Genomic DNA, 57,387 nt, shown 5'->3' on the forward strand with positions numbered 1-57,387 from the left:
CTGCGCGACGGCGACCTGCTGGTGATCACCGCCGACCACGGCTGCGATCCTACCTGGCACGGCACCGACCACACCCGCGAGCGGGTGCCGGTGCTGGCGCTGGGGGCCGGGCTCGCCCCCGGTTCGCTGGGTGCGCGCGACACCTTCGCCGACATCGGCCAGAGCCTGGCGGCGCACCTGGGCCTTCCGCCCATGGCCGACGGCACGAGCTTCATTGGTTTTGACCCTCTCGCTGCATAGGAAACGTGACATGGCGACTCCCCATATCCAGGGCGAACGCGGCATCTTCGCCGACACCGTGCTGATGCCCGGCGACCCGCTGCGCGCCAAGCACATCGCCGAGACCTTTCTCGAGGACGCCCGCGAGGTCACCAGCGTGCGCAACATGCTCGGCTTCACCGGGCGCTACCGCGGCCGCGACATCTCGGTGATGGGCCACGGCATGGGCATCCCCTCGGTCTCCATCTACGCCAAGGAGCTGATCACCGACTATGGCGTGCAGCGCCTCATCCGGGTCGGCTCCTGCGGCGCGGTGCGTGACGACGTGGCGGTGCGCGACGTGGTGATCGGCCTCGGCGCGAGCACCGACTCGGCGGTCAACCGCACCCGCTTCATGGGCCACGACTTCGCCGCCATCGCCGACTTCGAACTGACCCGCCACGCGGTGGATGCCGCCGCGGCCCAGGGCGTGCCGGTGAAGGTGGGCAACCTGTTCTCGGCCGACCTGTTCTACAACCCCCAGGCGGAGCTGTTCACGCTGATGAAGCGCTACGGCATCGTCGGCGTGGAGATGGAGGCGGCGGGACTCTACGGCGTGGCGGCGGAGTTCGGCGGCCGGGCCATGACCATCTGCACCGTCTCCGACCACATCCTCAAGGGCGAGTCGCTGCCCAGCGAGGCCCGCGAGCGCAGCTTCAACGAGATGGTCGAGGTGGCGCTGGACGCGGTACTGCGCGACGACGCGGCGGGGGCGGCATGAGCGACATCGATCCGAGCGTCGTCGGCGCGCTGATCGCGGCGCGCGGCAACGCCTACGCGCCCTATTCGCGGCATCCGGTGGGCGCCATGGTGGAGAGCGAGAGCGGCGCGCGTTACTTCGGCGCCAACGTCGAGGTGGCCCACTACAAGGGAGTGTGCGCGGAAGCCTCGGCCATCGCCGCCATGGTCAGCGCCGGCGAGCGGCGCCTGCGTCACGTCTACGTGATCGGCCCCGGCGAGCACCTGTGCACCCCCTGCGGCGACTGCCGCCAGCGCATCCGCGAGTTCGCCGACGCCGCGACACGCATCCACGTGGTCGACGCCGAGGGCAGGCTGCTCAAGCGCTACACCATGGAGGAACTGCTGCCCGATGCCTTTGGGCCGGAGAATCTGAAACTCACTCCCTGAGTTCGATGCGCTCGAAGTGGGGCGCCAATCGCTTCACCAGCCCGGCCAGCATCGCCCGTGGCGGGGCGTTCTCCACCGGCTGGCAGTAGGCCGGGTCGAGGCACTGGCGGGTGCGGGCCACCTGGATGGCGTAGCGGCGCACGCCGCAGTCGGCCAGGGTCAGTGCCAGGCGCTCCACCTCGGCCAGCGAGAAGTCGCGCCAGTGCACGGTGGTGCGGCATTCGAAGTCGACGCCGCCGTCGAGCAGCGCCATCAGGCTCTGGCTGTTGCGCTGCCAGATGCCGGGGCGCCCGCAGATACGGTCGAAGTCGCCCCCGCGCCCCTTCACGTCGAGCCCCACCCAGTCGAGCCACGGCAGCAGCCGCGAGAGCCGCGCCGGGTAGGTGCCGGCGGTGTGCAAGCCGACCTTGAAGCCCATCGCCTTCACCTCGCGTACCGCCGTCGGCAGGGCGTTGTGCAGCGTCGGCTCGCCGCCGCTGAACACCACAGCCTCGAGCAGCCCCCGGCGGCTCTCCAGGAACTCCCGCACCGCCTGCCACTCGCTCTCGTCGCCGCGCCGCGGCGGCATCATGTGGCCGTTGTGGCAGTAGCCGCAGCGCAGCGGACAGCCCTGCAGGAACACCACGCAGGCCAGGTGATCCGGGTAGTCCAGGGTGGTCATCTGGGTCAGGCCGGCAATGGGCAGGCGGATGCCGTCGAGAAACTCGGGTGAGGACGAGTCGAGGTCGGTGGCGATCATCGGGAAGCTCCTTACCCAGATGTGGGCGCATGCCGGGCGCAGGGCCCGGCCGCTCAGTCGGTCGAATGTCAGGGCGTCAGGGCGGCGGCCCGCTCGGTGAAGTGACGGCGCTCGCGGTGCTCGGAACGCTTGCCGACGTTGAACTGGCTGACCGGGCGGTGGTAGCCCATCACGCGGGTCCAGACCTCGCAGCGCTGGCGTTGTTCGGTGGGCAGGGTGTCGATGTTCGTCATGGTTTGGCTCCTTCCAAAGGGGTGATGACAGCGGTGAAAAAACGCTCAGGCCGGTAGGGCCGCGGCGCGTCTTGCCAGCAGTGCTTCGTCGCACTTGGGGCAGAACTCGTGTTCGCCGGCCAGATAGCCGTGCACCGGGCAGATCGAGAAGGTCGGCGTCACGGTGATGTAGGGCAGGCGGAAGCGCGACAGCGCGGTGTGCACCAGCTTGCGGCAGACGGTGGCGCTGGAGAGCCGCTCGCGCATGTAGAGGTGCAGCACGGTGCCGCCGGTGTAGCGGGTCTGCAGCGGGTCCTGATGGATCAGCGCCTCGAAGGGGTCGTCGGTGTGCCCCACCGGCAGTTGGCTCGAGTTGGTGTAGTAGGGCGCCTCCGGCGTACCGGCCTGCAGAATGCCCGGGAAGCGCTCGGCGTCGGCGCGGGCGAAGCGATAGGTGGTGCCCTCCGCCGGGGTCGCCTCCAGGTTGTAGAGATGGCCGGTCTCGGCCTGGAATTCCTGCATCCTGGCGCGCACGTGGTCGAGCACTTCCAGGGCGAGCTGGCGCCCCTCGGGGGCGGTGATGTCATAGCGGTCGTCGCAGAAGTTGCGCACCATCTCGTTGAGCCCGTTCACGCCCAAGGTGGAGAAGTGGTTGCGCAGGGTGCCCAGGTAGCGCTGGGTATAGGGGTAGAGCCCTTCGTCCATCCACTGCTGGATGCGCTCGCGCTTGAGCTCCAGGCTGTCGCGACCCAGCGCCAGCAGGCGGTCGAGCTCGGTGAACAGGCCCGCCCGATCGCCGGCGAAGCGGTAGCCCAGCCGCGCGCAGTTGAGCGTCACCACGCCCAGCGAGCCGGTCTGCTCGGCGCTGCCGAACAGGCCGTTGCCGCGCTTGAGCAGCTCAGAGAGGTCGAGCTGCAGGCGGCAGCACATGGAGCGCACCATGTGTGGCTCCAGGTCGGAGTTGAGAAAGTTCTGGAAGTAGGGCAGGCCGTACTTGGCGGTCAGTGCGAATAGCCGCTCGGCGTTGTCGCTCTCCCAGTCGAAATCGGGGGTGATGTTGTAGGTGGGGATGGGGAAGGTGAACACCCGTCCCTGGCGGTCGCCGGCCTCCATCACCTCCAGGTAGGCGCGGTTGAGCAGGTCCATCTCCGCCTGCAGCTCGCCGTAGGTGAAGGGCTGCTCCTCGCCGCCGACGATCGGTACCTGATCGCGCAGGTCCGCCGGGCACACCCAGTCGAAGGTGAGGTTGGTGAAGGGCGTCTGGCTGCCCCAGCGCGACGGCACGTTGAGGTTGTAGATGAACTCCTGGATCGCTTGCTTGACGGCCGGATAGTCGAGGCCGTCCTTGCGCACGTAGGGGGCGAGGTAGGTATCGAAGGAGCTGAAGGCCTGGGCGCCGGCCCACTCGTTCTGCAGCGTGCCGAGGAAGTTGACCATCTGCCCCAGGGCGCTGGAAAGGTGGCGCGGCGGGCCGCTCTCGGCGCGCCCGGGCACGCCGTTGAAGCCCTCGATCAGCAGCTGGCGCAGCGACCAGCCGGCGCAGTAGCCGCACAGCATGTCGAGATCGTGGATGTGCAGGTCGCCCTCGCGGTGGGCGGTGCCGACCTCGGCCGGGTAGACCTCGTCGAGCCAATAATTGGCGATCAGCTTGCCCGAGACGTTGAGGATCAGCCCGCCCAGGGAGTAGCCCTGGTTGGCGTTGGCGTGCACGCGCCAGTCGGCGCGTTCGAGGTACTCGTTGACGGTCGAGGCGACGTCGATGCGGCGCGGGCCGGCCTGGCTTGTGGGGGCGTTCACCGTAATCTCCCTATATGTGCTGCCGTTTGGTGTTTTCAACCACAACATATGGTGTTTGAAGGCTAGTGCCTTCGGCAGCGGGAGAACATGACCCAGGTCAGAAAAAGTCCAGTTGAAAACTTGAGGAACGACGAGCCCCGCCGGCTGGCGGGGCTCGAAGACGGCCGCAAAGGCGCTCATGGCGGGCGGTTCAGCCGGCGGGCAGCCGGCTGTTGTCCATGCCCGGGCGACCGTGCCAGTAGCCATCGCACACCTCGGCCTCGACCAGGCTGAGCGGATCGGCGGCGGGCAGCTCGCCGCGGCGGGCGGCGTCGAAGGCGGCGACCACCTCGGCCATGCCCTCGGCGCGGGGGCTCAGGCGCGCCACGCCCACGCCCATCGCGGTCATGTCCTTGATCTCGTGGCGCAGGTCCTGGCAGGCGCCGGAGAGGGTCTGGATGCCGTTCAGGGTGAACACTTCCTTGGATTCCTGGGAGCGCAGTGCCAGGCCCTCGGGGTACTTCTGGCACACGAACATGCAGCGGTCCTTGGGCTTCTGGTGGCGCCGTGCGGTGAAGCAACGCGACGACCAGGCCAGCGGCAGGTGACCGTAGGCGAACACCTCGCAGGGCGCATCGAGCCCCTCGGCGGTGCAGTCGGCTAGCAGCCGGGCGAGATCGTCACGCGACATCTCCACCGGCGCCTGCCAGCGCTGCATGCCGGCCCGCGCCATCACGCCGATGGAAGCCGGGTTGTAGAGGTTCAGCGCCGCCCCGGCAACGAAGGGCAGGCCGGCGGCGGCCAGGCGTTGCAGGGCGCTCTGGTCGTTGGCCTCGACCATGAACTCGCCGTTGTCGCACAGCTTGCGCAGGTCGCGCAGGTCGGCCTCGGACTCGATCAGGGTCTGGCTCGCCAGCACCACCTGCTTGCCGCTCTGGGCCAGCTCGCGGCCGATGCCGAGCCAGTCGTCGAGCTTCATGTCGCGGCGGCGCGAGCAGACGGATTCGCCCAGGGTGACGATCTCCACCGGCCAGTCGGCGGCCTCGCGGTAGAAGTCGGCGTAGCGCTCGCGGGTCCAGTAGAACAGCACCGGGCCCAGGGCGAGCTGCAGGGAATCGGATGACATGAAACCTCCTATTTCCAGCGGCGTTCATAGGCGCCCAGGGTGGTGGTGGCGCCCTCGGAGACCTCGCCGAGGCCGGCCATCCAGGCAGGGTCGGGGTGGAAGCGCTCCGGCGCGCGCTCCAGGCGGTCCAGCGCCTGGCGCCAGATGCCGGCGACCTTCGACACGTAGGCGGGGCTGCGCTGGCGGCCCTCGATCTTCACCGCGCTGATGCCCAGCTCGCGCAGCTCCGGCAGCAGCTCCAGGGTGTTGAGGCTGGTGGGCTCCTCGATGGCGTGGTAGGTCTCGCCGCCGACCTCGAAGCGCCCCTTGCACAGGGTGGGGTAGCCGGCCCGCTCGCCGTCGCCGTAGCGGTCGATCAGTACGCCGTTGAGGCGCGACTCGAGGCCTTGCGGGGTCTCCTCCCAGCGCACGTGGGCCGCCGGCGAGCAGACCCCGCGGGTATTGGGCGACTCGCCGGTGAGGTACGACGACAGGTAGCAGCGCCCCTCGGCCATGATGCACAGGCTGCCGAAGGCGAACACCTCGAGCTCCACCGGGCTCTGCTTGGCCAGGTCGCGCACCTGGGTGATGGAGAGCACCCGCGGCAGCACGGCGCGCTTGATGCCGAACTGGTCGTGGTAGAAGCGCAGCGCCTCGTGGCTGGTGGCGGAGCCCTGCACCGAGAGGTGGCGGGGGAGCTCCGGATAGCGACGGGCGGCATAGTCGAGCAGGCCCATGTCGGCCATGATCAGGGCGTCGACGCCGAGCTCGGCGGCCTGGTCCACGGCGCGGGTCCACTGGGCCCAGCCGTCGGGCTGCGGATAGGTGTTGATGGCGCAGAACACCCGCTTGTCCCGGGCATGGGCGTAGTCGATGCCTTCGCGGGCGCGCTTGTCGGTGAAGTTCAAGCCGGCGAACTGCCGGGCGTTGGTGGCGTTCTGGAAGCCGAAGTAGACGGCATCGGCGCCTTCATCCACCGCCCGTTTCAGGGCCGGCAGGTTGCCGGCCGGGCAGACGAGCTCCATGTCGCTCTCCTCGCAGTCTGGGGAAACCCGACCATGCTAGTCGACTACGACAGAGCGGCTTTTGATGAGGGTCATGCAGAAGCGGGATAGCCCTGGCTCATAGCCCTGATTCATAGCCCTATCCTGTGAGCCCGGTGGGTGAAGAAGATCCCGCTCGGCGACTGGGCGGGCAGCCTGGCCAGCTCTTCGAAGGTGCGGGTGTCGTAGACCACGACCTGGTTGCTGTCCCGGGCCGAGATCCAGATGTGCTCGCCGCGGGGGGTGAACTCCTTGTGCAGGATCGAGGCGCCCGGCTCCAGGGTCCGGATCACCTCGTGGGTCTGGGTGTCGATGACCTGCACCTTGTCGTTGAGCGGGTGGGCGAAGGTGACCCACACCTGACGCTCGTCGGGGCGGCTCATGACGAAGATCGGCTGGCCGTGCACTTCGATGCGGTTGGTGAGCGACCAGTCGCGGGTATCGGCCACCAGCACCTCGTTGCGCCCCACGGCGGGGAAGAAGGCCTGGTCGCCGGCCATGGCCCAGCCCTCCAGGTGGGGCATCTTGTACACCGGCAGGCGCTGCTCGCCCTGGCCGTAGTCGGGCAGGATGCGCTGCACGCCGTTCTCCGGATGCCACAGGTCGAGCAGGGCCATGCCGTCCTCGCCGAACAGGCCGGCGATGTAGTAGCGGCCGTTGGCGGTGATCAGGGCGTCGTAGGGCATGCTGCCCACATCGCGGTACTGGGTCAGCTCGGGCTCGTCCTGCGACATGTCCAGGGTCCAGATCTCGCCGGCCTCGAACAGGCTGAAGACGAACACGTTGCCCGGCACGTCCACCACCCCCACCACCTTGGCCTGGGCCGTGCTGCCGTCCGGTCGCCGATAGGTGGCCGGCACGTCGATGACCAGCTCCATGGTCTCGGTGTCGAACACTTTGACCCCGCCCGGCTCGTAGTTGCCCACCGCCACGAAGCGGCCGTCCTGGGAGATGGCGCCGCCGATGCTGTTACCACCCTGGATGATGCGCCCGTCGATCTCGCCGGTGAGCAGGTCGAGCCGGGTCAGGCCGCCGTCGCGGCCGAAGACGAAGGCGTAACGCGCGTCGCGGGTGAATTTCACCGAGGCGTGGGAGAGATCGCCGAAGCCTTCCACATGACGCAGCACCTGCCTTGCGCTGGTGTCGACCAGCGCCACGCTGCCGGTGGCGCGCTCGATCACCACGCCGAGGTCGCCGGTACCGCGCAGCTCCCCGTTCAGGGCGGGGGGCTCGGCCAGCGCCTGACCGGCGGTCAGCAGAGCCAGGGCGCTGCCGGCCAGCAGCGTTTTCAGCGAGTGTGGAATAGCCATGAGCAGTCTCCGGATCAGTCTTGTTGCAGCGTTTTCAGGCGGTTGTCGGTACGCAGATGCTCCGCCAGCCAGCGTGCCTCGGCGTCGCTGAGCAGGGCCTTCCAGCCCGGCATGGCGCTGCCGGGAATGCCGTACTGGATGATGTGGGCGAGCGCCTCGACGCTGAAGCCTTCCATGCGGTCGCGGGGCATTGCCGGCCCCAGTCCGCCGCGCAGGGTCATGCCGTGGCACGAGCCGCAGTCCTGATAGAGCAGGGTTTCCAGCTCGGTCTGGCGCTGCGGGTCGACGTCATCCGCGTGAGGCTCCGCCATGGCGATGCCTGGGAGCACTAGAGCAAGGAGTAACAGCAGGGCCGGCAGGTGCATGGAAAGCCTCACGATGCAGCCAAAGGAAAGCGTTTGCCGCACCGGCAACGGGGTGCGGCGTTCACGCAGTGTTGCGCTCCGGTCACGCCGTTGTTTTGACGAACGTCAATGCCGCGGCAAGTAGCGGTTTCCAGGATGCTGAAAAGGTACTTTGGAAATGCCTCTTTTGACTTGCGTCAACGGCAGCGTCGATGACCGCTTTCCGATCTGATGTCGCATGTAAGATACCGCTTAAGATCATGCTTCCTTCGGCCTGCCGGGACACTGCCCATGGCTGCACTCGACTCACTCGACTCACTCGACCGTCGCCTCATCGATGCCTATCAGCGCGGCCTGCCGCTCTGCGAACGGCCCTTTGCGGCCATGGCCGAGCGTCTGGGAGCGAGCGAGGCGGAGGTGATCGAGCGTCTTCAGCGGTTGCAACAGGGCCAGGTGCTGAGCCGGGTCGGGCCGGTGTTCGACCATGCCCGGGCCGGCGCCAGCCTGCTGGCGGCAGTGGCGGTGCCCGAGGCCGAGCGCGACCGGGTCGCGGAGGTGATCAACCGCTCGCCGGGGGTCAACCACAACTATGCTCGTGAGCCCCTGGCTCGTGAAACCCAGGCGCGTGAACACGATTTCAACCTGTGGTTCGTGATGACCGCCGCCGACGAGCTGCAGCTCGAAGCGCGGCTGGAAGCCCTGGAAGCGGAGCTGGGCGTGCCGCTGCTGCGCCTGCCGATGGTCGAGGGTTATCACATCGATCTCGGCTTCCCGATTCCCTGGGCCGAGCTGGAGGCGTCATGAGCCGCGCGTCGCTTGATCAGGTCGGCCACTGCCCGGGGGCATCCCCTCAGCGGTTGCGTTCGTTGCTCGAGCGTGGCCTGCCGCTGACCGAACGCCCCTGGCAGGCGCTGGCCGAGCAGTGCGGCATGAGCGAAGGCGAGGTGCTGGCCTGGGTCGGGCGCTGGCAGCGGGAAGGCCTGATCAAGCGCCTGGGCCTGGTGGTCCGGCATCACGCCTTGGGCATGCGCGCCAACGCCATGGTGGTGTGGGACCTGCCCGATGCCGCCGTGGCCGAGGTCGGGCGGCGGCTGGCCGCGGAGCCCGCCGTGACACTCTGCTATCGCCGCCCGCGGCGCCTGCCCGACTGGCCCTACAACCTGTTCTGCATGATCCATGGCAGCCGGCGCGAGCGGGTGCTGAAGGCGCTCGATGGCATCGTCGAACGACACGGCCTGCACGATACCCCTCACCGCGTGCTGTTCAGCCTCAAGGCCTACAAGCAGTGCGGCGGTCGCTATACCCGGGAGAAGCAGTCATGAGCGTCGTACACCGCCACCGGCCCGAACCGGCCGAACTCGACGATGCCGACCGGCGCATCGTCAACCGCCTGCAGGACGGACTGCCGCTGGTCGAGCGCCCCTATGCCGCGGTGGCTGCCGAGCTCGACCTCTCCGAAGGCGAGCTGCTCTACCGTCTCGAGCGGCTGCTGGAGGATGGCGTGCTGAGCCGCTTCGGCCCCATGTACCACGCCGAGCGGCTGGGTGGCGGCCTGACTCTGGCGGCGCTGGAAGTGCCGGAAGCCGATTACGAGCGAGTCACCGCGGCGGTCAACGCCTTTCCCGAGGTGGCCCACAACTACCGTCGCGAGCATCGCCTCAACATGTGGTTCGTGCTGGCCACCGAGACCCCCGAGCGCATCGGCGAGACCATCGCGGCGATCGAGGCCGCCACCGGCCTTGCGGTGTTCAACATGCCCAAGCAGGAGGAATTCCATGTCCGTCTCCACCTGCCCGTCTGAGCCGCTGGCCGAAGATGCCGGCGCGAACGGCCTCGATGCCATCGACCGCGCCATCGTCTTGGCCACTCAGGCCGGCCTGCCGCTGGTACCGGACCCCTGGGGAGCGGTGGGCAAGTCGCTCGGTCTGGCCGGTGAAGAGGTTCGCGCGCGCCTGCATCGCATGCAGCAGAGCGGCGTGATTCGCCGCATCGCCGCGGTTCCCAACCACTATCGGCTGGGCTACGTGGCCAACGGCATGACCGTATGGGACGTGGACGATGCCCACATCGATCGCCTGGGGCGCGAAGTGGCCGCCATTCCCGGCGTGAGCCACTGCTACCGGCGCCCACGCCATCTTCCCGAGTGGCCCTACAACCTGTTCGTGATGCTGCACGGCAAGAGCCAGGCCGAGGTCGAGCGCCAGGCCGAAGCGCTGCGCGAGAGGCTCGGCGAGGCCTGCCGCGACCATCGCATCCTGTACAGCTCCCGCATTCTCAAGAAGACCGGTCTGCGCCTCGCGCGCCGACCCGGTCCGCCGCGCTGAAGCCTGCGCCGCGCCAGAGGAGGTCCGCATGTTCCGCGTCACCCGCTACGTCAAATCGCTGCTCGAACCCACGCCCCAAGGCGTCGGTACCGGCGCCTCACCGCCCAAGCCCCCCGGCCCGGTGGTGATCTGGAACCTGATCCGGCGCTGCAACCTGACCTGCAAGCACTGCTACACCGTCTCGGCGGACATCGACTTCAAGGGCGAGCTCTCCACCGACGAGGTCTTCGGTGTGCTCGACGACTTGAAGCGCTTCCGCGTACCGGCGCTGATCCTCTCCGGCGGCGAGCCGCTGATGCGGCCTGACATCTTCGAGATCTCCCGGCGTGCCAAGCAGCTCGGCATCTATACCGGGCTCTCCACCAACGGCACCCTGATCGACGAGAGCAACATCGCGCAGATCGCCGAGTGCGGCTACGACTACGTGGGCATCAGCATCGACGGCCTCGAGGCCACTCACGACGAGTTCCGCCGCCGTCAGGGGGCGTTTCGCGAGTCGATGCATGCGGTCAAGCTGTGCAAGCAGCACGGCATCAAGGTGGGGCTGCGCTTCACCCTGACCCAGCAGAACTACGAGCAGCTCGACGACATCCTGGCGCTGATCGACGAGCACGACGTCGACAAGTTCTACCTCTCGCACCTCAACTACGGCGGGCGCGGCCATCGTCACCGCAAGCAGGACGCCTGGTACCAGATGACCCGCGACGCCATGACCCGGCTGTTCGACCACTGCCGGGCCGAACTCGAGCGCGGCGTCGAGCGCGAGTACGTCACCGGCAACAACGACGCCGACGGCCCCTTCCTGCTGATGTGGGCGCGCCAGCACTTCCCCGACCGGGTCGAGGCGCTGGAGCGGCGCCTGACCCACTGGGGCGGCAACGCCTCGGGCGAGTACATCGCCAACATCGACAACCTGGGTACCGTGCACCCGGACACCTTCTGGTGGGACCACGCCATCGGCAACGTGCGCCAGCGGCCGTTCTCGGAGATCTGGCGCGACAGCCAGGACGCCTTGATGCAGGGCTTTCGCCAGCGTCCGCGTCCGCTCAAGGGGCGCTGCGCCGAGTGTCGCTACCTTGCCATCTGCAACGGCAATACCCGGGTACGGGCGTGGAAGGTCACCGGCGACCCCTGGGAGGAAGACCCCGGCTGCTACCTCAGCAATGAGGAGATCGGGGTAGAAGAAGACCGCCAGCGGCGCGTGGCCGCCCCCTTCAACACGATTCAGGCCGTCGAGCTGTAGGCCTCGGAACACGAAAAAAAGACCGTTTGACGCTTCGGGGAGAGGCCGATCATGACAACACACCGCCAATCGAGACATCCGGGTTTCGAGCTCGACGAGGCACCGCTGGCGCCTGGCGAGGTCGCCATCGTCGGCGCCGGGCCCGGCGACCCGGGCCTGCTGACCCTGCGTGCGCTGTCGCTGCTGCAGCAGGCCGACTGCCTGGTGTTCGACCGGCTGGTGTCCCAGGAGGTGCTGGCGCTGGCTCCACCCGCGGCGGAGCGCTATTACGTGGGCAAGGCCTCGAGCCACCATTCGCTGCCCCAGGAGGAGACCAACGCCCTGCTGGTCGAGCTGGCCCGTGCGGGCAAGCGGGTGTTGCGGCTCAAGGGCGGCGACCCCTACATCTTCGGCCGCGGCGGCGAGGAGGCCGAGTACCTGATCGAGTGCGGTATCGGCTTTCGCGTGGTGCCGGGCATCACATCGGCCTCGGGCTGCTCCAGCTATGCGGGTTTCCCGCTCACTCACCGCGACCATGCCCAGAGCGTGACCTTCGTCACCGGCCACGCCAAGGCCGACGGCGAGCTGGCGCTGGACTGGGCCGCGCTGGCGGTACCTCATCACACCGCGGTGTTCTACATGGGTCTGGCCAATGCCGCGCTGATCAGCCGCGAACTGCAGCGTCACGGCCTGCCGGCGGAGCACCCGGTGGCCTTGGTGGAACGCGGCACCACCGCCGAGCAGCGCAACGTCTTCGCCACCCTGGGCGATCTGGTGGAGGTGATCGAACGCGAGGCGCTGCGGCCCCCCACGCTGATCGTGGTGGGCGAGGTGGTGCGTCTGGCCGACTCGCTGGCCCCCGGTATGACGCGCCTGACCCGCAGCAATGTCGATATCGAGCCCGCTTTGACCCTGGGGAGGGTGGCGCTGTGAAAACCACCAAACTGCTGCTCGGCGCGCTGTGCGGCCTGGTCGTTCCTGCCATGCCGGTGCTGGCCGACGAGCCCGACGCCAACGTGCTCTACAACCACCACTGCGCCATCTGCCACGGCGTGAGCCGGCTGGGTGGCATCGGCCCGGCGCTGCTGCCCGACAACCTCTCGCGGCTCAAGCGCGCCGAGGCCGTCGAGGTGATCCGCGACGGCCGTGCCGCGACCCAGATGCCCGGCTACGGTGAGCTGCTCGGCGAGGCCGAGATCGCCGCCCTGGCCGAGTGGATCTACGAGCCGCCCGAGGTCGAGCCGAGCTGGAGCGATGCGGACATCCTGGCCAGCCACGTGGTCAGCCACGCCTATGGCACGCTGCCCGACGAACCGGTGTTCGAGGTCGAGGATCTCAAGAACCTGTTCATCGTGGTGGAGATCGGCGATCACCACGTCAGTCTGCTCGACGGCGACAGGTTCGAGCGCATCACCCGCTTCCCCAGTCGTTATGCGCTGCACGGCGGGCCCAAGTACACCCCCGACGGCCGCTACGTGTTCTTCGGCTCCCGCGACGGCTGGGTGACCAAGTACGACATCTACAACCTCGAGGTCACCGCCGAGGTGCGCGCCGGCATCAACATGCGCAACATCGCGGTATCGGCCGACGGCAACTACGTGCTGGCCGGTAACTATCTGCCGCATACCCTGGTGCTGCTGGATGCGCGCAACCTCGAGCTGATCGCTTCCATTCCGGTGGAGGGGCTCAACGGCGAGACCTCGCGGGTCAGCGCCGTCTATACCGCGCCGCCGCGCAACAGCTTCGTCGCCGCCCTGCGCGACATCCCCGAGGTGTGGGAGATCCGCTGGCCCGAGGAGCGGGCCGAAGGGGACGAGGCACTGGTCGGCGACTTCGCCCTGCACCGCATGGAAGCGCCGGACTACCTCGACGACTTCTTCTTCGACATGGAGTACCGCTACCTGGTCGGCGCCGCCCGCGGCGGCAAGGGCGGCCAGGTGTTCGACATGGACGAGGAGGTCAAGGTCGCCGACCTGCCGCTGGAGGGCATGCCGCACCTGGGCGCAGGCATCACCTGGGAACTCGATGGGCGCCGGGTGATGGCGATGCCGCACATCGACAAGGGGCAGGTCTCGGTGTTCGACATGACCGACTGGTCGCTGATCACCCATATCGAGACCGACGGTCCCGGCTTCTTCATGCGCAGCCACGAGAACTCGCCCTACGCCTGGGTGGACGTCTTCTTCGGTCCCAACCACGACCGCATCCACGTGATCGACAAGCAGAGCCTGGAGATTGTCGAGACGCTGATTCCCGAACCGGGCAAGACCGCCGCCCACGTCGAGTTCGACCGCCGCGGCGAGACCCTGCTGCTGAGTGTGTGGGACGACGACGGCTACCTGCTGTGGCTCGACGCCAACACCCTGGAGGAGCTGGGGCGCATGCCGATGAAGCGGCCATCGGGCAAGTATAACGTGTGGAATAAGACCCAGTACGAAGAAGGCACCAGCCATTAGTAATCATTGGCTGCGCGGGCGATTAAAAAGAAGCATTCTTGATACTCGTCATAAAGCAACCCGACGCGAATCGCCATAATGGATTCATCCAAGCATTCAAGTCGGGTATGCCGCCATGAACACTGCTTCCCCTGCTCCCAACCAGCCGCGCCTGCCTCTGGCGCGGCTGGCTTTTCGTCCCTTCTTCCTGCTGGCGTCGCTGTTCAGCGTGCTGGCCATGGTGGTGTGGTTCGCCTTCTGGCACGGCGACATCCTGCTGCGCCCCCATGGCGGGCTGATGTGGTGGCACCAGCACGAGATGATCTTCGGCTTCGGCGCCGCCGTGGTGGTGGGTTTCCTGCTCACCGCGGTGCAGAACTGGACCGGCCGGCCGAGCCTTAGCGGTGCACCGCTGCTGGGCCTGGTGGCGCTGTGGCTGGCGGCGAGGATCACCCTGGCGTTTCCCATGGGGTTGCCGGTGTGGCTGTTGATCGCCCTCGACGTGGCCTTTCTGCCGCTGGCGGCGCTGGTCATGGGGCGTCTGGTGGTGGCGGCCAGGTTGTGGCGCAATCTGATGTTCGTGCCGGTACTGCTGCTATTGGCTACGGCCAATCTGGCCATGCACCTGGGGGTGGCCCAGGGCAAGTTCGCGCTGATTCGCGAAGGCGGCTATCTCGGCGTGCTGTTGATCGCGGTGCTGATGGTACTGCTGGGCGGCCGGGTGATTCCCTTCTTCACCTCGCGCAAGCTGGGGCGGCCGCAGCCGGCGGCGATTCCGGCGCTGGAGAGGCTGACCCTGGGCTCGCTGCTGGCGATCGTGCTGCTGCAACTCGCGGTGCTGCTCGGTGCCGCCGTGCCGCCTGCGCTGCTGGCCAGCGTGATGCTGGTGGCGGCAGCAGCCAGTCTGGTGCGTCTGGTGCGCTGGGAGGGCCACCTGACCCTGCGTGAGCCGCTGCTGTGGGGTCTGCACCTGAGCTATGCCTTCGTGCCGGTCGGTCTGACGATGTGGGCCATGGCACTGCTGGGCGTCTTCCGCGTCGAGCTGGCCCTGCATGCCCTGGCCATCGGCGGCATCGGCGCCATGATGCTGGCAATGATGGCCCGCGTGTCGCTGGGCCACACCGGGCGCGAGATCCGCACCCTGCCCGGTATCGGCGTGGGCCTGGCGCTGATCTTCGCCGGTGCCCTGCTGCGCTCGCCGATACTCGCCATGTTCCCGCAGATCACCCACTGGACCTACAACCTGAGCATCATCTTCTGGTGTATCGCCTACCTCATCTTCCTGTTTCACTATACGCTGCCACTATTGAGCGCCCGGGCAGACGGCCAGGCGGGCTAGGCGGCCCGAGGCGGACGGGCAACAGCTAGGGACGGAGCCAGTCGATGATCGAGTACTACTCGCTGATCAAGCATCTGCACATGACTACCGCAGTGCTCAGCATCACCTTCTTCATCGTGCGCGCCTGGTGGTCGGTGCGCGAGGTTTCCCTGCTGCAGCGGCGCTGGGTGAGGATACTGCCCCACGTCAACGACACCCTGCTGCTGCTGCTGGGGATCACGCTGATGACCATGCTCTCGATGTGGCCACACCAGCATTCGTGGCTGGCCGCCAAGCTGCTGGGGCTGCTCGGCTACATCCTGCTCGGCACCGTGGCGATCAAGCGCGGGCGTACGCCGATGACGCGGGGGCTGGCAGCGCTGGCCGCGATCGTGGTGTTCGTTTACATCATGGGCACGGCCATGACCAAGGACCCCTGGTTCTTCCTCCCTCTCTGAGACGGGCGCTTTCCCGGACGGAGCAGGCTTCTATACTGAAGCCTGCCGAGACATTCACGACAAGACGAGGAAAACCACATGGCCAATCAAGATCTTCCTTCCGGTGCCGGCAAGGTGGCCGACGACTATCCCGAGGTGTGGCGCGCCTTCGCTTCGCTGGGCAAGGCATGTGCCGAGGCGGGGCCGCTGGACGACCGCACGCGGCGCCTGGTCAAGCTGGCACTGGCGGTGGGCGGCGGCTCGGAAGGGGCCGTACATTCGCATATGCGGCGTGCCATGGACGAAGGCATCGAGCCGGAGGCCCTGAAGCAGGTGGCCATGCTGGCGATTCCCACCCTGGGGCTGCCGGCGGGGGTGGCGGCATTGACCTGGATCGAGGACATCACCAATACCCGGCGGTAAACGCCTGACGGGCGGGCCCCAGCGGCCCGCCGTGCGACATTCCACCGCTCTCTGAAAGCCCCGTTCTCTCTCTGCCGCTGCCGTTCATCACCGCCGATTTGACGAAGGTCAATGCTGCCTCTGACTCGTGGCGTTACTCTTAAGATGCATTATAAATGCTTGTTTAAGGGGTGGGGCTCGCCGACTTCGGTCGCAGGTCCCTGAAGTGTCACCAGCGAGGGGGAAAGGCCCATGACCGAAGGCCTCACCAAGGCGGCGGCCCGTAATATCTTCTACGGCGGCTCGCTATTCTTTTTCCTGCTGTTCGCCGCACTGACGGCTCACAGCCATTTCTACATCGTCAACACCTCGACCCAGCCCATGTCGGACTCCGTGCGCCTGGGCAAGCACGTTTGGGAAGAGCACAACTGCATCAACTGCCACACCATTCTCGGCGAAGGCTCCTATTTCGCGCCTGAGATCGGCAACGTCTGGACCCGCTTCGGCGGACGCGACAACCCCGAAGGGGCCCGCATGGCGCTGACGGCATGGATGAACGCCCAGCCCACCGGTGCCCCGGGACGTCGCCAGATGCCGGCTCACGACATCAACGACGAAGAGATGCGGGCGTTGATCGATTTCCTGGAGTGGACCGATTCCATCGACACCCAGGGCTGGCCGCCGCACCCGGCGGGCTGATCCCCCTTCCAGGAACCAAGGAGTCGCACCATGAAATACGAAACGCAGAAGGTGGCCTTGCCGTTCTTCATGCTGGCAATGGCACTATTCGCTCTACAGATCGTCTTCGGACTGGCGGCGGCGGCAGCCTACGTGTGGCCGCACTTCATGTCCGAGGCGATGCCCTTCAACATCACCCGTACCAGCCATACCAACCTCTTGATCGTGTGGCTCTTGATCGGCTTCATGGGTAGCACCTACTACCTGATGCCGGAAGAGGCGGAGAACGAGATCTACAGCCCCAAGCTGGCCTACTTCCAGCTGCTGCTGTTCGCCATTGCCGGCGCCGGCGCGCTGATCAGCTACCAGTTCGGTATCCACGAGGGGCGACACTACCTCGAGCAGCCGCTGTGGTCGAAGCTGATGATCACCGTCTCGTTCCTGATGTTCCTGTTCAACACCAGCATGACCATGCTCAAGGGCCGCAAGACCGCCATCAACATGGTGCTGATGCTGGGCCTGTGGCTGGCCGCGGTGTTCTGGCTGTTCGCCTTCTACAACCCCGACAACCTGGCGCTGGACAAGCTGTGGTGGTGGTGGATCGTGCACATCTGGGTGGAAGGCGTGTGGGAGCTGATCATGGCCTCGCTGCTCGGCTACCTGCTGATCAAGATGACCGGCGTCGACCGTGAGATCATCGAGAAGTGGCTCTACGTCATCGTCGGCCTGGCGCTGTTCTCCGGCCTGCTGGGCACCGGTCACCACTACTACTGGATCGGCACCCCCGGCTACTGGCAGCCGATCGGCAGCATCTTCTCCACCCTGGAGGTGATCCCGTTCTTCGCCATGGTGGTGTTCGCCTTCTACATGTTCTGGAAGGGCAGCCGCAACCACCCCAACAAGGCCGCCATGCTGTGGACCCTGGGCTGTGCTGCCGTGGCCTTCTTCGGCGCCGGCGTGTGGGGCTTCATGCACACCCTGTCGTGGATCAACTACTACACCCACGGTACTCAGATCACCGCGGCCCACGGCCATCTGGCCTTCTACGGCGCCTACGTGATGCTGGTGATGGGTATCATCACCTACGCCATGCCGCAGCTGCGCCGCGTACAGCCCTACAACCAGGTGCTCAACATGTGGGCGTTCTGGATCATGACCTCGGCCATGTGGTTCATGACCTTCACCCTGACCTTCGCCGGTGTGGTACAGACCCACCTGCAGCGGGTGCTGGGCATGAACTTCATGCAGGTACAGGCACAGCTCGAGCTGTTCTACGTGATGCGCTTCGGCACCGGCATCTTCGTTGCCATTGCCGCCGCCATGTTCTTCTACGCGGTGTTCGGGCCGGCGCGTGAGCAGGTAGGTGCGCACGTCAAGCAGCCCTCCATCGTCGCTACCGAGTGAGCCAGGGGCGGGGCGGCATGCCGCCCCGTCCTCTTCTCTCCCGGCTCTTCTTCCCTGGAGGTTTCGCCATGCATACCGCTACCGCCACCAACGCTGCTTCCGCCTTTGCGCGGGACCTGCCCTACTACGAACCGGTCGGCAACGAGTGCGCGCTGTTCGAGCAGGCGTACCGACAGCGTCTGCCGCTGCTGCTCAAGGGGCCGACCGGCTGCGGCAAGACCCGCTTCGTCAGCCACATGGCGGCCAAGCTGGGCCGCCCCTTGTTCACCGTTTCCTGCCACGACGACCTCACTGCCGCCGACCTCACCGGGCGCTACCTGCTGCAGGGCGGCGAGACCCGCTGGGTCGACGGTCCGCTGACCCGCGCCGTGCGCGAGGGTGGCATCTGCTACCTCGACGAGGTGGTGGAAGCGCGCAAGGACGTCACCGTGGTGCTGCACCCGCTCACCGATGACCGTCGATTGCTGCCGCTGGAACGCACCGGCGAGCTGCTCGAGGCGCCGGACGATTTCATGCTGGTGGTCTCCTACAACCCCGGCTATCAGCACATTCTCAAGTCGCTCAAGCCGAGCACCCGTCAGCGCTTCGTGGCGATGTCGTTCGACTTCCCGCCGCCGCGGTTGGAGTGCGACATCGTCGCCCGCGAGAGCGGTCTTTCCCCTGAGCGCTGCGCTGCGCTGGTCAACCTGGCCGGACGCCTGCGCGAACTCAAGGGCCAGGACCTGGAAGAGGGCGTTTCGACCCGCCTGCTGGTTTACTGCGCCACTCTGATCAACGCCGGCATGCCGATTCTCGAGGCCACCCGCGCCACCCTGGTCGAGCCGCTCTCGGACGATCTGGACGTGCAGGAAGGGTTGATGGAGTCGATCCGCGCCACTTTCGGCTGAGGAAGCACTGACACATTACTGCGCTCGATATCCTGACCGCCGGCGGTGCTCGGAATCCTCATGTAGCAGGCTACACTCCGGTTCCTGCGCTCCGGCGGCGCCCAGCCTATCTTCGCTCGTGACATGTCTCAGCGCTCCCTTAATAGGAGTAGGAGAACCGCCATGCTGCAATTTCTCGAACTCGAGGAGTTCGTCGGTCGCCACTGGCACCGCTGGGCCTCCAGCGCCGCCAGCTACCAGCGCTATCCGGAAGCGGCCGTCTCCATGGAGCAGATGCGCCATGTGCTCGGTGTGTTCTTCCGTGCCAGCGGCGGCGAGGCGGGGGTGGAGGTGGCGGCCATCGTCGCGCGCAGTTCGCATCACCGCCTGTCGCTGCGTCAGCGGCTCGGCTTCGACGACGAGGCCATCGACCAGGCCCGGCGCGACGAGGAGAACCTGCTGCTGCCGCCGCAGATCGATCTGTTTCCCGATGCCGGGCTCAATCGCGATCTCTACTTCTGGCTGGTGGCCTACCTGGCCGTCGCGCGCGAGCCCGAACCGCAGCGCGACCCGCTGCGCGCCGACCTGGCGCGCCTGCGCGAGGCGGTACGCGCCCGCGACGCCGCGCTCGAACGCTTCCCCGGGCTGGCCGAGCGCTATCGCCGGCTGTGCCAGGCACTACTGCTGGTGCGCCCGGCCCGCAAGCGCCTGCCGACCATGGAGCTGGCGCTGGAACAGACCCTGCGCGTGCTGCTCGGCGAAGAGCGGGAGCTGGAAGGCTGGGCCGCGGCCCTGCACCACGCCGTGATGCGGCCCGAGCTGTCGCTCGACGGCATCGGCGCGCCGCGCGGTTATCGTCCGCCGCTGCCGGTGCCGCTGTGGGGCCAGGTGGTCACTCTGGGGACCGGAGCGGGCCGCGACGAGAGCAGGGACGACCCCGAAGAGGGCGAGACCAACAGCGCCCAGACGGTGAGCGACGGCAAGCGCAAGGCCGAGCGCAAGCGCCAGGACCAGACCGAGCGCGACGATCCGCTGATCGCCAACCGCTTCGAGAAGATGCTCTCCTGGACCGAGATGGTGAACCTCAACCGCCTGGTCGAGGACAACGAGGACGAGGAAGCCAAGCGCGCCGCCGAGCAGATGGAGGAGATCATCCTCAGCCCGCACAAGCAGCGGGCGGCGACGCGCATCAAGGTCGACCTCGACCTGCCGCCGGACGAGGCGTTGGGCGAGCGCCTGCGCGGCAAGCACACCTACCCCGAGTGGAACTACCGCAAGCAGATCTATCTGCCCGAACACTGCCTGGTGCACACCGAGCTTGCCAGCGAAGAGGGCGAGCAGTGGCAGCCCGATGCCGCTACCCAGCGGCGCATTCGCCGCGTACGCCGAGAGTTCGAGGCGCTGCGACCGCGACGCGAGACCCTGCGCGGCCAGTACGACGGCACCGAGCTCGACATGGACGCGGTGATCCGCTCGCGCTGCGACCTGGCCGCCACCGGCGAGTCCAGCGACCGCCTCTATCAGGCCACCCGTCAGCAGGCCCGCGACCTGGCGGTGTCGATCCTGGTCGACGTCTCGCTCTCCACCGACGCCTGGCTGGAGGATCGCCGGGTGCTCGACGTAGCCAAGGAGGCGCTGTTGGTGCTGGGCCACGGCCTGGCCGGCTGCGGCGACGACTACAGCATCCACTGCTTCACCTCGCATCGGCGCCAGAAGGTGTGGGTCAACACGCTCAAGACCTTCGACGAGGCCATGAACGAACGGGTGGCAAGACGCATCTCGGCGCTCAAGCCCGGCCACTACACCCGCATGGGGCCGGCGATCCGACACGTGACCAAGGAGCTCTCCGAACGGCCCAACCGGCACCGGCTGCTGCTGCTGCTCACCGACGGCAAGCCCAACGACACCGACTACTACGAGGGCCGCTACGGCATCGAGGACACCCGCCGGGCGGTGCTCGAGGCGCGCCAGCATGAGGTGCGCGTGTTTGGCGTGACCATCGACAGCGAGGCGCACCAGTACGTGTCGCACCTGTTCGGCCGCGGCAGCTATGCCATCGTCAACCGGCCGGAGCACCTGTCGCTGGCGCTGCCGGGTATCTACCGTCAAATCATAGGTAACTAGGGGGAGTGAAGATGACAGTCAACCGTCCCGCCATTGCCCTGAGCCTCGGCCTGCTGGCCGCCTTCGCCGTGATCACCCCGCTGGCCTGGGTGATCAACACCCAGGACTGGGGCATCCTGATGATGTTCGTCGCCCCCTTCGCCGTCTACGGCCTGATCCGCCTGGGCCGGCGGCTGGCGGAGTGGGCCGGCGTCGGACCGCCGCCGCCTTCTTATTGAACTTATTGAACCTGTGCCACAGCAAACGCGCCCAACTTCGGTTGGGCGCGTTTTCGTTAACCACTCTCGGGGGCGAAGGCTAGGCTAACTGGGCGACAAGATAACCGGACCCCACCAGCACCAGCGTGGCCAGCACCAGCCCGACGAAGGCACCGCGCCAGGCCGGCGAAGCGTCGGCCAGACCCAGGTACACCATCAGCACCCGGTGCACCTTGAAGAAGGTGGTGGCAAGCAGCAGGCCCGCCGACCACAACGGCAGGGCGGCCAGGCGGGCATCGCCGCCCAACTGTGCGGAGAGCATGGTAACCAGCGTCAGCCCCATCAGCACCGCCCAGGTAATCAGCAGCCGGCGGGTGGCGGCATCGCGAAAGGCGTCTTGCATGGCGCGCATGGGCTCACCTCAGCAGGTAGATGATCGGGTAGAGCAGGATCCAGATCAGATCGACCATGTGCCAGAAGGCGGCGGCGGTCTCCACGTTGTCATGGGAGATGCGCCAGGCCACCAGGGCGATCAGCCCCAGGCCGAACAGCACGTGGGCGAAGTGGAAGCCGGTCAGCAGGTAGTAGAAGGTGAAGAAGGTGTTGGTCTCGGGCGCGAGCCCCTGGCCGAGCTTGTCGGCATACTCCACGACCTTGACCACGCAGAACACCACGCCCAGGGCGAAGGCCGCTCCCAGCCACTGGCGGCAGCGGCGTCTGTCGCCACGGCCGATCGACTGCACCGCCAGGGCAGCGAACAGCCCGCTGGTCAGCAGCACCATGGTGTTGATGCCGCCGATCACCGGATCGAGCAACTGCTGGGAGGCGTCGAAGACCTCGCGCTCGCCGGCCCGCAGCCAGGCGAACAGGCCGAAAAAGGCGGCGAACACCACGATCTCGCTGAGGATCAGCACCCACATCAACGGATTGCCGGGCAGCGCCGCCAGCGGTCCCCAGCCCGGATTGGGCAGCGGCCGCGGCTGAGACAGCTCGTGACGGTTCGCCACTCAGAGCTCCGGGGCGACGGGCGTGCGCTCGAATTCGGCGCGCACCGCCGGCGTAGTGAGCTTCCAGCCGGCCCAGGCGAACAGCACCACCAGCGCGGTGGCCACCATGATCAACACCGAAAGGGCGCCGATCAGGCCCGCTACAGAATCCTCATAGCGGGCCATTTCGCCGGCCGCATCGGCCATGAAGCCGAAGGTCAGCGGGGTCAGGGCGGCGCCGCCCAGCACGCCGACGAAGCCGGCCGCCATCAGGCCGAGAAAAGCCGGCCGCGCCCAACGCCGACGCTGCAGCAGCGCCACGGAGAGCGCCAGGGTCACGGCGGCGCCCACCATCAGTAGGCCGGCCACGGTATTGCTGCGCTCGATCAGCCAGGCCACCCCACCGGTGAGCCCACCGCTGCCGGTTTCGACGCCCAGCGAGGCGACCAGCGCCTCGCCGGGCAGTAGCGGCAGGGTGAGCAGTGCCACGGTCAGCGTGGAGAACGCAATGAAGCCCCAAGCCAGGCCGGTGACGGCAGCGGAACGTGTCGGCGCCAGGCGCAGGGGCGAGGTGGCGATAGTCATCAGCGAGCTCCCCTATCAGTCTTCCAGTGACACCTTGGCGCCGCCGAACAGCAGGCTGCGCGGGTCGTCGATGGCACGGTCGTTCAGCAGGCGGTTGATCCCCACGCCGCTGCGGCCGATGGTCCAGGCCAGGCAGGCGGTGAAGAAACCGTAGCCCAGCACCCAGGAAGCCCAGGAGGGTGCGCCGATCAGGCCCAGCAGGTACCAGGCGGCCAGCACCGCCCCACCGGCCAGGGCACCCAGCCAGAAGGTACGGATCTGGAACAGCAAATGGCTTTCCACCCATTCCGCATTGCGGCGACGGCGAAGGTGGGCGAGCAGCACGCCGATGGGTGCGGTGACCACCGCCATGATGCTGCCCAGATAGAGCACGTAGACGACGGCGGCCAGAGCCCGGCCTCGCGTATCGAGCGGCGCTGCGGCCGTGTCGGCTGGCGCATTGGAGTACGAGATGATGGACATCGCTCCCTCCCGTGGGTGTGTGTCGATAGCTGAAAGAGTATTTTGAATGCCTATTATCGACACTATGCCTCGCAAGGTGCTGGCTGTCCTTGCCTTGGGTCAAAACCTCCTTTGCTAACAATGAAGGCCGTGAGAAGAAGGTTGCGACTCGCAAGAGGGCGTAGCTCAGCTTTCTCACAGAAGCCGGACGCAAAAGAAAACTGAAGTGGAGTTATAGGAGTTATTAACTCTTGCGGAGTTGCCTTTTCGGGGTTACTATAACCCCAAAAACACGGCAAGGAGCCGGGTGTGAAGAGCGCAGATCTGATAAAGGAGCTGGAAGCCGATGGCTGGACATTGGACCGGATCAAGGGAAGCCACCACCACTTTCGCCATCCACACAAGCCCGGGACCATCACCGTGCCTCACCCCAAGAAAGACCTGAAGAAGGGCTTGATACAAGGAATCAGAAAACAAGCCGGTCTCAAGTGAGTCCGGTAGCGCCTGGCCACCACACAGGAGCGACACCATGCACTATCCCATTGCGATCGAGGTTGGCGACGAGCAGCACGCTTATGGCGTAGTCGTGCCCGATCTGCCGGGCTGCTTCTCCGCTGGCGATACCTTCGACGAGGCAATCGCCAATGCGCGGGAGGCCATAGAAGGACATCTCGAAAGCCTGTCGGAGCACGGCGACCCCATTCCCACCGCTACCGCCATCCAGCAGCATCTGGAGAATTCCGACTTCGCCGGGTGGATCTGGGCCGCGGTCGAGATCGACATGACTCCCTATCTGGGCAAGAGTCACAAGATCAACGTTACCCTGCCCGATCTGCTGATCAAGCGCATCGACAGCACCGTGGCGAAGCACAGCGATTACAAGAGCCGTTCCGGTTTCCTGGCCCGGGCTGCGCTGCATGAACTCGAGCGTCACGCCCAATAAAGCCTAGCCCTGACAGCACCCCACCGACAAAAAAGCGGCGACCGAAGTCGCCGCCTTGGTGAGCCTTACAGAGCTCGATCAGCCTACCGTCATGACTTGGCCTGCGCCTGTGCCGCGGCTAGTTCCTGCTCTTCGATCATGCGGTCCACCGAGGAGACGTAGTACTCCTCGTCGAACGCGCCTTCCGGCTCCTTCAGCCAGATCAGACAGATCAGCCAGCTGAGGAAGGCGCCGCCGGCGATGATGTAGAAGAACTGGGTGGGGGTGACGAAGGTGAAGATGGTCAGGTAGACCACCGCTCCCACGTTGCCGTAGGCGCCGGCCATGCCCGAAATCTGGCCGGTGATGCGGCGCTTGATCGAGGGGATGATGCCGAAGGTGGCGCCCTCTGCCCCCTGCACGAAGAAGGAGGTGAAGATGGTGATGGCGATGGCGATGATCAGCGGCCAGTTGGAGTTGAGCAGGGCCATCAGCACGAAGCCGATACCGATGCCGAACATGTAGCTGAGCATGACGAAGCGGCGGTTGCCCATGCGGTCGGACACCAGGCCGCCCATGGGGCGCGCCACCAGGTTCACGAAGGCGAACGAGGCGGCGATCATCCCCGCCGCGGCGGCGGTCAGCCCCCAGGTCTCCTCGAAGAACATCGGCAGCATGGAAACCACCGCCAGCTCGGCGCCGAAGTTGGCGAAGTAGGTGCTGTTGAGCGCGGCCACGCTGCCGAAGGAGTACTTGTCGTCCTCCGGTACGCCCTTCTTGAGGATCGGGATGTTGACCCGCAGGATCTGCACGATCTGGTAGATCACCACGGCGGCGATCACCGCGTAGCAGATCAGTGCGCCGGTGGAGGAGAGGTAGCCCATGCCCTCGATGCGCCACACCAGGATGGCCAGACAGCCCACCAGCGGGATGGTCCACAGGATCAGCAGGATCATGTCGCGCCAGGAACTCACTTCCATGGCCAGCGCCTTGCGCGGCTTGCGGTGGGCGCGGGCGTCGGGGCCGTCGGTGATGGCGAACCAGTAGAACACCCCGTAGGCGGCCATCACGATGGCGCTCATGCCGATGGCGTAGCGCCAGCCGTCGGCACCGCCGAACATGGTCAGGGCGATGGTGGGCAGGGTCATGGCGGCCACGGCGGAGCCGAAGTTGCCCCAGCCGGCATAGAAGCCTTCGGCGAAGCCGATGTCCTTGGGCTTGAACCACAGCGCGGTCATGTGGATACCGACCACGAAGCTGGCGCCGATGGAGCTGAGCACCAGGCGCGAGATTAGCAACTGCGACATGGTATTGCCGAAGGCGAACACGAGTGCCGGAACGGCCATGGAGACCATCAGCACCGAGAACACCCGGCGCGGGCCGAAGCGGTCCAGCGCCATGCCGACGATGATACGTGCCGGGATGGTCAGCGCCACGTTGACGATGGCGAACAGGCGGATGTCGTCGCGGGTCAGCCAGTCGACGCTCTTGAGCATGCTCGATGCCAAGGGCGCCATGTTGAACCAGACGTAGAAGGTGATGAAGAACGCGATCCAGGTCAGGTGTAGGGCCCTGATCTCCGGACTGCGGAATTTGAAGATGGAAGACACTTTCATGGTCGTATCATCCTGAAGTGAAAGCGAAATTGGCCACGTATGACGGGATCGCCGTCACGGGCTGGGCAGGATCAGGAGCGGACATTCGACGCGCCGGGCGAGAAACGAGCTGACCTTGCCGAAGGTCATGTAGTCGAGTTCGTCGACGAAGTAGCTCAGCGACTGGGCGATGATGCCGCCGTCGGGTTTGCTGCTGTGGCGGGCGATGACCAGCATGTCGGGAGTGTGCTTCTTGGTGGCTTGCAGCAGCATCTTGCGGGCGTCGCCCTCGGCCAGCACCCAGTCGACCTCGAAGCCTTCCTGATGGGCGAAGTCGGCGCCCTCCTTGAGCGCGGCCTTGAGCTCCTCGTACTCCTGCTGGAACAGTTCCTCGTTGGCATCGGTGGAGTCGCCGGGATTTTCCGCCACGCCGACCAGGATCAGCGTGGGGGCGTTGCAGCGAAACAGGCTGACGGTTTGTGCCAGGGCCAGCTTGGCGTTGCGTGAGCCGTCATAAGCGATCATGACTTTCATGACATCCCTCCGAAGAAGGCAAGGGTAAGGGGTGTGCTCCGGCGTGCAGCCGGAGCACGGACGGCATTTCAGGGATTCTTGATCTCGGCGCCGGGGCGCAGGTAGAACCACCAGTTGATCAGCAGGCACACCGCGTAGAAGATCGCGAAGCCGTACATGGCGAGCTCGGGGGTGCCGGCACGGATCTGGCCACCCATCACCACCGGGGCGATGAAGGCGCCGTAGGCGGCCACGGCGGAGGTCCAGCCCAGTACCGGGCCCTTCTGCTGGGCGTTGAAGATCACGCCGATGCTGCGGAAGGTGGAGCCGTTGCCGATGCCGCTGGCGGCGAACAGGATCACGAACAGCAGCATGAACAGGGCGAAGTAGCTGTTGGGGTCGGTGGAGTTGTAGGCCAGCATCATCACGTAGCCGGTCACCGCCGAGGCCACCACCATGACCACCGAGATCACCTGGGTGACGATGGAGCCGCCCACCTTGTCGGAGACCCAGCCGCCGAAGGGGCGGATCAGGGCGCCGACGAAGGGCCCGATCCAGGCCCAGGTCAGGGCGCTGGGGCCGTTGGGGTTGACCACGCGGGTCACGCTGCCGTCGGCGGCCACTTCCATCATGTTGCCGAAGATGACGTTGATCGAGAGCGGCAGCGCGGCGGAGAAGCCGATGAACGAGCCGAAGGTCAGGATGTAGAGCACCGTCATCGACCAGGTGTGCTTGTTCGAGAAGATGGCGAACTGCTTCTGGATGTTGGGCTTGATTTCACCGGGGATCAGGCGCATCAGCCCCAGGGTCAGCAGGATGGTGACCGGCAGGGCGACCCACATGCCCAACCACTGCAGGGTGACGATACCCACCACGGTAGCGATGACGCCCACGCCGTAGAGGCCGAGGATCTTGCCGAAGGCCTGCATCGGCGTGCCCGGGTTGGGCGTGATGGGACGCAGGTTGTTCATGCCGAACCAGCCGAGGAAGGCCAGCGGCACCAGGAACACCAGCCAGATGAAGCCGGCGTTCTGGATCCAGGTCGGCGTGCCCGCCTCGATGCGGCCGATCAGCGTGCCGCTGGCGCTCTGCAGCTCCATGGAGCCGCCGGCAATGGCGCCGAAGATGCCCACGGTCATCACCAGCGGGATCAGGATCTGCATGGTGGTGACGCCGAAGTTGCCCAGGCCGGCGTTCATGCCCAGGGCGTAGCCCTGCTTCTTCTTGGGGAAGAAGGTCGAGATGTTGCTCATCGAGGCGGCGAAGTTACCGCCGCCGATGCCCGAGAGCAGCGCCAGGACCTGGAACACCCAGAACGGTGTGTCGGGGTTCATCAGCGCGGCGCCGGTGCCGAAGGCGGGGATCATCAGCAGGGCGGTGGTCAGGAATACGGTGTTGCGCCCGCCGGCGATGCGGATCATGAACGAGGCGGGAATGCGCAGGGTGGCGCCGGAGAGGCCGGCAATGGCGGTCAGCATGAAGAGCTGATCGACGGCGAAGGGGAAGCCCAGGTTCTGCATCTGGGTGGTGATCATTCCCCACATCATCCATACCGCGAAGCCCATCAGCAGGCTGGGGATGGAGATCCACAGGTTACGGGAGGCGACTCGCTTGCCCTCCTGCTCCCAGAACTGTTCGTTTTCGATATCCCAGTGCTCGATGTCGGCATTCTTCGGTCTGCCGGCGCCGAGCTTGCCGATATCGGCGCTCGATTTAGCCATGACGTTTTCCCCTTGAGTTTCCACTGATCCCGCCTTGCGACATCCGTCCTGACCGGGATCAATTCAGGTTCGGTTGAGGCAAAGATACGCCTGGGAAAAGAACGGCGAAACCGGCCGAAAATGCCGCAAAATCAGGGAAATACCTCTTGAGAGGTAGCAGGGGTATTTGGCTAAGTCATTGTTTTTGTGACGAAGGAAAAAGCACCGAGGCAAGAAAAAGGCGCCTTGTCGGCGCCTGGAAGTCTTTAGAGGTATCCACACAGAACCGGGGTATCCCCCCGGCTTTCTATCTATCGATGCCTTCTTGCACGGCCCAAACCGCCGCTTCCACTCGCGAGCGCAGATTGAGCTTCTTCAGCAGGTGTTTCACGTGCACCTTCACCGTGCCCTCGGAGATGTCGAGCTTGCGCGCAATGAGCTTGTTCGAGAGACCGCCGGCCAGCTCACGCAGGATCTCGCGTTCGCGCTGGGTGCCGCCAGTATATGCCGGCCTATCCGGGCCAAATCGGTTGAAGGCCTCTTTATGCCCCTATATATTGACCAGTCACGTAGTGTAGGGTTGTTTCGCCCACGAAACTGTGCCACCTCAGGCGAGGAGGCAATACCATCGCCCATAGGAAGCGACAACATGGCCGAGATGGAAGATCGCTGGTTATCCGTAGACGAAATAGGCAAGCACCTCGGTGTCAGCAATGACACCGTGTACCGCTGGATCGACAAGCACGCAATGCCCGCCCATCGTATGGGGCGATTTTGGAAGTTCAAAAAAGTCGAAGTGGATGAGTGGGTCAAGGGCGGTGGAGCCGCCGAGACGAGCAAGGGTGAGCGTTCCGAATGACCCGAGGCAGGTATCGCATCTCTTTCACGTCCGGCAGCCTGTATCACCGCGAATCGGTGAAGCTGGCCGAGCTGTACCTGTCGCTCCGTGACTGGGATGAGGTGCGTGCTCAAGCGCTGCATGACAACCTGCTACAGGCCAGAACGGAAAGCACGGCGAAGCGCACCTGTAGAGAGGCGATTGCACGCCTGAAGACGTTGACCGAAAGCGAACTGACTTTCCTGGCCGAGGCAAACCACCAGGACCAGGCTCACCTTCTGTGGGTTGCCGTGTGCCGCCTGTACCGCTTTATCGCGGACTTTGCGGTGGAAGTGCTACACGAACGGTTTGTCGCGATGAAGCTGGATCTCAGTTTTGAGGATTTCGATGCCTTCTATAACCGTAAATCGGAATGGCATGACGAACTGGATAATGCCAGCGCCTCAACGCGCGATAAATTGCGGCAGGTCCTGTTCAGAATGCTGCGGGAGGCAGGGTTGTTGGCTAAGGACAAAACCATAAACGCAATACTGCTAAGCCCCAGGATGGTTGAGTTGCTACGTCAGAACAATCCTGACGAGTTTTTCTATTTTCCAGTCTATGAATCCGATATAAGGGGGATGTCAGCTTGAGAAAGGACATTGCCAAAATGCCGATGCAGGAGCGACTACAGCACCTGTTTAGCGTGGTTTCCGGCCAGCGGTTCCTGAACAAACAGGGACTGGGTAATGAAGTGCCTTTCTTCATCTGCCCCTACCGGCCTGAAGAAGCGGTCGAAATGGAGCGTCTTCAGCGGCAGTTGGTTAACCGACTAGAGCAGGCGGGCATCCGGATCCTGAGTATCAATCTGTACGACCTGGCCGTCGATATTTTGAAAGAAAGAGACATCTGGGAGCAGGTGTTGGAGCTCGAGCCCACAGTCTCAAAGGATCAGCTAAAAGAACTGCTACAGGGAGTGCTGGACCCGGAAGCCCATTTGGTGCCCGCTATTGCGGCAAAGCTCCAGTCCGTTGAGTTTGACGTGCTGTTTCTCTCAGGGGTGGGGGAGGTCTTCCCCTACATACGCTCCCACAACGTGCTCAACAACTTGCAGAGCACCGCCAAAGACCAGCCAACGGTGATGTTCTTCCCGGGCTCCTATACCCACTCGCTGGAAACCGGTGCATCTCTGGATCTGTTCGGCAGGCTGCATGACGACAAGTACTACCGTGCGTTCAATATCTTTCATTACGAAGCCTGAGCGGACGATACGATTCGAGGCGTAATCATTAAGGGAAAGTACAATGACATTGAAGAATATTTTTCTAAAGCCCGTTGACCGCCCCATTGAAGGCGTTATCAAAGCCGACGATGAAGCCAGTCTTCGCCTCGAAATCGAAGAATACGTACTGACCAACGAAGTCGAGAAGCGCCTCGAAGAGTTCCTGGACGCCTATAACAACTACGAAGGGGCGAACGGGGTATGGGTCTCCGGCTTCTTCGGCTCGGGTAAGTCACACCTCCTCAAGATGCTGGCTCTTCTGCTTGAAAACCGGGAGATGGACGGTGCTACGACACTGGATCTGTTCCTTCCCAAGTGCAGCGAGAATGAAATTCTCCGGGGCGACCTGAAGCGAGCTGTCTCAATTCCGGCGAAGAGCATTCTGTTCAACATCGATCAGAAAGCCGATGTCATCAGCAAAACCCAGATTGATGCGCTTCTGGCCGTGTTCGTTAAAGTCTTCGACGAAATGTGCGGCTACTACGGCAAACAAGGGCACATTGCCCAGTTTGAGCGCGATCTGGACGGCCGTGGCCTGTACGAACAATTCAAAGCCGAGTACGAGGCCATCGCCGGTCGCCCCTGGCAGAAAGGCCGGGAGCAAGCCCTTCTGGAAGGCCCGAATATTGCCAAAGCCTACGCCGCTGTGACCGGTGGCGACCCGCAGTCGGCAGCGGGTATTCTGGACAAGTACCGCAGCGAATACCGCGTTTCAATTGAAGACTTCGCGGACAATGTGAACACCTATATCGAGAAGCAGGCAAAAGAGGGTGGCCACAAAGAGTTCCGCCTGAACTTCTTTGTGGACGAGGTCGGCCAGTACATTGCCGACAACACCAAGCTGATGACCAACCTGCAAACCATTGCCGAGAGCCTCGCCACCAAGTGTCGGGGCCGGGCCTGGATTATCGTCACCGCCCAGGAAGAAATGAAAAACGTGGTTGGCGAAATGGGCAAGCAGCAGGGCAACGATTTCTCGAAAATTCAGGCACGGTTCAATAACCGCATGAAGCTGTCCAGCGCGGACGTGGCAGAGGTCATCCAGAAGCGCCTGCTAACCAAGACCGAAGAAGGCGTCAATCAGCTGTCGGACGTCTATCACGCACAGGCGAACAACTTCAAAACCCTGTTTGACTTCGCGGATGGATCGGCCACCTACCGGAACTTCCGGGACAGGGACCACTTCATCCACAGCTACCCCTTCGTTCCCTACCAGTTCGCGCTGTTTCAATCGGCGATCCAGAACCTGTCACAGCACAACGCCTTCGAGGGTAAGCACAGCTCCGTCGGTGAGCGCTCCATGCTAGGGGTTTTCCAACAGGTGGCCATCCACATCGGCAACCATGAGGTGGGCCAGCTGGCCACCTTTGACCTGATGTTTGAAGGCATCCGCTCTGCACTGAAATCACAAATACAGCGGGCGATTATTCAGGCCGAGAACCACCTCGATAATGCCTTCGCCATCCGGCTGCTGAAGGCCCTGTTCCTGGTCAAATATGTCAAGGAATTCAAGCCCACGGTGCGCAACCTTTGCGTGCTGATGCTGGATGCCTTCGATCAGGATCTGCCGGCACTTCGCACCAAGGTCGAAGAAGCCCTGAGCCTTCTGGAGCAACAGACCTACATACAGCGCAATGGCGATCAGTACGAGTTTCTGACGGACGAAGAGAAAGACGTCGAACAGGAGATCAAGAACACAGAGGTCGAATCATCGGATGTTGCGGACGAACTGGAAAAGATCGTTTTCGACTTTGTTATAAAGCAGCGCAAGATCCGTTATGACGCCGGCTCTTCCCAGAACCAGGGGCAAGACTACTCCTATTCGCGCAAACTGGATGATCGTCTGCATGGGCGTGAATACGAGCTCTCGATCAATGTCATCAGCCCGTTCCACGAGCACACCGATAACGAGCAAATGCTCCGTACAGCCTCGACCTACAAGGCGGACGAGCTGTTCGTGCTCATGCCGTCGGACGAGCGCCTGGTGCGCGATCTGCTCATGTTCAAGCGCACCGAGAAGTATATCAAACAGAATATTTCCGTTACTCAGCAGGAAGCCGTCAAAAGGATCTTGAATGACAAGGGCTTCCAGAACCGTGAGCGCGAGGCCAGGCTCCGGCAGCAGGTTCAGACCCTAATTGGCAAGTCCAAGTTGCTCATTGGCGGCGCCGATGTGGAAGTGGCGAATGAGGACCCCCAGACCCGCATTATTCGGGGCTTCCATGAGCTTATTTCGCGGACTTACCCCAACCTCCGCATGTTGCGCGGCGTTTCCTACACGGAAAACGACATCAGTAATTGCCTTAACCGTACAGACGATGGCCTTTTCGGTAATGACGCCACGGCCCTGGCGGAATCCGAGCAGGAGGTGCTGGCATTCATCCAGAGTAACAACCGGGGCGGTGTTCGTACCACCCTCAGGAGCTTGCTGGAGAAGTTCGAACGCAAACCCTACGGCTGGTATTACGCCGCGATTCTCTGCACTCTGGCCAATCTGTGTGCCCGTGGCAAGGTGGAAGTTCGTCTCGACGGTAACATCCTGGAGGACAGCGAGCTGGAGCGCGCCCTGCGTAACACTCACGGCCACGGCAACGTGGTGCTGGAACCACAGATTGAGTTCACCGCCTCTCAGGTCCGAGCCCTCAAGTCGTTCTACGAGGACTTCTTCGACAGCCCGCCCCGCAGCAGCGAAGCCAAGGCCCTGGGTAAAGAGGCCAGTGAAGCCTTCCAGGACATGTACCACGACCTGGACCGGCGGATAGCGCAAGTCGACCAGTACCCGTTTCTCAATGCCTTGAAACCGGCTCTGGAGACGCTGAAAGACATTGCCACCAAGCCCTACACCTGGCACCTCACCGAACTGAGCAAGCAGGAAGACCAACTGCTGGACCTGAAAGAAGATGTTATCGATCCCATCCGCAAGTTCATGGGAGGCTCACAGAAAGACATCCATAACCAGGCTCGGTCCTTCCTGCAGAACCAGGAGCCCAACTTCATCTATGTGTCCGGGGACGAGATCGAGCAGATCCGCACCATCCTGAACGACCCCAACTGCTACAAAGGGAATCGCATTCAGCAGCTCAAGGGCCAACTGGATAGCCTGCAGGAGCGCATCGACGAGAAAGTGCAGCAAACCCGAGCTCAGGCAGAGACCTCCCTGAAGACCATGCAGGAACGCATGCAAAGCATGGACGAATATCAGTCCCTGCCGGAACCGCGTCAGGATGAGCTCAATAAACCGTTCCGGGATCTGGTCGATTACATTGGGCAGGAGCGCCTGATTGCCGTGATCAAGGACCGGACCCGGTACTTTGAAGAAGAGGGCTACCAGAAGCTTCTGGGCAAAATGGTGGCGCTGGCCAATCAGAAATCAGCACCGGCAGACGACTCCCAGCAGCCTCCGGGTAGTCAGGACGAGGACGAGAATAGGGGGCAGTCTCACGAGGTCAAGGAATCGCCCGCCGACTACGTTCACACCCGCAACCTCCGTGTCGCGTTCGACAAGGCCTGGTTGGCCGACGAGGGTGATGTGGACCGGTACCTGAATGCCCTGCGCGAGGCTCTACTCGTTGAAGTCCAGCAAGGCCGCAAGGTCCAGATCTAAGCGTGCCGAACCGTCTAATCGGTCGAACTTGAGGGTAGCCATGCACGAAGCCGAACAGGAAATCCAGGCACTCATTCACGGCGGAGAGAGCCTCGCCGTCGAGTTCAAAAGCGACGTCAAAAGCCTGCCGGACCGGGATCTGGTAGCCGCAGTGGTGGCCCTTGCCAACACCGAGGGCGGCGACCTGTTCCTGGGCGTTGAAGACGATGGCACCCCGACTGGGCTGCATGCCAATCACCGCAACCTCGCTGGCCTGCCCGCTCTGATTGCCAACAAGACCATTCCCTCGCTGGCTGTGCGCGTTGAGGCCCTTGAGCTGGAAGGGCAACCCGTCGCCAGGATCCAGGTGCCCAAATCTCGGCAGCTTGTATCCACCTCGGATGGCCTGCTACAGCGTCGGCGCCTGAGAATGGACGGCACTCCGGAGGCCGTGCCTTTCTACCCCCATGAGTTTGTTCAGCGCCAGTCCAGCCTGGGGGTAACCGACCCCTCGGCCTTGCCGGTGGAAAACCTGGCGGTTGAAGACCTGGACCCGATTCAGCGCATCCGCATCCGTAACGCCATCAAGAAGTACGGCGGCGACCAGAGCCTGATGCCCCTGGCGGACGATGAGCTGGACGGCGCCCTGGGGCTGACTGTGAGCGTGGGAGGCATGCGCCGCCCCACGGTTGCAGGCCTGTTGCTGCTGGGGAGCGAAATGCAGCTCCGGCAACACCTGCCCTCCCACGAGGTAGCCTTCCAGGTGCTGCGCGGTACCGATGTCCTGGTCAATGAGTTCTACCGCAAACCGCTGCTGGAGACCTTTGAAGAGGTCGAAGTGCTATTCCGCGCCAGGGTGGAGGAAGAGGAGATTCAGGTTGGGCTGTTTCGCGTGCCCATCCCCAACTTCGACCGCCGGGCCTTCCGGGAAGCCTTTGTAAACGCCCTGGTTCACCGCGACTACAGTGCCCTGGGCGCCGTGCACGTCAAACTGGACGACGACGGCCTGAGCATCAGCAATCCCGGTGGTTTTGTGGAGGGCGTTAATCTGGACAACCTGCTGGTGGCCGACCCTCGCTCCCGTAACCCCTTGCTGGCTGACATTATCAAGCGCATCGGCCTTGCCGAACGCACTGGCCGGGGCATCGACCGGATCTTCGAGGGTATGCTCCGCTACGGGCGCACCGCCCCCGACTACTCCATGTCGTCCGCTCACACCGTCTCCGTGCGCATGAGCGCAGCGGACGCGGACGCCGAATTCCTGCGCATGATCGTCGAGCGTGAGGAACAGACTGGCGCCGCCATGCCCATCGACAGCCTGATTATCCTGTCCCGGCTGCGCAATGAGCGGCGTTTAAGAACGGCAGACCTGGCCAAGTCGGTGCAGAAGCCGGAAACCGTGGTCCGGGGCACCCTGGAAAAGCTGGTGGAAGCCGGGATGGTGGAAGCCCATGGCACCGGCAAGGGCCGCACCTACACCCTGAGCGCCAAGGTATACCGGGGGGCGGGACAAAAGGCCGCCTATGTGCGCCAGGCGGGCTTCGATGCTATCCAGCAGGAGCAGATGGTGCTCAACTTCATCGATACCCACGGCAGCATCAAACGAGCGGATGCCGCCGATCTGTGCCATATCAGCCCTTTCCAGGCCACTCGGCTGCTCAACCGCTTGAAAGACAAGGGCGTGATACGCCCGGTGGGCCAGGGCAAGGGGACTCGATATGAGCGAAGCTGATAAAATACGTGCGTCGCACGAAAAATACGAGCAGATACGAGCGGTGCGCGTATTTTCGTGCTGTCAGCACCATAGTTTGGAGCCGAGCCCCATAGTGATATTTGAGCGAAATGACTTCCCAACGCTACATAAGGATGACGTATGAACAGAACCGATGCTGAAGCATTGCTGCGTACTGCGGTGGGAAACGCAGCCGCAAGCTTCCGTAGTGGCCAATGGGAAGCCATTGATGCTTTGGTAAATCAGCGCCAAAAGCTACTGGTGGTTCAACGAACCGGGTGGGGCAAAAGCTCTGTCTATTTCATAGCGACCCGAATCATGCGTGATCAGGGCTATGGGCCCACCATCATTGTCTCGCCTTTGCTGGCCTTGATGCGTAATCAGATTGAATCAGCTCGAAGACTGGGTATTCACGCGATCACCATCAACTCTACCAACCGTGATCAAGCGGAAGCATTGATCCAGCAGGTACATACAAACCAGGTGGATTGTTTGTTGATCTCACCGGAAAAGCTGGCCAACGAGCAGTTTGTTGAGCAAGCGCTCCATCCTATTCTGGATAACGTAGGGTTATTGGTTGTGGATGAAGCGCACTGTATCTCGGACTGGGGGCACGACTTTAGACCGGATTATCGTCGCCTGCTCAATATTTTGCGCCAGATGCCCCCCAACATGCCGGTATTAGGTACAACGGCCACAGCCAATGATCGGGTCATCACAGATGTTGTTGATCAGTTGGGTGATATTGAGGTGCTCCGCGGCCCCTTGGTTCGCGATAGCTTGTCTCTTCAAAACATTGCCCTTGCAGATCAGGCAAGTCGCCTCGCCTGGCTGTCAGAAACGATACCGACTCTGCAGGGGGCTGGGATCGTCTATGTGCTTACAAAGCGAGATGCAGAACAGGTAAAAAGCTGGCTGTTGAGTCAGGGAATTGATGCCAAGGCCTACTACAGCGGCATTGAGCATTCTGATTTCGAGAACTCCGATCAGTACCGGGAGCATCTGGAAGATCTGCTGCTCAACAATCAGCTGAAGGTGCTTGTAGCCACGACGGCACTGGGCATGGGTTACGACAAACCCGATCTTCACTTCGTTATTCACTACCAAGCACCGGGCTCAATCGTATCCTATTACCAGCAAGTAGGCCGGGCCGGACGCGGTATTGACGAGTCTCTCGGCATTCTGCTTTCAGGGGCGGAGGATGAGCGTATTCACGACTTTTTCCGTCGCTCCGCATTTCCGAATCAGCCCCAGATTAACCAGGTGCTTTCCGTTCTCGAAGACAGTGATGGCTTATCTGTACCGAAACTGGAAGAACACTTGAATATGCGTAAAGGGCAAATCGAAAAAGTCCTTAAATTTCTGAGTGTGGAGAACCCTGCGCCTGTATACAAAGCGGGCAGCCAATGGACAAGAACACCGGTTGCTTATCAGCTAGATCATGACCAAGTCCAGCGGCTCACGAACATGCGAGAGCAGGAGTGGCAAGAAATCCAGGAGTACACGACAACTTCGGGCTGCTTGATGGAATATCTGCGAAGGTCTCTTGATGACCCGGAGGCGCAACCCTGTGGCAAGTGCGCTAACTGTCTTGGTGCGCCGCTGGTCAGTGCCTCGCCCGATCGCCAAAGAGTCATTGCTGCAGCGCAGTTCCTTCGCCACTCAGAATTCGTTTTCAAACCCAAGGTTCAAGTGGCCGCCAATGGGTTTCCGCAATACGGATTGCGAGGGAACCTGCCACAAAACCTCAGAGCGCAGGAAGGCAGAGTACTTAGTCGGTGGGCTGACGCAGCATGGGGCGGTTTCGTCGAACAGGACAAACATGGGGGCTATTTCCGGGATGAATTAGTGGACGCCATGGCGGAAATGATTCAGCAGCGTTGGCAGCCAACGCCACGGCCTGAGTGGGTCACCTGCGTACCCTCGCTCAAGCACCCCGAATTGGTGCCGGAGTTTGCGCGGCGGCTGGCGAATAAACTGGGTCTGCCATTCCATCCGGTAATCTCCAAAGTGCAGGATAACGAACCACAAAAACTACAGAACAACCGCTATCACCAGTGCAGCAACCTGGATGGAGTGTTCGCGGTTGATGCAGGCCTCCCTTCCGGCCCAGTCCTATTGGTGGACGATGTCGTCGATTCCGGTTGGACCATGACCGTTCTGGCAGCCTTACTTCGGCAACAAGGCAGTGGCGAAGTCTATCCGGTCGCTCTTGCCTCTTCTGCAACGGGAGATTAATGAATGCTCGCTGCTAAAACACAGGCAATCCTGTTACTGACCGCCTATTTTTCCAGGTCAACAAGCTCAGAAGCAAAGCCTCTCACGAATAAAGAGTGGGGGCGTTTTGCCTTCTGGTTGAAGAACCAGGAAATGGTCCCCGAGGATCTCCTGACAGGGGACCTCAGTCAAAAACTGGCGGGATGGACAGACTCCAAGATTACATCCGACCGCATTCAAACCCTGCTCAATCGTGGGTCCGCCCTGGCAATGGCGATGGAAAAATGGACCCGCTCCGGCTTATGGGTGTTGACGCGCTCAGACAGTGACTACCCCAAACGTCTTAAAGCACGCCTCGGTAATGATGCACCCCCTGTCTTCTTCGGGTGTGGCAACCGCAATCTCTTGAACCAAGGTGGCATTGCTGTCATCGGCTCCCGTAAGACCTCTGACGCGGACCTTCAGTTTAGCCGCGATCTTGGAGCTAGGTCCGCAAACGATGGACGATCTGTCGTATCCGGCGGTGCAAAAGGCGTCGATGAAGCCGCCATGCTGGGTGCTCTTGAGTCGGAAGGTACGGCAATTGGGGTTCTCGCCAATGACCTGCTGCGCGCCGCTACCTCCGTAAAGTACAGAAAGTACCTGATGGCGAACAATCTGGCTCTCCTCTCACCCTTTTATCCTGAGGCCGGTTTCAATGCGGGCAATGCTATGCAGCGCAACAAGTACATCTATTGCCTGTCGGATGCAGCCATTGCTGTGCATTCCGGAACCTCCGGTGGTACCTGGAATGGTGTGCTTGAGAATATAAAACACAGTTGGGTACCCATGTGGATCAAGCCTACCGACGACCCGGGGGCCGGCAATGCCACACTGGTGCAAAAAGGCGCTAAATGGCTACCTGAAAATCTCGCTGAAATCGACCTTGACCACTTGCTGCGAACCGCAGATTCATCTGCAGATCAGGGTGCTGATTTATTTGCTCAAAACCAGACAGAAACCGTGCCCGAGGTAACTGTAAACGAACCTCTGGCTCACACGACGGGCCAACAAGAAGAAAACGAAGTAGCGTCGAATGAGGTTGTCAAAGAGACTGCTGAAGACGCTTCCAAGTCTTCACCGAAGCAGGAACACGCAACCCCCTCGCCGGTTTCGAGTGACCAATGCGAAGAAAAAACAGCTCTTCCGCAGCTTTCCTTGTACGACCACTTTCTCCTGATGCTTAGAAATGAAACAGGCTCACCAAAAACCATTGATGAATTGTTGGAAGCTACACAGCTTCACAAAACCCAGCTTAACGAATGGTTAAAACAGGCTGTCGCGGATGACAAGGTGACCAAGTTAAATCGCCCCGCTCGGTATCAGTGGGTGGAAGACAATCAACGCAAGATGTTCGAGGATCAGTAGTCTCCATGGAAACTGCAAAACTTAAAAAATTCGCCCAATTTGCTCGCCGCAGCCTCCTCGAACAGGTTACAGCCAAGCTCAAACTGGTACTCGCCGATGAGAGTCCCGCCCGGCGAGAAAGGCCACAGGTGATTAAAAAGCTGGAAGAGGCGGTAACCGGCCAAGGCAAAGAGCAGGTTATCGAGCGGGTGGCCTACATCTGGTTCAACCGCTTCTGCGCTCTGCGTTTTATGGACGTGAATCGTTACAACCGCATTGGCATTGTTTCCCCTGCTGAAGGGCAGTTCCAGCCTGAGATCTTGGCGGATGCCAAAATGGGCCATATCGATGAAGAAATGGTGTCGGAGTCAACCCGTCAAAAGATCTTCGCTCTGCTGGACGGAAAGACACCCAGCCAGGACCCCCAGGGGGAAGCCTATCGCCTGCTAGTCGTAGCTGCCTGTAACTATTGGTACAGCGCGATGCCGTTCCTGTTCGAGCGCATTGACGATTACACCGAGCTTTTAATGCCGGATGACCTGCTCTCCGGCAACTCCATTCTGGCCTATACCCGCGAGGCTATGACACCGGATGCCTGTAAAGATGTTGAGGTAATCGGTTGGCTGTATCAGTTCTATATCTCCGAGAAGAAAGACCAGGTGTTTGCTGACCTTAAGAAGAACAAGAAGGTTACTCCCGAGAATATCCCGGCGGCAACCCAGCTGTTCACGCCGCACTGGATTGTTCGGTATCTGGTGGAAAACTCGCTGGGCCGTCTCTGGATGCTCAACCGGCCAGACTCAGGCCTGATTGAAAGGATGGATTACTACATTAAGCCGGAAGAGCCTGAGACCGACTTCCTGCGGATCAATAGCCCGGAAGAGATCAAGATCTGTGACCCGGCCTGCGGCTCGGGACACATGCTGACGTATGCATTCGATTTGCTGTATGCCATTTACGAAGAAGAAGGCTACGAACCTGCCGATATTCCGGCCAAGATTCTGACTCACAACCTCTATGGTATTGAGATAGATGAGCGTGCCGGCGAGCTCGCCGCCTTTGCGCTAAGCATGAAGGCACGGGCCAAGCAGCGCCGCTTCTTCCGGAAGCCCGTGCAGCCGAATATTGTCGTTCTGGAGAGCGTCACCTTTACTGACTCCGAGATGCAAGATGTGGCTGCTCTTGTGGGTAAAGATCTTTTCACTGATGAGCTGCGCGAGACACTAAGGCAGTTTGAGCAGACAAAGAACTTTGGCTCGCTGATCGTGCCGAAGTTATGCGATCTGGCTGAGACGCTACGGGTGGTAGAGGCAAGTGATTTCGGTTCCGACCTACTGCTGGAGGAGGTGCAGGCACGTGTGATGGCCGTGCTGCGCATGGCCGAGGCATTGTCGCCGAAGTATCATGTGGTGGTAGCCAATCCGCCGTATAAGAAAAAAGCAGACCTAAACGTCGAACTCCAGGATTTCCTTGAGGCAAGTTTCAAAGACGGAAAGTATGACCTTTATCAAGCTTTTATCTTGCGAAACTTGAATCTTGTACGCCGTTCAGGGCTTGTTGGGATGATCACGATGCAAGGCTGGATGTTTGCGCCAAGGTATGAAGCGATCCGTTCAGCGATTCTTTCCCAAGCTACCATTCGCAGCATGGCTCAACTCGGTGAGCGAGCTTTCGACTCTATCGGCGGTGAAGTGGTCACTACAACTTCCTTTGTCCTCGCCAACTCAGCTGCCGCCAATTTCAAGGGTGATTTTGTAAGACTAACTGACGGGCTGAACGAGACAGAAAAAGAAAACAAACTGCTGGCCGCTATCAGGGATAAGGGTAGCCCGCTCCGCTTCCGCGTTTCGTCTGAGCAGTTTGAAAAGGTACCAGGGGACCCGCTCGTCTACTGGGCTCAAGAGAAGATTCGCGATCTATTTGGCAAGCATAGCTCAATCTCGGAAATGATCGTCACCCGAGAAGGCCTCGCTACAGGCAGTAACTCTACTTTTCTAAGGGAGTGGCATGAAGTCAGTTTATCCCATGTTGGCTTTCAGATAGCGAATAATGACGAAGCGCAAGCTTCACAGATGCGATGGTTTCCGTACGTCAAGGGCGGCGGCTCTCGTCGCTGGTACGGCAACCTGGAGCATTTCGTAAACTGGTATGATGATGGCATTGAGCTCCGCAACTTCAAGGATGAGAAGACAGGAAGGGTGCGGTCACACAATTACAACGGGGATTTCGGGTTTAGGCGTGGTTTTACGTGGTCTGGTATTTCCAGCAACGACTTCGCTATCCGCTTCGTGCCCTCCGGGTTTATGTTCGACGCAAAAGGCCCTATGGGCTTCATCGAACAGAATGGCCTTGAAGCGCCAATTCAAGGGTTCCTAAACAGCCGTGTCGCCAGTTTCCTCCTGCGCATGTTAGCTCCAACCTTGGATTTCAAGCTAACACATGTTCTGAGTTTACCGTTTTCAGCACAATCAAGTTCTTCGCTTGAACAAAATGTCCAAGGTGCCATAGACACGGCAAAATCCGACTGGGATGCCTATGAAATCTCTTGGGATTTCACCACCCTCCCGCTGCTCTCGAAGCATGACGGCGAAACGCTGAAGACCACCTACTCCCGGCTCCGCGACCATTGGCAGGGCATGGTGAACGAGATGAAGAGGCTTGAGGAAGAGAACAACCGCATCTTCATCGAGGCCTATGGCCTGCAGGATGAGCTGACACCCGAGGTTCCGCTCAACGAGATCACCCTGACCTGCAACCCGCACTACCGCTACGGCAACGACAAGAGCGAAGAGGAGCTGGAGGCGCTGCTGCTGGCCGACACCATGCGCGAGCTGATCTCCTACGCCGTGGGCTGTATGTTCGGCCGCTATGCTCTGGAAGAACCGGGGCTGATCCTGGCCAATCAGGGAGAGACCATCGAGGACTATCTGAAGCGGGTTCCGGAGCCGAGCTTCCCGGCAGACGATGACAATGTCATCCCCATGCTCGATGGCGACTGGTTCACCGATGACATCACCGAACGCTTCCGTGAATTCCTGCGCATCGCCTTTGGCGAAGAGCACTATGAGGAAAACCTCCGCTTTGTCGAGCAGGCACTAGGCAAGGACATCCGCAAGTACTTCCTGAAGGACTTCTACAACGACCACGTGCGCCGTTACAAGAAACGGCCCATCTACTGGCTGTTCTCCTCTCCCAAGGGCTCATTCAACGCGCTGATCTACATGCACCGCTACCAGCCCCACACCGTGGGCACGGTGCTGGAGTACCTGCGGGATTTCAAAGACGAGAAGCTGAAAGCCCGGAAAAACCATCTGGAGGCCGTCAGTATCAGCGCCGGGGCCTCCCAGGGTGATAAGACCAAGGCCCTGAAAGAGATCGAGAAGATCAACAAAATCCTAGCCGAGTTGGATGACTACGAGCGGGATGTACTTTATCCCCTGGCTACCGAGCAGGTGGAAATCGATCTCGATGACGGGGTGAAGGCCAATTATCCGAAATTTGGCGACGCTTTGAGAAAGATTACCGGGTTAAGCCAATGAGTGACCGTATTAGCCAGGCTCTGAGCCGACTGTTCGATAAGCACCGAATCGTGTTTTGGTACGACACCAAACACGAGCTGCGCGGTGACTTCGAGGCGGTTTCCATTCCTGACGTAGAAAAGGCCGAAATCACCAACAACGAGTACGGCCTGAAACATCGCATCCTGCGGGAGGCACCGGAACAGAAATTCTTGCTGTACAAGGAGGGTCCGCAACCGGAGGATCTGGATAACTGGTTGCTGGACGTACAGCTGGCCCACGGCGAGTTTCGGACCGACCAGGTGGCCATTTGGCTGTCCGAATTGGAGCTGGGCCTGGAGTTCGCCGAGGTGGCCCAGGCCCACACGGAGTTCTTTCAGGCGATCAAGCGCAAGGACGCACTGAAGAAGTTGCTGAAGCCGGACGATACCGCCGGCCAGCTGCGCCTGAAGATGCTGGCCGTGTGTGCCGGTAGTGAGCCTCGTATGGACTCGGTGGTGGAAACCCTGCTGCAGCAACTGGCGGAAGACCGTGATGATGGCATTCGGCTGATTGAGCGCTGTGGTCTGGACAGCTTCCTTTGGGAACAACTGACCCGTTTCTACGGCTACGAGGCCAGTGAACCCAGCCTGCGCGATTTCGTGATCGAGCTGTTCAAGTCCTGCTACGCCATGACTGTCGGTGGAGAGCGCACGGATGGCGAGGTCAAACTGACCGGCGATGCCCTGGTGTTCCTCAAGCGCTGGAAAGACAGCCGGCAGTTCGAGCAGGGGTTTGAAACCCTGTCTGCCGAGTGTGCCGGGGTGCTGGGCATTGAGCAGGATCTCGGTAAACGGGACTTCCGGGACCTGGTCGAACTGGACTACTTCCGGCTAATCGACCAGAAGATTATCAGTGACCTGGTGCGGGCGGTGGTAGGCCGCACGGTCACTAGCGGCGATGTGGCACTGTGGGTGCGGCAGCGGCGCCAGGGCCACTGGTACGGGGAGTTCCGCCACCTGTATGAAGCCATTGAGTTTGCGGCCCGCTTTGTCCAGATGCTGGGTGAGGCTCGTCTAACCATGGACAGCCTCTCCGACGGCGTTCAGCGATACAGCCGCACCTGGTTCCAGTTGGACCAGCTCTACCGCAAGTTTACCTACCATGTGAGCATGTCCGGCCAGGCATCGTTGATGGGCGAACTCAGTGAGCAGGTGGAGAATCTGTATTCCAACAACTATCTGCTCAAGCTGGGCGACGGCTTCCAGGTTCACGTGGACGCCGCGCCGCGCTGGGAGGCCTATCCGGTCGTTCAGCAAAAGGCCTTTTTTGAGCACTGGGTTCGCCCGTACCTGCGCAAGGACAAGCGGATCTGTGTGATCATTTCCGACGCCATGCGCTACGAGATTGGTGACGAGCTGCTGGGCCTTATCCGGCAGGAAGATCGCTACAGCGCGGAGCTCGAACCGGCTCTCTCGACCCTGCCCAGCTATACGCAGCTCGGTATGGCGGCGCTGCTGCCCAACAAGTCCTTGGCGATCGCCGACAACGATACCGGCACGGTACTGGTGGATGGCCAAAGCTCACAGGGCACGGTCAACCGTACCAAAATCCTGCAGGCCGCCCTGGATGGGCGGGGCCAGGCCGTCAAGGCGGAGGATTTTATGCAGCTCAACCGGGACGACAGCCGGGAGCTGCTCAAGGGTAACGATGTGGTGTACATCTACCACAACCGGATCGACCACACCGGCGACAAGATGCACTCAGAGGGGCAGGCCTTTGAAGCAGCAGAACAGACCCTGGCGGATCTCATACGCCTTATCAAGAAGCTCACGGCGGCCAACGCCAACAATCTGCTGATCACCGCTGATCATGGCTTTATTTACCAGAACCGTGAGCTGGATGAGAGTGATTTCCTGGGTGACGTCGTTTCTGGCGATGATATTCGCTACCGGGACCGTCGGTTCGTGCTGGGTAAGGGGCTGTCCGGCTCTCCGGCCTTCCATCACTTCTCGTCTAAGCAGCTTGGGCTGGATGGCGATATGGAAGTGCAGATTCCCAAGTCCATCAACCGGCTGCGCCTTAAAGGCTCTGGCAGCCGCTTTGTGCATGGCGGTGCATCCCTTCAGGAGGTGGTGATTCCGGTCCTGAAGGTTAACAAGAAGCGCCAGAGTGATGTCAGTGCCGTTGAAGTGGACATCCTGCGTGGGGCCAGCTCGGTGATCACTTCCGGCCAACTGGCGGTTACCTTGTACCAGTCCGGGCCGGTTACCGAGAAAGTACAGCCTCGCCACCTGCGGGCCGGGATTTATACCCAGTCAGGGGAGCTGATCTCGGACAGTCACGAACTGTCGTTTGACCTGACCTCGGAGAATCCCCGCGAGCGGGAGCTTCAGGTACGCTTCGTACTGAGCCGCAAGGCAGATGAGGCCAATGGCCAGGAGGTCTTCCTAAAGCTGGAAGAACAGCACGCCGGTACCTCCCACTACAAGGAATACAAGTCGCTCAGGTATTTGATGCGGCGGTCCTTTACCAGCGATTTTGATTTCTGAGGGTTATAGCCAATGAGCACGCTTGACCAAAAGATCAACGAACACTTCCCAGGGCTGGTGGTGCGCAAAGACCTGGTGAAAACGGTCAAGGGCAACGCCATCGTTCCCTCATACGTGCTGGAGTATCTGCTCGGCCAGTACTGCGCCACTAACGACGAGGCTACGATTCAGACCGGTATCGAGACGGTCAAGGAGATTCTGGCCAAGCACTATGTCCACCGCAACGAGGCCGGGCTGGTGCGCTCGAATATCAAGGAAAAGGGGCGCTACAAGGTCATCGATAAGATCAGCGTGGCCCTGAATGAGAAGACGGATGCCTACGAGGCGCAGTTTTCCAACCTGGGAATCAAGAAGGTATTGGTGGATTCTGGGACCGTGAAGGCCCACCCCAAACTGCTGGTAAGCGGCGTCTGGTGCATTGCGGACATTGAATACGTATTTTCTGAAGACCAGAACGTCAGCCCCTGGATCCTGTCCACCCTCAAGCCGATTCAGCTATCTCACTTCGACTATGACGCCTACGTTGCCGCGCGGCAGCAGTTCAGCACCGATGAGTGGATTGACCTGTTGATACAGAGTATCGGCTTTAACCCGGAGATGTTCGGACGGCGCAGCAAGCTGACGCAACTGGTCCGATTAATTCCGTTCTGCGAGCGGAACTACAACCTGATTGAACTTGGCCCCAAGGGGACGGGTAAGTCCCATGTTTACTCAGAGTTCTCGCCCCACGGGATTCTGGTATCCGGTGGTGAAGTCACCGTACCCAAGCTGTTTGTGAATAACTCCAGCGGCAAGATCGGCCTGGTGGGCTACTGGGATTGCGTGGCCTTCGACGAGTTCGCCGGCAAGCAGAAACGCGTCGATAAAGCACTGGTCGACATCATGAAGAACTACATGGCCAACAAGTCCTTCTCCCGGGGAGTGGAAACCCTGGGCGCCGAGGCGTCCATGGTGTTCGTGGGGAACACCCGGCACACTGTTCCTTACATGCTGAAGCATTCAGACCTGTTCGATGAACTGCCGGACAAGTTCTACGATTCTGCCTTTCTGGACCGGATCCACTTCTATATTCCGGGATGGGAGGTCGACATCATCCGGGGCGAGATGTTCTCCGACGGCTATGGCTTTGTGGTGGACTACCTTGCGGAAATCCTGCGCTCGATGCGGAACTACGATTATTCCGATCAGTACCGGGAGCACTTTACCCTCTCTTCGGATATCTCGACCCGTGACCGGGACGGTATCAACAAGACCTTTTCCGGCTTGATGAAGATCCTGTTCCCCCAGGGCGGAGCAACCAGGGATGAGGTTGAAGAAGTGCTGCGTTTTGCCATCGAGGGGCGCAAGCGGGTCAAGGACCAGTTACAGCGGATTGACACCACCTACGGCGAAGTCCGATTTTCTTATCAGGATCAACAAGGCCAGGAAATACTGGTCACGACACTTGAGGAAGAAGAGTACCCCGGTTACTACCATCAGACAGTGTCTACCCCTGATGACGGGGGGTTAGAGCTTGAGCCAGCAGCAGAGGTTAATGGTGGCGAGCCCAGAGAGCGCCGCGCCCCAGAGCCTGTGCTTGAGGAAAAACACCTGACTTTCCAGGAGAACCAAAAGGGTATCTCATTCGACGGCTTGTTTGGCGCATACCTGAAGGGCGCCCGTAAGATCACCGTCACAGACCCCTACATTCGGCTTTTCTACCAGATCCGCAATTTCATGGAGTTTCTCGAGGCCATCGTGAAGAACAAGGCCGAGGAAGATGAAGTGGCGGTTCACCTCGTCACCGTCCGGGACGAGTTCAAGGGTGACTTACAAGACGAGAGTTTTGAAAAAATCCAGGAATCCGCTCGCACCGTGGGCATCGACTTCACCTGGGAGTTTGATGAAAGCGGCACCATTCACGCCCGTCATATCGTCACGGACCACGGCTGGAAGATATCGCTGGACAGAGGGCTGGACATTTTCCAGCACTACGAGATGAATGAAGTCTTCGCGTTTGCCAACCGGTTGCAGCAGTTTCGGTCGAGCAAAGCCTTCGAGGTGACGTTTATCAGGCTGGGTTAGCCGGATGATTATTCGGCTAACCCAGCCGGGTTACTACAGAGGCGACATACTCGGCCAGCTGAGTGGATTACGAAACTACCGGTCGATTCCCTCTTGCACGGCCCAAACCGCCGCTTCCACTCGCGAGCGCAGATTGAGCTTCTTCAGCAGGTGTTTCACGTGCACCTTCACCGTGCCCTCGGAGATGTCGAGCTTGCGCGCAATGAGCTTGTTCGAGAGACCGCCGGCCAGCTCACGCAGGATCTCGCGCTCGCGCTGGGTCAGGCTGTGGATGTCGGGGGTGGCCGGCGCCGTACGCTGGTTGCGCAGCGCCTCGGCCAGCAGGGCGGTGAGGCTCTCGCTCACCACCATGCGTCCCAGCGCCGCCTGGCGCAGCTGGCGCACCATCTCCTCGGGCTCCATGTCCTTCAGCAGGTAGCCGTCGGCGCCGCCGCGCAGGGCCGCCACCAGGTCATCTTCGTGATCGGAGACGGTAAACATCACGATGCGCCCGGCATAGCCCGAGTCGCGCAGCGCCTTGAGCGTCTGGATACCGTCCATGCCCGGCATGTTGAGATCGAGCAGGATCATGTCGGGGTCGAGCTCGGCGGCCAGGCCCACGCCCTGCTGTGGTTCGCCGGTGTCGCCGACCAGTTCGAGGTCGTCCTCCAGCTCCAGCAGCTGAGCCACGCCGCGGCGCAGCAGAGGGTGGTCGTCGATGATCAGGATACTGGCGGGGGTCTCGTTGACTGACTGGCCCATGGGTCTCAGTTTCCTTGGTCGTGAAGGGTGGGTTCGATGGCCGGCTGGCGGGTGATCAGGCGCGCCGTCTGGGGCGTGAAGACCACTTCCACACAGGTGCCGCCCTCGGCCCGATTGGAGAGCTTGAGCTCCCCACTCAGGGTGTGGGCGCGGTCGCGCATGATGACCAGACCATAGTGCATGGGCGGCGAGTCGTCGTTCTCGAGGCCCACGCCGTCGTCCTCGATGCGCAGCACGATACGCGCATGGTGGAATTTCACCGTGACGGCGGCCCAGTGCGCCTGGGCATGCTTGTGCGTGTTGCTCAGCGCCTCGCGGGCGATCTGCAGCACGTGAATCTCTTCATTGGGGTTGAGCAAATGCGGCGGCACGTCGAAGTGCAGCTCCACCGGGGCGCCCATGCGCTCGGAGAACTCTTCGGTGGTCTGCTGCAGCGCCGACTGCAGGCCGGGCCCCTCCAGCTTGAGGCGGAAGGTGGTGAGCAGCTCGCGCAGCTGGCGGTAGGCGCTGTTGAGTCCGGTGCGCAGTTCGTCGAACACCGCTGCCTGCATCTCCTTGGGGGCATCCTTGGCCTGCATGCGCTCCAGCCGCGCCACCTGCATCTTGAGGTAGGAGAGCGACTGGGCCAGGGAGTCGTGCAGTTCGCGGGCGATGATGGTGCGCTCGCTCATCAGCGAAACCTGCTGCTCCTCTTCGATGCGTCGTTGCAGGTACACCGCCGTGGCCAGCTGGTCGGCCAGGGCGTTGAGCAGTCGCCGCACGCCGTCGGAGAGGCGCTCGTCCTTGGGGTGCCAGACTTCCAGGGTGCCGAGCATCTCGTCGCCCACGCTCACCGGCAGCAGCACGCAGTCGCCCTCTTCGGTATCGGATAGACGCAAGGGGCGGGGGGCGATCAGGCAGGCATGGCAGTCATGGTCGCGGCAAAAGTCCGGACGTCGCGCGGCGTGAGTGGCGAGAACGGGAATCTGGCGATCGTCGTGGGGGGCGTTGAGCGACAGCCGGATGGGGCCGATGTCGAGCAGTTCCGCCACCCGGCGCAGCATGGGCGCGGCGCTGGTGCACAGGTCGTTGCCGCCGCCGTAGAGCGAGCGGCTGCCGTCGTGGAGCACCTGCATGACCTGGCTGCTGCGCTCGAGCTCACGGGTCTTGCGCTTGATTCTTGCTTCGAGCTCGGCATAGCTGGTGCCCAGCTCCTCGGACATGGTGTCGAAGGTCTTGCCCAGCATGGCCAGCTCGTCGCTGCCCTTGAGCTGGGTACGCAGCGAGAAATTGCGGCGCGCGGCTTCGCGGGCCAGCACCATCAGCTGGCGCAGCGGCGACACCAGGTTGTGGCGGATGTCGTAGAGCGCGATGGCTACCACCACCGCCGTCAGGCCCAGGAACAGGATCTGCAGCGCACTGAGCAGGCGGATCTTGGCTTCCGTGTTTTGCTCGAGCTGCTTGACCATGGTGTCGATGTCGCCCACCAGGCCATCCAGGGTGCGGTTGAGCGGATCGATGCGCACGTATTGGCTGGCCACCGCCTCGCTCACCTGGGGGGCGAGTTCGTTGTGCCAGCGGCCGAGGATCAGGCGGTACTGGCGACGCAGCTCATGGGCTTCGGAAACCGGAATCGCCCCGGTCAGCTCGTCGCTGGCCAGGCGCTCTTCGAAGCGCCGCTTGAGCACGTGCACCTCGGCCTGATGCTCCAGTGAGGGTATGCGTTCGTAACGCTGCAGGGCGGCCACGATCTGGTAGGTGTTCATGCGCAGCGAGCCGGCGACGTTGATCGCCGCGGCATCGCCCCGGCTGCCACCGGCCACGGCCATGGTCACCACGATGCTGATAAGGGCCATGGCGCTGATCGCCAGCAGCGAAGCGACGATACGGGCCACGAGGGAACGTTGCAGCAGTTTCATTGACGGCGGGCGTCTCCAGAAAGGCGCGGGGCATGTCGACACTATAACCCCTCAGCGACATTAAACCCCAAGGGCTGGCGGCGCATCCTACCGACCGATGCGGTGTTCTGCCACCAAAGAGGTACCTCGCTTGCCCTTTTGACCTGGCGGGGGGCGCAAACGAGAATCTCTTCGACCACACCATGAGACAAACCGTTCATGCAGCCTGCCGTAAAAGCCCCCCCGCTGGGCGCGCAGGTCGACTACCGTTCGCTGGTGGTCGTGCTGTTGTCGCCGCTGGCCTTTGCGCTGGTGTTCGCCAGTTGGACCATCTTCGCCGTGCTGGGCGTCGAGCTGAAGCACGTGCTGCACTTCGGCGAAGTGCAGTTTGCCTTGCTGCTGGCCATGCCGATGTTCACCGGTGCGCTGGCGGCGCTGCCCATGGCGGCGCTTGCGCGTCGTGTGGGCGGCCGGCGGGTGATGATCGGCTGTCTGCTGCTGATCTGCCCCTTCCTGTGGGCGATTGCCTATTCCGACGCTTACCTGGAGTTTCTGCTGGCCGGTGCCGGGCTGGGGCTGGGAGCCGGCTCGCTGGCTGCCGGGCTGGTCTACGTGGCGGCGCTGTGCCCGCGTCGTCATGCCGGCCTGGCCCTGGGGCTCTACGGTGCCGGCATGCTGGGGGCGGGACTGACCTATTTTCTGTTGCCCTTGATCAGCCAGGCCTACGGCTGGCCCATGGCGCCCAAGCTCTACCTGCTGCCGGTGCTGCTGGTGGCGCTGTTGCTGTGGGTGTTCGCCGAGGATGCGCCGAGAAAGGACTCCCTGTCGGCCGAAGCGCTCGATGAGTTCGCGCCCCCGCCCGAGCACGTTCGGGTGCGCCGGCGCTGGCTGCCGCCGCCGGCGGTGTGCCGCCTGGCGCTCTACTACAGCTTCTTCTACGGCGCCTTCGTGGCGCTGGCGCTGTGGCTGCCGGGGTATCTGGCGGCGCAGTATCAGCTTTCGCTCAAGCTGGCCGCACTGTGGGCGCTGACCTTCACGCTGCCGGGCGGGGTGGGGCAGATCGCCGGCGGCGCGCTGGCCGATCGGCGCGACTTCCGCGACCTGCGCTGGTGGGTCAGCGCCTGCGTCATGGTGTGCCTGTTCCTGCTCTCCTATCCCGACTTCACCATGCAGATCCACGGCGTGCATGGCGACCTCACCCTGCACTTCTCGATGCCGCTTTACGGCTTCACCGCGCTGCTGGCCGTCATGGGGCTGGCCATGGGTATCGGCAAGGGTAGCCTGATGTGCCTGCTTCACCGCGAGTACGGCGACGACATGGTGCGCTCGGGCGGGCTGGCGCTGGCCCTGGGCGGGCTATTCGCCGCGGTGCTGCCGCTGATGTTCGTGCTCGGCAACGAGTGGATCGGTGTGCGCACCGCCGGCTTCATGTTCCTCTACGCCGCGCTGGCGGTGTGCATGCTGGTGATGCTGTGGGATGGCACTCGCTCCCGCTCCAGGTCGGCTTCTTCCACCCCCACCCAGGCGGACTAACCCCCTTTCACCGGGCCGTCTATCACCTTGTAGGTAGACGGGGTGTATATAGAGGTAACCTGGCAGTAATCCGCTTTTCAATGCTCCAGACTTCGCTTCAAGAACCTGCCCCGGCGGTCGTGTGGATCACGTCGCACGACACGGCAGGCGGGGTGGCCCGGGTGCCACGCAACACTTCAAGAAGCCTGGAGATCGACCATGAGTCACTTCTTAGATCGGCTGAATTTCTTCCGCAAGGCCCGCGAGCCCTTCGCCAACGAGCATGGCGAGACCCGCGAGGAGTCGCGTGGCTGGGAAGACGGCTACCGTCAGCGCTGGCAGCACGACAAGGTCGTGCGTTCCACCCACGGCGTGAACTGCACCGGCTCCTGCAGCTGGAAGATCTACGTCAAGAACGGCCTGGTCACCTGGGAAACCCAGCAGACCGACTATCCGCGCACCCGCCCGGATCTGCCCAACCATGAGCCGCGGGGCTGCCCGCGCGGCGCCAGCTACTCCTGGTACATGTACAGCGCCAACCGCCTCAAGTACCCGCTGATCCGCAAGCCGCTGCTCAAGCTGTGGCGCGAGGCCAAGCAGCAGCACGGCGACCCGGTCGATGCCTGGGCCTCCATCGTTTCCGACCCGGCCAAGACCAAGCAGTACAAGCGCGCTCGCGGCATGGGCGGCTTCGTGCGTGCCAACTGGGACGAGCTCAACGAGCTGATCGCGGCCTCCAACGTCTACACCGCCAAGCAGTTCGGCCCTGACCGTATCATCGGCTTCTCGCCGATCCCCGCCATGTCGATGGTCAGCTACGCCGCGGGCAGCCGCTACCTGTCGCTGATCGGCGGCGTGTGCATGAGCTTCTACGACTGGTACTGCGACCTGCCGCCGGCCAGCCCGCAGACCTGGGGCGAGCAGACCGACGTGCCCGAATCGGCCGACTGGTACAACTCCGGCTACATCATCGCCTGGGGTTCCAACGTGCCCCAGACCCGCACCCCGGACGCCCACTTCTTCACCGAAGTGCGCTACAAGGGCACCAAGACCGTCTCCATCACCCCGGACTACGCCGAGGTCTCCAAGCTCACCGACGAGTGGCTGTCGGTCAAGCAGGGCACCGACGCCGCCCTGGGCATGGCCATGGGTCACGTGATCCTCAAGGAGTTCCACCTCGACAAGCCCAGCGCCTACTTCACCGAGTACGTGCGCAAGTACTCCGACATGCCTTTCCTGGTCGAGCTCGAAGCCCGCGAGGACGGCAGCTTCGTGCCCGGCAAGCAGCTGCGCGCCAGCGACTTCGTCGACAACATGGGCCAGGAGAACAACCCCGAGTGGAAAACCGTGGCGTGGGACGAGACCCGCGATCAGCTGGTCGTGCCCAACGGTTCCATCGGCTTCCGCTGGGGCGAGAAGGAGGAGAACCAGGGCAAGTGGAACCTCGAGCAGCGTGATGCCGAGGGCAACGACGTCCACCTGCTGCTGACCCTGGCCGAGAACCACGACGACGTGGCCAAGGTGGCGTTCCCCTACTTTGGCGGCATCGCCCACGAGCACTTCGACCACGTGGCCGGCAACGAGCTGCTGTTCCACAGCCTGCCCGCCAAGCGCCTGAAGAAGGCCGACGGCACTGACATTCTCGCCGTCACCGTGTTCGACCTGATGTGCGCCAACTACGGCATCGACCGCGGCTTCGGTGAGGACGACGGCGCCACCTCCTACGACCAGATCCGCCCCTACACCCCGGCCTGGCAGGAGAAGATCACCGGCGTGCCCGCCGAGCAGGTCGCCCGCATCGCCCGTGAGTTCGCCGACAACGCCGACAAGACCCAGGGTCGCTCCATGGTCATCGTGGGTGCCGCGATGAACCACTGGTACCACATGGACATGAACTACCGCGGCCTGATCAACATGCTGGTCATGTGCGGCTGCATCGGCCAGAGCGGCGGCGGCTGGGCTCACTACGTGGGTCAGGAGAAGCTGCGCCCGCAGACCGGCTGGACTCCGCTGGCCTTCGGCCTCGACTGGCAGCGTCCGCCGCGCCACATGAACTCCACCTCCTTCTTCTACAACCACTCCTCCCAGTGGCGCTACGAGAAGCTCGAGGTCAAGGAGATCCTGTCGCCGCTGGCCGATGCCAGCAAGTACACCGGCAGCCTGATCGACTTCAACGTGCGCTCCGAGCGCATGGGCTGGCTGCCCTCCGCGCCGCAGCTCGGCACCAACCCGCTGCGCCTGGCCAAGCCGGCTGCCGAAGCGGGCATGTCGACCAAGGACTACGCCGTACAGCAGCTCAAGAGCGGCGAGCTGGCGTTCGCCGCCGAGGATCCGGACAGCCCGCAGAACTTCCCGCGCAACCTGTTCGTGTGGCGCTCCAACCTGCTGGGCAGCTCGGGCAAGGGCCACGAGTACATGCTCAAGTACCTGCTGGGTACCCGTAACGGTATCCAGGGCAAGGACCTGGGCGAAATGGGCGGCCAGAAGCCGGAAGAGGTGAAGTGGCACGACGAGGCGCCGGAAGGCAAGCTCGACCTGGTGGTCACCCTCGACTTCCGCATGTCCTCCACCTGTCTCTACTCCGACGTGGTGCTGCCGACGGCCACCTGGTACGAGAAGAACGACCTCAACACCTCGGACATGCACCCGTTCATCCACCCGCTGACCGCGGCCACCGATCCGGCGTGGGAGTCGCGCAGCGACTGGGACATCTACAAGGGTATCGCCAAGGCGTTCTCCGAAGTGTGCGTCGGCCACCTGGGCGAGGAGACCGATCTGGTCACCCTGCCGCACCAGCACGACTCCCCGGCCGAGCTGGCCCAGCCCGAAGTGAAGGACTGGAAGAAGGGCGAGTGCGAGCCGATCCCCGGCAAGACCATGCCGGCGCTGATCGAGGTCAAGCGCAACTACCCCGAGACCTATGAGCGCTTCACCTCCGTGGGCCCGCTGCTCGAGACCATCGGCAACGGCGGCAAGGGTATCGCCTGGAACACCGAGTCCGAGGTCGAGCTGCTCGGCAAGCTGAACTACCGCAAGACCGAAGGTCCCGCCAAGGGCCGGCCGAAGATCGAGACCGCGATCGACGCCGCCGAGATGATCCTGACCCTGGCGCCGGAAACCAACGGTGCGGTGGCGGTCAAGGCGTGGGGCGCGCTGTCCAAGATCACCGGACGCGACCACACCCACCTGGCCACGCCCAAGCACGAGGAGAAGATCCGCTTCCGCGACATCGTGGCGCAGCCGCGCAAGATCATCTCGAGCCCGACCTGGTCCGGCCTGGAAGACGAGCACGTCTCCTACAACGCCGGCTACACCAACGTGCACGAGCTGATTCCGTGGCGCACCGTGAGCGGCCGCCAGCAGTTCTACCAGGATCACCCCTGGATGCGCGCCTTCGGTGAGAGCCTGCTGACCTATCGTCCGCCGATCAACACCAAGACCATTACCGGTTTCCAGATGCCGGAGGACAACGGCAACCCGACCAAGGCGCTGAACTGGATCACCCCGCACCAGAAGTGGGGCATCCACTCCACCTACAGCGACAACCTGCTGATGCTGACGCTCAACCGCGGCGGTCCGGTGGTATGGATGTCGGAAAACGACGCCCAGGAGATCGGCATCGAGGACAACGACTGGATCGAGCTGTTCAACGCCAACGGCGCCATCACCGCTCGTGCCATCGTCAGTCAGCGGGTCAAGGACGGCATGGTGATGATGTACCACGCCCAGGAGCGTCAGGTGAACGTGCCGGGCTCCGAGGTCACCAAGACCCGCGGCGGCATGCACAACTCCGTGACCCGGGTGTGCCCGAAGCCGACCCACATGATCGGCGGCTACGCGCAGCTCTCTTACAGCTTCAACTACTACGGCACCGTTGGTTCCAACCGCGATGAATTCGTCCTCATCCGCAAGATGAAGAAGATCGACTGGCTGGATGGCGAAGGCAACGACAGCGTGCAGGAGACCGTGAAATGAAGATTCGTTCCCAGGTAGGCATGGTCCTCAACCTCGACAAGTGCATCGGCTGTCACACCTGCTCGGTCACCTGCAAGAACGTCTGGACCAGCCGTGAAGGCATGGAATATGCCTGGTTCAACAACGTCGAGACCAAGCCCGGTATCGGCTATCCCAAGGAGTGGGAGAACCAGGACAAGTGGAAGGGCGGCTGGATGCGTCGCCGCGACGGCAAGATCGAGCCGCGCATCGGCGGCAAGTGGCGGGTGCTGGCGAACATCTTCGCCAACCCCGACCTGCCCGAGATCGACGACTACTACGAGCCGTTCGACTTCGACTATCAGCACCTGCATACCGCCAAGCAGGGCGACCATCAGCCGGTGGCGCGTCCCCGTTCGCTGGTCTCCGGCGAGCGCATGAAGAAGATCGAATGGGGCCCGAACTGGGAGGAGATCCTCGGCACCGAGTTCGCCAAGCGCCGCCGCGACAAGAACTTCGAGCAGGTGCAGGCCGACATCTACGGCCAGTTCGAGAACACTTTCATGATGTACCTGCCGCGCCTGTGCGAGCACTGCCTCAACCCGGCGTGCGTGGCCTCGTGCCCGAGCGGCGCGATCTACAAGCGTGAGGAGGACGGCATCGTCCTGATCGACCAGGACAAGTGCCGCGGCTGGCGGATGTGTATCTCCGGCTGCCCGTACAAGAAGATCTACTACAACTGGAAGACCGGCAAGTCCGAGAAGTGCATCTTCTGCTACCCGCGCATCGAGTCGGGCATGCCGACCGTGTGCTCCGAGACCTGCGTGGGCCGTATCCGCTACCTCGGCGTGCTGCTCTACGATGCCGACCGCATCGAGGAAGTGGCCAGCTCGCCGGACGTGCGCGATCTCTACCACCGCCAGTGCGAGATCTTCCTCGACCCCAACGATCCGAAGGTGATCGAGCAGGCCAGGAAGGACGGCATTCCGGACAACGTGATCAAGGCCGCTCAGGAGAGCCCGGTCTACAAGATGGCCATGGACTGGGGGCTGGCGCTGCCGCTGCACCCCGAGTACCGCACCCTGCCGATGGTCTGGTACGTGCCGCCGCTCTCGCCGATCCAGTCGGCCGCCGAGGCCGGCAAGGTCGAGTACGACGGCGTGCTGCCCAAGATCGAGTCGCTGCGCATCCCGGTGCGCTACCTGGCCAACATGCTCACCGCCGGTGAGGAAGAGCCCGTGGTACTGGCGCTCAAGCGGCTGATGGCGATGCGCGTGTTCATGCGCAACCGTCACGTCGAAGGCAAGCACGACACCGAGGTGCTCGACGCCGTCGGTCTCAGCGAGGCCCAGGTGGAAGAGATGTACCGCTACCTCGCCATCGCCAACTACGAGGATCGCTTCGTGATCCCCACCAGCCACCGCGAGATGGCCACCGAAGCGTTCCCCGAGCGCGGCGGCTGCGGCTTCAGCTTCGGCGACGGTTGCCACGGCGAGAGCAAGCCGAGTCTGTTCAACGGCCGCAAGCAGACCAGCGCGCTGGTCAAGCCAGTGGACGTGTTCGACCCGAAAACCGGCGCCAAGGAGACTCACCATGGCTGATGCAGCACTCCAGATGCCCCAAGAGGCGATGATCCAGCCGGAGTTCGGCATGCGCAGCCTGCGCGTGCTGGCCCGCCTGCTGGACTACCCCACCGAGGCGCTACAGGGCGCGGTGGATGAGCTGATCGAGGCGCTCTACGCCGAGCGCCGCCTTACGGCGGCGCTCAAGGCCGACCTGATGAGCTGGTGCCAGCGCATTTCCGAGGCCGACCTGCTCGAGCTGCAGTCCGAGTACGTGGCGCTGTTCGACAAGGGCCGCGCCCACTCGCTGCTGCTGTTCGAGCACGTGCACGGCGAATCCCGTGACCGCGGCCAGGCCATGGTCGACCTGATCGACGAGTACAAGGCCGCCGGTTTCGAGCTCGACGCCCGCGAACTGCCCGACTACCTGCCGCTGTTCCTGGAGTACCTCTCCACCCGCAGCGACGAGGAGATCGGCCGCTGGTTGGGCGAGATCCGCCACATCCTGGCGCTGCTCACCGCACGCCTCGAGGAGCGCGGCGCCGACCAGGCCCTGGTCACCCGCGCG

General features: G+C 62.7%; 50 protein-coding genes and 1 pseudogene (2 of these 51 running past the window's edge). 34 read left to right on the forward strand and 17 right to left on the reverse strand.

Translation table 11 applies throughout. The features are described from left to right. The 3 genes in view from C4S71_RS12280 to cdd are tightly spaced (at most 10 nt apart) and all read left to right on the forward strand, a layout consistent with a single transcriptional unit that may run on beyond the window. A protein-coding gene (locus C4S71_RS12280) for a phosphopentomutase (protein ID WP_086510572.1) crosses the window boundary here: on the forward strand, window positions 1–240 show its end. 999 nt of this gene lie to the left of the window's left edge; only the last 240 of its 1,239 coding nucleotides appear in the window; its start codon lies beyond the left edge, outside the window; the stop codon is at window positions 238–240. Window positions 241–250: 10 nt separating this feature from the next. Continuing rightward, on the forward strand, window positions 251–979 hold the full coding sequence (deoD, locus tag C4S71_RS12285) for a purine-nucleoside phosphorylase (RefSeq protein ID WP_103969311.1): 729 nt from the start codon (window positions 251–253) through the stop codon (window positions 977–979). Then, the gene (gene cdd / locus C4S71_RS12290; protein ID WP_086510570.1) at window positions 976–1,386 is read left to right on the forward strand and encodes a cytidine deaminase; all 411 of its coding nucleotides are present in this window, start codon (window positions 976–978) and stop codon (window positions 1,384–1,386) included. The genes deoD and cdd overlap by 4 nt, the downstream gene beginning before the upstream one ends. On the opposite strand, the gene C4S71_RS12295 is transcribed toward cdd, so the two are convergent. The 7 genes from C4S71_RS12295 to C4S71_RS12325 form a co-directional block, all read right to left on the reverse strand. Next, entirely contained in the window at window positions 1,376–2,125 is a 750-nt protein-coding gene (locus C4S71_RS12295; protein WP_103969312.1) for an anaerobic ribonucleoside-triphosphate reductase activating protein, read from the reverse strand. The two genes, cdd and C4S71_RS12295, sit on opposite strands and share 11 nt — an antisense overlap. A 68-nt stretch (window positions 2,126–2,193) precedes the next feature. Continuing rightward, window positions 2,194–2,358 (reverse strand): anaerobic ribonucleoside-triphosphate reductase, encoded by a 165-nt coding sequence (nrdD, locus tag C4S71_RS12300; protein ID WP_066447604.1) that lies wholly within the window; start codon window positions 2,356–2,358, stop codon window positions 2,194–2,196. A 45-nt stretch (window positions 2,359–2,403) separates the two neighbouring features. Beyond that, window positions 2,404–4,134, reverse strand: coding sequence for a ribonucleoside triphosphate reductase (locus C4S71_RS12305; RefSeq protein WP_103969313.1), 1,731 nt, complete (start codon window positions 4,132–4,134; stop codon window positions 2,404–2,406). Between the two features lie 190 nt (window positions 4,135–4,324). Further along, a complete protein-coding gene (locus C4S71_RS12310; RefSeq protein ID WP_103969314.1) occupies window positions 4,325–5,239 on the reverse strand; it encodes a U32 family peptidase in 915 nt (304 codons plus the stop codon). Between the two features lie 8 nt (window positions 5,240–5,247). Then, window positions 5,248–6,243, reverse strand: coding sequence for a ubiquinone anaerobic biosynthesis protein UbiU (gene ubiU / locus C4S71_RS12315; RefSeq protein WP_103969315.1), 996 nt, complete (start codon window positions 6,241–6,243; stop codon window positions 5,248–5,250). A gap of 110 nt (window positions 6,244–6,353) precedes the next feature. Then, window positions 6,354–7,571: a cytochrome D1 domain-containing protein gene (locus tag C4S71_RS12320; protein WP_103969316.1), complete on the reverse strand. Its 1,218-nt coding sequence runs from the start codon at window positions 7,569–7,571 to the stop codon at window positions 6,354–6,356. Between the two features lie 14 nt (window positions 7,572–7,585). After that, on the reverse strand, window positions 7,586–7,882 hold the full coding sequence (locus tag C4S71_RS12325) for a c-type cytochrome (RefSeq protein WP_103969352.1): 297 nt from the start codon (window positions 7,880–7,882) through the stop codon (window positions 7,586–7,588). Window positions 7,883–8,206: 324 nt separating this feature from the next. Between C4S71_RS12325 and C4S71_RS22490 the strand changes: the two genes are divergently transcribed. The 15 genes from C4S71_RS22490 to C4S71_RS12395 all read left to right on the forward strand — a co-directional run bounded on the left by C4S71_RS22490 (window position 8,207) and on the right by C4S71_RS12395 (window position 21,343). Continuing rightward, window positions 8,207–8,719, forward strand: a complete 513-nt coding sequence (locus tag C4S71_RS22490; protein ID WP_160113384.1) for an Lrp/AsnC family transcriptional regulator — start codon at window positions 8,207–8,209, stop codon at window positions 8,717–8,719. Beyond that, window positions 8,716–9,237, forward strand: coding sequence for a siroheme decarboxylase subunit beta (ahbB, locus tag C4S71_RS22495; RefSeq protein ID WP_160113385.1), 522 nt, complete (start codon window positions 8,716–8,718; stop codon window positions 9,235–9,237). The genes C4S71_RS22490 and ahbB (C4S71_RS22495) overlap by 4 nt, the downstream gene beginning before the upstream one ends. Then, complete coding sequence (locus tag C4S71_RS12335) at window positions 9,234–9,716, forward strand: Lrp/AsnC family transcriptional regulator (protein WP_103969317.1); 483 nt, start codon at window positions 9,234–9,236, stop codon at window positions 9,714–9,716. Before ahbB (C4S71_RS22495) ends, C4S71_RS12335 begins: the two co-directional genes overlap by 4 nt. Further along, entirely contained in the window at window positions 9,691–10,239 is a 549-nt protein-coding gene (gene ahbB, locus C4S71_RS12340; RefSeq protein ID WP_103969318.1) for a siroheme decarboxylase subunit beta, read from the forward strand. The genes C4S71_RS12335 and ahbB (C4S71_RS12340) overlap by 26 nt, the downstream gene beginning before the upstream one ends. A gap of 28 nt (window positions 10,240–10,267) precedes the next feature. After that, entirely contained in the window at window positions 10,268–11,482 is a 1,215-nt protein-coding gene (nirJ, locus tag C4S71_RS12345) for a heme d1 biosynthesis radical SAM protein NirJ (RefSeq protein WP_103969319.1), read from the forward strand. A gap of 51 nt (window positions 11,483–11,533) precedes the next feature. Further along, window positions 11,534–12,394: a uroporphyrinogen-III C-methyltransferase gene (cobA, locus tag C4S71_RS12350; protein ID WP_086510554.1), complete on the forward strand. Its 861-nt coding sequence runs from the start codon at window positions 11,534–11,536 to the stop codon at window positions 12,392–12,394. Beyond that, window positions 12,391–13,917, forward strand: a complete 1,527-nt coding sequence (locus C4S71_RS12355; RefSeq protein WP_103969320.1) for a nitrite reductase — start codon at window positions 12,391–12,393, stop codon at window positions 13,915–13,917. The genes cobA and C4S71_RS12355 overlap by 4 nt, the downstream gene beginning before the upstream one ends. Before the next feature lie 115 nt (window positions 13,918–14,032). Continuing rightward, a complete protein-coding gene (locus C4S71_RS12360; protein ID WP_103969321.1) occupies window positions 14,033–15,235 on the forward strand; it encodes an NnrS family protein in 1,203 nt (400 codons plus the stop codon). 44 nt (window positions 15,236–15,279) lie between these two features. Then, on the forward strand, window positions 15,280–15,672 hold the full coding sequence (locus tag C4S71_RS12365; protein WP_176342883.1) for a SirB2 family protein: 393 nt from the start codon (window positions 15,280–15,282) through the stop codon (window positions 15,670–15,672). A 78-nt stretch (window positions 15,673–15,750) separates the two neighbouring features. Beyond that, entirely contained in the window at window positions 15,751–16,074 is a 324-nt protein-coding gene (locus tag C4S71_RS12370) for a carboxymuconolactone decarboxylase family protein (protein WP_086510551.1), read from the forward strand. A gap of 231 nt (window positions 16,075–16,305) precedes the next feature. Further along, window positions 16,306–16,752, forward strand: a complete 447-nt coding sequence (locus tag C4S71_RS12375; protein ID WP_086510550.1) for a c-type cytochrome — start codon at window positions 16,306–16,308, stop codon at window positions 16,750–16,752. 30 nt (window positions 16,753–16,782) lie between these two features. Beyond that, the gene (locus C4S71_RS12380) at window positions 16,783–18,135 is read left to right on the forward strand and encodes a cbb3-type cytochrome c oxidase subunit I (protein WP_086510549.1); all 1,353 of its coding nucleotides are present in this window, start codon (window positions 16,783–16,785) and stop codon (window positions 18,133–18,135) included. Between the two features lie 68 nt (window positions 18,136–18,203). Further along, window positions 18,204–19,022 carry a CbbQ/NirQ/NorQ/GpvN family protein gene (locus C4S71_RS12385; RefSeq protein ID WP_103969322.1) on the forward strand — a complete coding sequence of 273 codons (819 nt, stop codon included), beginning with the start codon at window positions 18,204–18,206 and terminating at the stop codon, window positions 19,020–19,022. Between the two features lie 162 nt (window positions 19,023–19,184). After that, window positions 19,185–21,125 carry a nitric oxide reductase activation protein NorD gene (locus tag C4S71_RS12390; protein WP_103969323.1) on the forward strand — a complete coding sequence of 647 codons (1,941 nt, stop codon included), beginning with the start codon at window positions 19,185–19,187 and terminating at the stop codon, window positions 21,123–21,125. A gap of 11 nt (window positions 21,126–21,136) precedes the next feature. Then, complete coding sequence (locus C4S71_RS12395; RefSeq protein ID WP_103969324.1) at window positions 21,137–21,343, forward strand: hypothetical protein; 207 nt, start codon at window positions 21,137–21,139, stop codon at window positions 21,341–21,343. Between the two features lie 79 nt (window positions 21,344–21,422). On the opposite strand, the gene C4S71_RS12400 is transcribed toward C4S71_RS12395, so the two are convergent. The 4 genes from C4S71_RS12400 to C4S71_RS12415 are packed head-to-tail and all read right to left on the reverse strand — an operon-like array spanning window position 21,423 to window position 23,355. Further along, complete coding sequence (locus C4S71_RS12400; protein ID WP_010626247.1) at window positions 21,423–21,734, reverse strand: cytochrome C oxidase subunit IV family protein; 312 nt, start codon at window positions 21,732–21,734, stop codon at window positions 21,423–21,425. Window positions 21,735–21,738: 4 nt separating this feature from the next. Further along, window positions 21,739–22,329, reverse strand: coding sequence for a cytochrome c oxidase subunit 3 family protein (locus C4S71_RS12405; protein ID WP_103969325.1), 591 nt, complete (start codon window positions 22,327–22,329; stop codon window positions 21,739–21,741). Beyond that, window positions 22,330–22,893, reverse strand: coding sequence for a hypothetical protein (locus C4S71_RS12410; protein WP_103969326.1), 564 nt, complete (start codon window positions 22,891–22,893; stop codon window positions 22,330–22,332). A 15-nt stretch (window positions 22,894–22,908) separates the two neighbouring features. Next, on the reverse strand, window positions 22,909–23,355 hold the full coding sequence (locus C4S71_RS12415) for a DUF4870 family protein (protein WP_103969327.1): 447 nt from the start codon (window positions 23,353–23,355) through the stop codon (window positions 22,909–22,911). A gap of 288 nt (window positions 23,356–23,643) precedes the next feature. Here C4S71_RS12415 and C4S71_RS12420 point away from each other — a divergent pair, with 288 nt between their 5' ends. Next, on the forward strand, window positions 23,644–23,826 hold the full coding sequence (locus C4S71_RS12420) for a type II toxin-antitoxin system HicA family toxin (protein WP_086510541.1): 183 nt from the start codon (window positions 23,644–23,646) through the stop codon (window positions 23,824–23,826). 37 nt (window positions 23,827–23,863) lie between these two features. Then, a complete protein-coding gene (locus tag C4S71_RS12425; RefSeq protein ID WP_103969328.1) occupies window positions 23,864–24,277 on the forward strand; it encodes a type II toxin-antitoxin system HicB family antitoxin in 414 nt (137 codons plus the stop codon). 89 nt (window positions 24,278–24,366) lie between these two features. Here the strand turns inward: C4S71_RS12425 and C4S71_RS12430 are convergent, their stop codons facing one another. The 4 genes and pseudogenes from C4S71_RS12430 to C4S71_RS12445 form a co-directional block, all read right to left on the reverse strand. Beyond that, complete coding sequence (locus C4S71_RS12430) at window positions 24,367–25,872, reverse strand: MFS transporter (RefSeq protein WP_103969329.1); 1,506 nt, start codon at window positions 25,870–25,872, stop codon at window positions 24,367–24,369. A gap of 54 nt (window positions 25,873–25,926) precedes the next feature. Next, window positions 25,927–26,385, reverse strand: coding sequence for a universal stress protein (locus C4S71_RS12435; RefSeq protein ID WP_086510538.1), 459 nt, complete (start codon window positions 26,383–26,385; stop codon window positions 25,927–25,929). Window positions 26,386–26,453: 68 nt separating this feature from the next. Continuing rightward, window positions 26,454–28,085: an MFS transporter gene (locus C4S71_RS12440; protein WP_103969330.1), complete on the reverse strand. Its 1,632-nt coding sequence runs from the start codon at window positions 28,083–28,085 to the stop codon at window positions 26,454–26,456. Between the two features lie 286 nt (window positions 28,086–28,371). After that, a pseudogene (locus tag C4S71_RS12445) lies at window positions 28,372–28,560 on the reverse strand (LuxR C-terminal-related transcriptional regulator); the annotation flags it as partial. A 153-nt stretch (window positions 28,561–28,713) separates the two neighbouring features. Here C4S71_RS12445 and C4S71_RS12450 point away from each other — a divergent pair. The 10 genes from C4S71_RS12450 (at window position 28,714) to brxL (ending at window position 47,194) form a co-directional block, all read left to right on the forward strand. Then, window positions 28,714–28,923 carry a helix-turn-helix domain-containing protein gene (locus C4S71_RS12450; RefSeq protein WP_008174223.1) on the forward strand — a complete coding sequence of 70 codons (210 nt, stop codon included), beginning with the start codon at window positions 28,714–28,716 and terminating at the stop codon, window positions 28,921–28,923. Then, window positions 28,920–29,534: a DUF1819 family protein gene (locus C4S71_RS12455; RefSeq protein ID WP_103969331.1), complete on the forward strand. Its 615-nt coding sequence runs from the start codon at window positions 28,920–28,922 to the stop codon at window positions 29,532–29,534. Before C4S71_RS12450 ends, C4S71_RS12455 begins: the two co-directional genes overlap by 4 nt. Beyond that, window positions 29,531–30,142, forward strand: a complete 612-nt coding sequence (locus C4S71_RS12460; protein WP_023008353.1) for a DUF1788 domain-containing protein — start codon at window positions 29,531–29,533, stop codon at window positions 30,140–30,142. The genes C4S71_RS12455 and C4S71_RS12460 overlap by 4 nt, the downstream gene beginning before the upstream one ends. 43 nt (window positions 30,143–30,185) lie before the next feature. Then, window positions 30,186–33,767, forward strand: a complete 3,582-nt coding sequence (gene brxC / locus C4S71_RS12465; RefSeq protein WP_103969332.1) for a BREX system P-loop protein BrxC — start codon at window positions 30,186–30,188, stop codon at window positions 33,765–33,767. Window positions 33,768–33,807: 40 nt separating this feature from the next. Further along, the gene (locus tag C4S71_RS12470) at window positions 33,808–35,478 is read left to right on the forward strand and encodes an ATP-binding protein (RefSeq protein ID WP_103969333.1); all 1,671 of its coding nucleotides are present in this window, start codon (window positions 33,808–33,810) and stop codon (window positions 35,476–35,478) included. 141 nt (window positions 35,479–35,619) lie between these two features. Beyond that, on the forward strand, window positions 35,620–37,716 hold the full coding sequence (locus C4S71_RS12475; protein WP_103969334.1) for a RecQ family ATP-dependent DNA helicase: 2,097 nt from the start codon (window positions 35,620–35,622) through the stop codon (window positions 37,714–37,716). A gap of 3 nt (window positions 37,717–37,719) precedes the next feature. Next, entirely contained in the window at window positions 37,720–39,102 is a 1,383-nt protein-coding gene (locus tag C4S71_RS12480; RefSeq protein WP_103969335.1) for a DNA-processing protein DprA, read from the forward strand. Between the two features lie 5 nt (window positions 39,103–39,107). Further along, window positions 39,108–42,620 carry a BREX-1 system adenine-specific DNA-methyltransferase PglX gene (gene pglX, locus C4S71_RS12485; RefSeq protein ID WP_103969336.1) on the forward strand — a complete coding sequence of 1,171 codons (3,513 nt, stop codon included), beginning with the start codon at window positions 39,108–39,110 and terminating at the stop codon, window positions 42,618–42,620. Continuing rightward, on the forward strand, window positions 42,617–45,130 hold the full coding sequence (gene pglZ / locus C4S71_RS12490; protein ID WP_103969337.1) for a BREX-1 system phosphatase PglZ type A: 2,514 nt from the start codon (window positions 42,617–42,619) through the stop codon (window positions 45,128–45,130). Before pglX ends, pglZ begins: the two co-directional genes overlap by 4 nt. Window positions 45,131–45,142: 12 nt before the next feature. Next, a complete protein-coding gene (brxL, locus tag C4S71_RS12495) occupies window positions 45,143–47,194 on the forward strand; it encodes a BREX system Lon protease-like protein BrxL (protein ID WP_103969338.1) in 2,052 nt (683 codons plus the stop codon). Between the two features lie 75 nt (window positions 47,195–47,269). Here brxL and narL read toward each other — a convergent pair whose 3' ends face one another. Both narL and C4S71_RS12505 read right to left on the reverse strand, forming a co-directional pair. After that, window positions 47,270–47,935 (reverse strand): two-component system response regulator NarL, encoded by a 666-nt coding sequence (gene narL / locus C4S71_RS12500; protein WP_086510536.1) that lies wholly within the window; start codon window positions 47,933–47,935, stop codon window positions 47,270–47,272. Window positions 47,936–47,940: 5 nt separating this feature from the next. Continuing rightward, entirely contained in the window at window positions 47,941–49,833 is a 1,893-nt protein-coding gene (locus C4S71_RS12505) for a histidine kinase (protein ID WP_103969339.1), read from the reverse strand. 198 nt (window positions 49,834–50,031) lie between these two features. Between C4S71_RS12505 and C4S71_RS12510 the strand changes: the two genes are divergently transcribed. From C4S71_RS12510 to narJ, 4 genes are all read left to right on the forward strand, one after another. Continuing rightward, window positions 50,032–51,345, forward strand: a complete 1,314-nt coding sequence (locus C4S71_RS12510) for an MFS transporter (protein ID WP_103969340.1) — start codon at window positions 50,032–50,034, stop codon at window positions 51,343–51,345. A gap of 198 nt (window positions 51,346–51,543) precedes the next feature. Further along, window positions 51,544–55,299: a nitrate reductase subunit alpha gene (locus tag C4S71_RS12515; protein WP_103969341.1), complete on the forward strand. Its 3,756-nt coding sequence runs from the start codon at window positions 51,544–51,546 to the stop codon at window positions 55,297–55,299. Continuing rightward, window positions 55,296–56,858 carry a nitrate reductase subunit beta gene (gene narH / locus C4S71_RS12520; RefSeq protein WP_103969342.1) on the forward strand — a complete coding sequence of 521 codons (1,563 nt, stop codon included), beginning with the start codon at window positions 55,296–55,298 and terminating at the stop codon, window positions 56,856–56,858. Before C4S71_RS12515 ends, narH begins: the two co-directional genes overlap by 4 nt. After that, window positions 56,851–57,387: the 5' portion of a nitrate reductase molybdenum cofactor assembly chaperone gene (narJ, locus tag C4S71_RS12525; RefSeq protein WP_086510531.1), read on the forward strand. It continues 252 nt past the right edge of the window; the window shows 537 of its 789 coding nt (coding positions 1–537); it begins with the start codon at window positions 56,851–56,853; its stop codon lies beyond the right edge, outside the window. Before narH ends, narJ begins: the two co-directional genes overlap by 8 nt.

It is taken from the genome of Billgrantia desiderata, assembly GCF_900108215.1.
Taxonomy (GTDB): domain Bacteria; phylum Pseudomonadota; class Gammaproteobacteria; order Pseudomonadales; family Halomonadaceae; genus Halomonas; species Halomonas desiderata.

What these genes read in the sequence shown, in the direction of transcription:
- brxL (WP_103969338.1), top strand. Translation starts at nt 45,143, where the DNA reads ATGAGCACGCTTGACCAAAAGATCAACGAACACTTCCCAGGGCTGGTG.
- C4S71_RS12510 (WP_103969340.1), top strand. Translation starts at nt 50,032, where the DNA reads ATGCAGCCTGCCGTAAAAGCCCCCCCGCTGGGCGCGCAGGTCGACTAC.
- C4S71_RS12295 (WP_103969312.1), bottom strand. Translation starts at nt 2,125, where the DNA reads ATGATCGCCACCGACCTCGACTCGTCCTCACCCGAGTTTCTCGACGGC.
- C4S71_RS12515 (WP_103969341.1), top strand. Translation starts at nt 51,544, where the DNA reads ATGAGTCACTTCTTAGATCGGCTGAATTTCTTCCGCAAGGCCCGCGAG.
- cdd (WP_086510570.1), top strand. Translation starts at nt 976, where the DNA reads ATGAGCGACATCGATCCGAGCGTCGTCGGCGCGCTGATCGCGGCGCGC.
- C4S71_RS12325 (WP_103969352.1), bottom strand. Translation starts at nt 7,882, where the DNA reads ATGGCGGAGCCTCACGCGGATGACGTCGACCCGCAGCGCCAGACCGAG.
- C4S71_RS22490 (WP_160113384.1), top strand. Translation starts at nt 8,207, where the DNA reads ATGGCTGCACTCGACTCACTCGACTCACTCGACCGTCGCCTCATCGAT.
- C4S71_RS12380 (WP_086510549.1), top strand. Translation starts at nt 16,783, where the DNA reads ATGAAATACGAAACGCAGAAGGTGGCCTTGCCGTTCTTCATGCTGGCA.
- C4S71_RS12335 (WP_103969317.1), top strand. Translation starts at nt 9,234, where the DNA reads ATGAGCGTCGTACACCGCCACCGGCCCGAACCGGCCGAACTCGACGAT.
- C4S71_RS12400 (WP_010626247.1), bottom strand. Translation starts at nt 21,734, where the DNA reads ATGCGCGCCATGCAAGACGCCTTTCGCGATGCCGCCACCCGCCGGCTG.
- C4S71_RS12425 (WP_103969328.1), top strand. Translation starts at nt 23,864, where the DNA reads ATGCACTATCCCATTGCGATCGAGGTTGGCGACGAGCAGCACGCTTAT.
- C4S71_RS12320 (WP_103969316.1), bottom strand. Translation starts at nt 7,571, where the DNA reads ATGGCTATTCCACACTCGCTGAAAACGCTGCTGGCCGGCAGCGCCCTG.
- C4S71_RS12480 (WP_103969335.1), top strand. Translation starts at nt 37,720, where the DNA reads ATGCTCGCTGCTAAAACACAGGCAATCCTGTTACTGACCGCCTATTTT.
- C4S71_RS12455 (WP_103969331.1), top strand. Translation starts at nt 28,920, where the DNA reads ATGACCCGAGGCAGGTATCGCATCTCTTTCACGTCCGGCAGCCTGTAT.
- deoD (WP_103969311.1), top strand. Translation starts at nt 251, where the DNA reads ATGGCGACTCCCCATATCCAGGGCGAACGCGGCATCTTCGCCGACACC.
- C4S71_RS12475 (WP_103969334.1), top strand. Translation starts at nt 35,620, where the DNA reads ATGAACAGAACCGATGCTGAAGCATTGCTGCGTACTGCGGTGGGAAAC.
- C4S71_RS12505 (WP_103969339.1), bottom strand. Translation starts at nt 49,833, where the DNA reads ATGAAACTGCTGCAACGTTCCCTCGTGGCCCGTATCGTCGCTTCGCTG.
- C4S71_RS12310 (WP_103969314.1), bottom strand. Translation starts at nt 5,239, where the DNA reads ATGTCATCCGATTCCCTGCAGCTCGCCCTGGGCCCGGTGCTGTTCTAC.
- C4S71_RS12415 (WP_103969327.1), bottom strand. Translation starts at nt 23,355, where the DNA reads ATGTCCATCATCTCGTACTCCAATGCGCCAGCCGACACGGCCGCAGCG.
- nrdD (WP_066447604.1), bottom strand. Translation starts at nt 2,358, where the DNA reads ATGACGAACATCGACACCCTGCCCACCGAACAACGCCAGCGCTGCGAG.
- C4S71_RS12450 (WP_008174223.1), top strand. Translation starts at nt 28,714, where the DNA reads ATGGCCGAGATGGAAGATCGCTGGTTATCCGTAGACGAAATAGGCAAG.
- C4S71_RS12360 (WP_103969321.1), top strand. Translation starts at nt 14,033, where the DNA reads ATGAACACTGCTTCCCCTGCTCCCAACCAGCCGCGCCTGCCTCTGGCG.
- pglZ (WP_103969337.1), top strand. Translation starts at nt 42,617, where the DNA reads ATGAGTGACCGTATTAGCCAGGCTCTGAGCCGACTGTTCGATAAGCAC.
- C4S71_RS12370 (WP_086510551.1), top strand. Translation starts at nt 15,751, where the DNA reads ATGGCCAATCAAGATCTTCCTTCCGGTGCCGGCAAGGTGGCCGACGAC.
- narH (WP_103969342.1), top strand. Translation starts at nt 55,296, where the DNA reads ATGAAGATTCGTTCCCAGGTAGGCATGGTCCTCAACCTCGACAAGTGC.
- ahbB (WP_103969318.1), top strand. Translation starts at nt 9,691, where the DNA reads ATGTCCGTCTCCACCTGCCCGTCTGAGCCGCTGGCCGAAGATGCCGGC.
- C4S71_RS12390 (WP_103969323.1), top strand. Translation starts at nt 19,185, where the DNA reads ATGCTGCAATTTCTCGAACTCGAGGAGTTCGTCGGTCGCCACTGGCAC.
- C4S71_RS12440 (WP_103969330.1), bottom strand. Translation starts at nt 28,085, where the DNA reads ATGGCTAAATCGAGCGCCGATATCGGCAAGCTCGGCGCCGGCAGACCG.
- C4S71_RS12410 (WP_103969326.1), bottom strand. Translation starts at nt 22,893, where the DNA reads ATGACTATCGCCACCTCGCCCCTGCGCCTGGCGCCGACACGTTCCGCT.
- C4S71_RS12430 (WP_103969329.1), bottom strand. Translation starts at nt 25,872, where the DNA reads ATGAAAGTGTCTTCCATCTTCAAATTCCGCAGTCCGGAGATCAGGGCC.
- C4S71_RS12375 (WP_086510550.1), top strand. Translation starts at nt 16,306, where the DNA reads ATGACCGAAGGCCTCACCAAGGCGGCGGCCCGTAATATCTTCTACGGC.
- nirJ (WP_103969319.1), top strand. Translation starts at nt 10,268, where the DNA reads ATGTTCCGCGTCACCCGCTACGTCAAATCGCTGCTCGAACCCACGCCC.
- narL (WP_086510536.1), bottom strand. Translation starts at nt 47,935, where the DNA reads ATGGGCCAGTCAGTCAACGAGACCCCCGCCAGTATCCTGATCATCGAC.
- cobA (WP_086510554.1), top strand. Translation starts at nt 11,534, where the DNA reads ATGACAACACACCGCCAATCGAGACATCCGGGTTTCGAGCTCGACGAG.
- C4S71_RS12395 (WP_103969324.1), top strand. Translation starts at nt 21,137, where the DNA reads ATGACAGTCAACCGTCCCGCCATTGCCCTGAGCCTCGGCCTGCTGGCC.
- ahbB (WP_160113385.1), top strand. Translation starts at nt 8,716, where the DNA reads ATGAGCCGCGCGTCGCTTGATCAGGTCGGCCACTGCCCGGGGGCATCC.
- C4S71_RS12470 (WP_103969333.1), top strand. Translation starts at nt 33,808, where the DNA reads ATGCACGAAGCCGAACAGGAAATCCAGGCACTCATTCACGGCGGAGAG.
- C4S71_RS12435 (WP_086510538.1), bottom strand. Translation starts at nt 26,385, where the DNA reads ATGAAAGTCATGATCGCTTATGACGGCTCACGCAACGCCAAGCTGGCC.
- C4S71_RS12385 (WP_103969322.1), top strand. Translation starts at nt 18,204, where the DNA reads ATGCATACCGCTACCGCCACCAACGCTGCTTCCGCCTTTGCGCGGGAC.
- pglX (WP_103969336.1), top strand. Translation starts at nt 39,108, where the DNA reads ATGGAAACTGCAAAACTTAAAAAATTCGCCCAATTTGCTCGCCGCAGC.
- ubiU (WP_103969315.1), bottom strand. Translation starts at nt 6,243, where the DNA reads ATGGAGCTCGTCTGCCCGGCCGGCAACCTGCCGGCCCTGAAACGGGCG.
- brxC (WP_103969332.1), top strand. Translation starts at nt 30,186, where the DNA reads ATGACATTGAAGAATATTTTTCTAAAGCCCGTTGACCGCCCCATTGAA.
- C4S71_RS12365 (WP_176342883.1), top strand. Translation starts at nt 15,280, where the DNA reads ATGATCGAGTACTACTCGCTGATCAAGCATCTGCACATGACTACCGCA.